The sequence below is a fragment of the Neobacillus muris genome (assembly GCF_943193175.1).
Classification (GTDB): domain Bacteria; phylum Bacillota; class Bacilli; order Bacillales; family Cytobacillaceae; genus Neobacillus; species Neobacillus muris.
On sequence record NZ_CALPDF010000007.1, the window covers coordinates 1 to 57,671 of the forward strand.

56 protein-coding genes (1 of these 56 running past the window's edge) are annotated in these 57,671 nt (G+C 43.8%); 24 read left to right on the top strand and 32 right to left on the bottom strand.

Going from position 1 to position 57,671, the window contains the following annotated elements; all coding sequences use genetic code 11:
- Positions 1-144: 144 nt before the first annotated feature.
- The 9 genes from NFS43_RS07070 to NFS43_RS07110 form a co-directional block, all read right to left on the bottom strand.
- Positions 145-315 (bottom strand): hypothetical protein, encoded by a 171-nt coding sequence (locus tag NFS43_RS07070; RefSeq protein ID WP_251550865.1) that lies wholly within the window; start codon positions 313-315, stop codon positions 145-147.
- A gap of 54 nt (positions 316-369) precedes the next feature.
- Positions 370-558 (bottom strand): hypothetical protein, encoded by a 189-nt coding sequence (locus tag NFS43_RS07075; protein ID WP_251550866.1) that lies wholly within the window; start codon positions 556-558, stop codon positions 370-372.
- Entirely contained in the window at positions 551-1,066 is a 516-nt protein-coding gene (locus NFS43_RS07080) for an RNA polymerase sigma factor (RefSeq protein WP_251550868.1), read from the bottom strand. Before NFS43_RS07080 ends, NFS43_RS07075 begins: the two co-directional genes overlap by 8 nt.
- 48 nt (positions 1,067-1,114) lie before the next feature.
- The gene (locus NFS43_RS07085) at positions 1,115-3,358 is read right to left on the bottom strand and encodes a histidine kinase dimerization/phospho-acceptor domain-containing protein (protein WP_251550870.1); all 2,244 of its coding nucleotides are present in this window, start codon (positions 3,356-3,358) and stop codon (positions 1,115-1,117) included.
- Positions 3,336-4,028, bottom strand: a complete 693-nt coding sequence (locus tag NFS43_RS07090; protein ID WP_251550872.1) for a response regulator transcription factor — start codon at positions 4,026-4,028, stop codon at positions 3,336-3,338. The genes NFS43_RS07085 and NFS43_RS07090 overlap by 23 nt, the downstream gene beginning before the upstream one ends.
- Before the next feature lie 147 nt (positions 4,029-4,175).
- Positions 4,176-6,932 carry a dynamin family protein gene (locus NFS43_RS07095; RefSeq protein WP_251550874.1) on the bottom strand — a complete coding sequence of 919 codons (2,757 nt, stop codon included), beginning with the start codon at positions 6,930-6,932 and terminating at the stop codon, positions 4,176-4,178.
- A gap of 218 nt (positions 6,933-7,150) precedes the next feature.
- On the bottom strand, positions 7,151-7,873 hold the full coding sequence (locus NFS43_RS07100; RefSeq protein ID WP_251550875.1) for an amino acid ABC transporter ATP-binding protein: 723 nt from the start codon (positions 7,871-7,873) through the stop codon (positions 7,151-7,153).
- On the bottom strand, positions 7,870-8,526 hold the full coding sequence (locus tag NFS43_RS07105) for an amino acid ABC transporter permease (RefSeq protein WP_251550876.1): 657 nt from the start codon (positions 8,524-8,526) through the stop codon (positions 7,870-7,872). Before NFS43_RS07105 ends, NFS43_RS07100 begins: the two co-directional genes overlap by 4 nt.
- Before the next feature lie 112 nt (positions 8,527-8,638).
- Positions 8,639-9,454 carry a basic amino acid ABC transporter substrate-binding protein gene (locus NFS43_RS07110; RefSeq protein ID WP_251550877.1) on the bottom strand — a complete coding sequence of 272 codons (816 nt, stop codon included), beginning with the start codon at positions 9,452-9,454 and terminating at the stop codon, positions 8,639-8,641.
- Between the two features lie 293 nt (positions 9,455-9,747).
- Between NFS43_RS07110 and NFS43_RS07115 the strand changes: the two genes are divergently transcribed.
- The 16 genes from NFS43_RS07115 (at position 9,748) to leuD (ending at position 26,194) form a co-directional block, all read left to right on the top strand.
- Positions 9,748-10,029 (top strand): hypothetical protein, encoded by a 282-nt coding sequence (locus NFS43_RS07115; protein ID WP_251550878.1) that lies wholly within the window; start codon positions 9,748-9,750, stop codon positions 10,027-10,029.
- A 202-nt stretch (positions 10,030-10,231) separates the two neighbouring features.
- On the top strand, positions 10,232-10,369 hold the full coding sequence (locus NFS43_RS07120) for a hypothetical protein (RefSeq protein WP_251550879.1): 138 nt from the start codon (positions 10,232-10,234) through the stop codon (positions 10,367-10,369).
- Between the two features lie 26 nt (positions 10,370-10,395).
- The gene (locus NFS43_RS07125; RefSeq protein WP_251550880.1) at positions 10,396-10,587 is read left to right on the top strand and encodes a Fur-regulated basic protein FbpA; all 192 of its coding nucleotides are present in this window, start codon (positions 10,396-10,398) and stop codon (positions 10,585-10,587) included.
- 86 nt (positions 10,588-10,673) lie between these two features.
- Positions 10,674-11,003 (top strand): MerR family transcriptional regulator, encoded by a 330-nt coding sequence (locus NFS43_RS07130; RefSeq protein WP_251550881.1) that lies wholly within the window; start codon positions 10,674-10,676, stop codon positions 11,001-11,003.
- 230 nt (positions 11,004-11,233) lie between these two features.
- Positions 11,234-12,493 (top strand): ammonium transporter, encoded by a 1,260-nt coding sequence (locus NFS43_RS07135; protein ID WP_251550882.1) that lies wholly within the window; start codon positions 11,234-11,236, stop codon positions 12,491-12,493.
- 85 nt (positions 12,494-12,578) lie between these two features.
- Positions 12,579-13,565, top strand: a complete 987-nt coding sequence (locus tag NFS43_RS07140; protein WP_251550884.1) for a DUF294 nucleotidyltransferase-like domain-containing protein — start codon at positions 12,579-12,581, stop codon at positions 13,563-13,565.
- Positions 13,552-14,286: an exonuclease domain-containing protein gene (locus NFS43_RS07145; RefSeq protein ID WP_251550886.1), complete on the top strand. Its 735-nt coding sequence runs from the start codon at positions 13,552-13,554 to the stop codon at positions 14,284-14,286. The genes NFS43_RS07140 and NFS43_RS07145 overlap by 14 nt, the downstream gene beginning before the upstream one ends.
- Positions 14,287-14,659: 373 nt before the next feature.
- Complete coding sequence (ilvE, locus tag NFS43_RS07150; protein ID WP_251550888.1) at positions 14,660-15,568, top strand: branched-chain-amino-acid transaminase; 909 nt, start codon at positions 14,660-14,662, stop codon at positions 15,566-15,568.
- 14 nt (positions 15,569-15,582) lie between these two features.
- The gene (gene ilvD / locus NFS43_RS07155) at positions 15,583-17,250 is read left to right on the top strand and encodes a dihydroxy-acid dehydratase (RefSeq protein ID WP_251550890.1); all 1,668 of its coding nucleotides are present in this window, start codon (positions 15,583-15,585) and stop codon (positions 17,248-17,250) included.
- A gap of 655 nt (positions 17,251-17,905) precedes the next feature.
- Positions 17,906-19,636, top strand: a complete 1,731-nt coding sequence (ilvB, locus tag NFS43_RS07160) for a biosynthetic-type acetolactate synthase large subunit (protein ID WP_251550892.1) — start codon at positions 17,906-17,908, stop codon at positions 19,634-19,636.
- Positions 19,633-20,154, top strand: coding sequence for an acetolactate synthase small subunit (gene ilvN, locus NFS43_RS07165; protein WP_251550894.1), 522 nt, complete (start codon positions 19,633-19,635; stop codon positions 20,152-20,154). The genes ilvB and ilvN overlap by 4 nt, the downstream gene beginning before the upstream one ends.
- 27 nt (positions 20,155-20,181) lie before the next feature.
- A complete protein-coding gene (gene ilvC, locus NFS43_RS07170) occupies positions 20,182-21,213 on the top strand; it encodes a ketol-acid reductoisomerase (RefSeq protein WP_251550896.1) in 1,032 nt (343 codons plus the stop codon).
- Complete coding sequence (locus tag NFS43_RS07175) at positions 21,200-22,744, top strand: 2-isopropylmalate synthase (RefSeq protein WP_251550897.1); 1,545 nt, start codon at positions 21,200-21,202, stop codon at positions 22,742-22,744. Before ilvC ends, NFS43_RS07175 begins: the two co-directional genes overlap by 14 nt.
- A gap of 75 nt (positions 22,745-22,819) precedes the next feature.
- The gene (leuB, locus tag NFS43_RS07180; protein WP_251550899.1) at positions 22,820-23,926 is read left to right on the top strand and encodes a 3-isopropylmalate dehydrogenase; all 1,107 of its coding nucleotides are present in this window, start codon (positions 22,820-22,822) and stop codon (positions 23,924-23,926) included.
- Positions 23,927-24,188: 262 nt separating this feature from the next.
- Positions 24,189-25,607 (top strand): 3-isopropylmalate dehydratase large subunit, encoded by a 1,419-nt coding sequence (leuC, locus tag NFS43_RS07185; protein WP_251550900.1) that lies wholly within the window; start codon positions 24,189-24,191, stop codon positions 25,605-25,607.
- Positions 25,608-25,609: 2 nt separating this feature from the next.
- Positions 25,610-26,194, top strand: coding sequence for a 3-isopropylmalate dehydratase small subunit (gene leuD / locus NFS43_RS07190; protein WP_251550902.1), 585 nt, complete (start codon positions 25,610-25,612; stop codon positions 26,192-26,194).
- Between the two features lie 35 nt (positions 26,195-26,229).
- Here the strand turns inward: leuD and NFS43_RS07195 are convergent, their stop codons facing one another.
- A complete protein-coding gene (locus NFS43_RS07195; protein WP_251550904.1) occupies positions 26,230-26,544 on the bottom strand; it encodes a DUF3892 domain-containing protein in 315 nt (104 codons plus the stop codon).
- A 98-nt stretch (positions 26,545-26,642) separates the two neighbouring features.
- Between NFS43_RS07195 and NFS43_RS07200 the strand changes: the two genes are divergently transcribed.
- Positions 26,643-27,380, top strand: a complete 738-nt coding sequence (locus NFS43_RS07200) for an RDD family protein (RefSeq protein ID WP_251550906.1) — start codon at positions 26,643-26,645, stop codon at positions 27,378-27,380.
- 89 nt (positions 27,381-27,469) lie between these two features.
- Here the strand turns inward: NFS43_RS07200 and NFS43_RS07205 are convergent, their stop codons facing one another.
- On the bottom strand, positions 27,470-28,588 hold the full coding sequence (locus NFS43_RS07205; protein WP_251550908.1) for a DUF4030 domain-containing protein: 1,119 nt from the start codon (positions 28,586-28,588) through the stop codon (positions 27,470-27,472).
- Positions 28,578-29,156 carry an RNA polymerase sigma factor gene (locus NFS43_RS07210; protein ID WP_251550910.1) on the bottom strand — a complete coding sequence of 193 codons (579 nt, stop codon included), beginning with the start codon at positions 29,154-29,156 and terminating at the stop codon, positions 28,578-28,580. The genes NFS43_RS07205 and NFS43_RS07210 overlap by 11 nt, the downstream gene beginning before the upstream one ends.
- Before the next feature lie 177 nt (positions 29,157-29,333).
- Here NFS43_RS07210 and NFS43_RS07215 point away from each other — a divergent pair, with 177 nt between their 5' ends.
- Positions 29,334-30,881: a glycoside hydrolase family 55 protein gene (locus tag NFS43_RS07215; protein WP_251550912.1), complete on the top strand. Its 1,548-nt coding sequence runs from the start codon at positions 29,334-29,336 to the stop codon at positions 30,879-30,881.
- Between the two features lie 93 nt (positions 30,882-30,974).
- Here the strand turns inward: NFS43_RS07215 and NFS43_RS07220 are convergent, their stop codons facing one another.
- From NFS43_RS07220 to NFS43_RS07230, 3 genes are read right to left on the bottom strand one after another with little or no spacing between them, the layout of a single operon-like run.
- Entirely contained in the window at positions 30,975-32,327 is a 1,353-nt protein-coding gene (locus NFS43_RS07220; protein WP_277613907.1) for a UDP-glucose dehydrogenase family protein, read from the bottom strand.
- Between the two features lie 30 nt (positions 32,328-32,357).
- Complete coding sequence (gene galU / locus NFS43_RS07225) at positions 32,358-33,257, bottom strand: UTP--glucose-1-phosphate uridylyltransferase GalU (RefSeq protein ID WP_251550916.1); 900 nt, start codon at positions 33,255-33,257, stop codon at positions 32,358-32,360.
- A gap of 51 nt (positions 33,258-33,308) precedes the next feature.
- A complete protein-coding gene (locus tag NFS43_RS07230) occupies positions 33,309-34,670 on the bottom strand; it encodes a glycosyltransferase family 2 protein (RefSeq protein WP_277613908.1) in 1,362 nt (453 codons plus the stop codon).
- Positions 34,671-35,312: 642 nt separating this feature from the next.
- On the opposite strand from NFS43_RS07230, the gene NFS43_RS07235 reads away from it, so the two are divergent.
- Genes NFS43_RS07235 through NFS43_RS07245 form a run of 3 tightly spaced genes read left to right on the top strand, consistent with a single transcriptional unit; the run spans position 35,313 to position 39,553 of the window.
- Positions 35,313-36,017 (top strand): ABC transporter ATP-binding protein, encoded by a 705-nt coding sequence (locus tag NFS43_RS07235; protein ID WP_251550918.1) that lies wholly within the window; start codon positions 35,313-35,315, stop codon positions 36,015-36,017.
- Complete coding sequence (locus tag NFS43_RS07240; RefSeq protein WP_251550920.1) at positions 36,017-38,341, top strand: ABC transporter permease; 2,325 nt, start codon at positions 36,017-36,019, stop codon at positions 38,339-38,341. The genes NFS43_RS07235 and NFS43_RS07240 overlap by 1 nt, the downstream gene beginning before the upstream one ends.
- A gap of 45 nt (positions 38,342-38,386) precedes the next feature.
- Entirely contained in the window at positions 38,387-39,553 is a 1,167-nt protein-coding gene (locus NFS43_RS07245; protein ID WP_251550922.1) for an MGDG synthase family glycosyltransferase, read from the top strand.
- A 517-nt stretch (positions 39,554-40,070) separates the two neighbouring features.
- Here the strand turns inward: NFS43_RS07245 and NFS43_RS07250 are convergent.
- Complete coding sequence (locus NFS43_RS07250; RefSeq protein WP_251550924.1) at positions 40,071-41,168, bottom strand: acyltransferase; 1,098 nt, start codon at positions 41,166-41,168, stop codon at positions 40,071-40,073.
- A 446-nt stretch (positions 41,169-41,614) separates the two neighbouring features.
- Between NFS43_RS07250 and NFS43_RS07255 the strand changes: the two genes are divergently transcribed.
- Positions 41,615-42,790, top strand: a complete 1,176-nt coding sequence (locus NFS43_RS07255) for a glycosyl hydrolase family 28-related protein (RefSeq protein ID WP_251550925.1) — start codon at positions 41,615-41,617, stop codon at positions 42,788-42,790.
- A 35-nt stretch (positions 42,791-42,825) separates the two neighbouring features.
- Here the strand turns inward: NFS43_RS07255 and NFS43_RS07260 are convergent, their stop codons facing one another.
- Positions 42,826-43,419, bottom strand: coding sequence for a DUF1836 domain-containing protein (locus NFS43_RS07260; RefSeq protein WP_251550927.1), 594 nt, complete (start codon positions 43,417-43,419; stop codon positions 42,826-42,828).
- A 132-nt stretch (positions 43,420-43,551) separates the two neighbouring features.
- Here NFS43_RS07260 and trhA point away from each other — a divergent pair, with 132 nt between their 5' ends.
- Both trhA and NFS43_RS07270 read left to right on the top strand, forming a co-directional pair.
- The gene (gene trhA, locus NFS43_RS07265) at positions 43,552-44,202 is read left to right on the top strand and encodes a PAQR family membrane homeostasis protein TrhA (protein WP_251550929.1); all 651 of its coding nucleotides are present in this window, start codon (positions 43,552-43,554) and stop codon (positions 44,200-44,202) included.
- Between the two features lie 175 nt (positions 44,203-44,377).
- A complete protein-coding gene (locus NFS43_RS07270) occupies positions 44,378-45,199 on the top strand; it encodes a YitT family protein (RefSeq protein ID WP_251550931.1) in 822 nt (273 codons plus the stop codon).
- 79 nt (positions 45,200-45,278) lie between these two features.
- Here NFS43_RS07270 and NFS43_RS07275 read toward each other — a convergent pair whose 3' ends face one another.
- From NFS43_RS07275 to NFS43_RS07345, 15 genes are all read right to left on the bottom strand, one after another.
- A complete protein-coding gene (locus tag NFS43_RS07275; RefSeq protein ID WP_338150593.1) occupies positions 45,279-45,653 on the bottom strand; it encodes a DUF488 domain-containing protein in 375 nt (124 codons plus the stop codon).
- A 38-nt stretch (positions 45,654-45,691) separates the two neighbouring features.
- Positions 45,692-45,922: an excisionase family DNA-binding protein gene (locus NFS43_RS07280; RefSeq protein WP_251550932.1), complete on the bottom strand. Its 231-nt coding sequence runs from the start codon at positions 45,920-45,922 to the stop codon at positions 45,692-45,694.
- Positions 45,894-46,955: a DmpA family aminopeptidase gene (locus NFS43_RS07285; RefSeq protein ID WP_251550934.1), complete on the bottom strand. Its 1,062-nt coding sequence runs from the start codon at positions 46,953-46,955 to the stop codon at positions 45,894-45,896. Before NFS43_RS07285 ends, NFS43_RS07280 begins: the two co-directional genes overlap by 29 nt.
- Complete coding sequence (locus NFS43_RS07290; protein WP_251550936.1) at positions 46,952-47,887, bottom strand: dipeptidase; 936 nt, start codon at positions 47,885-47,887, stop codon at positions 46,952-46,954. Before NFS43_RS07290 ends, NFS43_RS07285 begins: the two co-directional genes overlap by 4 nt.
- Positions 47,888-47,989: 102 nt before the next feature.
- Positions 47,990-48,808 carry an urease accessory protein UreD gene (locus NFS43_RS07295; protein WP_251550937.1) on the bottom strand — a complete coding sequence of 273 codons (819 nt, stop codon included), beginning with the start codon at positions 48,806-48,808 and terminating at the stop codon, positions 47,990-47,992.
- A complete protein-coding gene (gene ureG / locus NFS43_RS07300; protein WP_251550939.1) occupies positions 48,809-49,420 on the bottom strand; it encodes an urease accessory protein UreG in 612 nt (203 codons plus the stop codon). It abuts the gene before it with no gap.
- A 25-nt stretch (positions 49,421-49,445) separates the two neighbouring features.
- Positions 49,446-50,144 (bottom strand): urease accessory protein UreF, encoded by a 699-nt coding sequence (locus NFS43_RS07305; RefSeq protein ID WP_251550941.1) that lies wholly within the window; start codon positions 50,142-50,144, stop codon positions 49,446-49,448.
- Positions 50,125-50,571, bottom strand: coding sequence for an urease accessory protein UreE (gene ureE, locus NFS43_RS07310; RefSeq protein WP_251550943.1), 447 nt, complete (start codon positions 50,569-50,571; stop codon positions 50,125-50,127). Before ureE ends, NFS43_RS07305 begins: the two co-directional genes overlap by 20 nt.
- An 11-nt stretch (positions 50,572-50,582) precedes the next feature.
- The gene (gene ureC / locus NFS43_RS07315) at positions 50,583-52,298 is read right to left on the bottom strand and encodes an urease subunit alpha (protein WP_251550945.1); all 1,716 of its coding nucleotides are present in this window, start codon (positions 52,296-52,298) and stop codon (positions 50,583-50,585) included.
- A gap of 1 nt (position 52,299) precedes the next feature.
- Positions 52,300-52,623: an urease subunit beta gene (locus NFS43_RS07320; protein ID WP_251550947.1), complete on the bottom strand. Its 324-nt coding sequence runs from the start codon at positions 52,621-52,623 to the stop codon at positions 52,300-52,302.
- Positions 52,624-52,831: 208 nt separating this feature from the next.
- Entirely contained in the window at positions 52,832-53,134 is a 303-nt protein-coding gene (locus NFS43_RS07325) for an urease subunit gamma (protein ID WP_251550949.1), read from the bottom strand.
- 33 nt (positions 53,135-53,167) lie between these two features.
- Entirely contained in the window at positions 53,168-54,556 is a 1,389-nt protein-coding gene (gene allB / locus NFS43_RS07330) for an allantoinase AllB (protein WP_251550951.1), read from the bottom strand.
- 51 nt (positions 54,557-54,607) lie between these two features.
- Positions 54,608-55,138 carry a (2Fe-2S)-binding protein gene (locus NFS43_RS07335; RefSeq protein ID WP_251550953.1) on the bottom strand — a complete coding sequence of 177 codons (531 nt, stop codon included), beginning with the start codon at positions 55,136-55,138 and terminating at the stop codon, positions 54,608-54,610.
- Positions 55,135-57,417, bottom strand: coding sequence for a xanthine dehydrogenase subunit D (pucD, locus tag NFS43_RS07340; protein WP_251550955.1), 2,283 nt, complete (start codon positions 57,415-57,417; stop codon positions 55,135-55,137). Before pucD ends, NFS43_RS07335 begins: the two co-directional genes overlap by 4 nt.
- Positions 57,418-57,424: 7 nt before the next feature.
- Positions 57,425-57,671 carry the final stretch of an FAD binding domain-containing protein gene (locus NFS43_RS07345; RefSeq protein ID WP_251550957.1) on the bottom strand. 608 nt of this gene lie beyond the right edge of the window, so 247 of the gene's 855 nt are visible here — the last part of the coding sequence; its start codon lies off the right edge, out of view; its stop codon occupies positions 57,425-57,427.

Below are 57,671 nucleotides of genomic sequence, written 5' to 3' on the forward strand. Positions count from 1 at the left end.
ACTCTCTTCCGACAGTTGACACCTCACTTCCGACAGTTGGATCACCCTTTCCGACAGTTGGACCCGCTTCCGACAGTGGCGGCCTGCTTTCCGACAGTTGACAACTCGCTTTCGACAGTTGACACCTCACTTCCGACAGTCGGATCACCCTTTCCGACAGTTGGACCCGCTTCCGACAGTGACGGCCTGCTTTCCGACAGTTGACAACTCTCTTCCGACAGTTGACACCTCACTTCCGACAGTTGGATCACCCTTTCCGACAGTTGGACCCGCTTCCGACAGTTGACAACTCGCTTTCGACAGTTGACACCTCACTTCCGACAGTTGGATCACCCTTTCCGACAGTTGGACTCGCTTCCGACAGTTGGATCACCCTTTCCGACAGTTGGACCCGCTTCCGACAGTAGCGGCCTGCTTTCCGACAGTTGACAACTCGCTTTCGACAGTTGACACCTCACTTCCGACAGTTGGATCACCCTTTCCGACAGTTGGATCACCCTTTCCGACAGTTGACACCTTTCTTCCGACAGTAATCCGTTCACCGAGATTCCTATGCACTTACCTGTTTTAGAAACAGCTGCTTTAATTGCTGTCTTGCCCGATAGATTCTTGTTTTGACGGTACTTGGTTTAATATCAAGGGCGCGGGCAATCTCATGCTCCTTTAAACCGCGGCCGATCTTGAGCCATAAAACATCCTGATACTCATGATTCAGCTTTTGGATGGCAACATTAACTTGTTCGGCCATCAGCCCTGTTTCGACCTCCTCCTCTACATTGTGCTTCATTTCATTCCCTAAGCTTTCGAGCATCGCCTTCTCCATGAGGATTCCCTTCTTCTTCCGTTCCACCCGGACAAAGTCAATGGCCGTTCTCGTGGCAATTACAGACAGCCATGCCCCGACTTTCGTTTGATCCTCAATCGTATCTGCCTTCCTCAGGGCCTTAATGAACGTTTCTTGAACAACATCCTCAGCCAAGTAGCGATCTCGTGTAATTGAGTAGCATATATGAAACATCCGTTTATAATACAGACTGTATAGTTCAGAAAAATCAATACCAGACATATGTTTACCCCTCCCATCTTGCCCTTTTTCTATGAACGAAGGCGGTGCCTAATCCTCAAGCTTTAATAAGATGCTTACTTTAAACAAATCCCCATCCGTCTCAATTTCAAGCTGCCCTTCATGAAGATCGACGATTGATTTAGCGATCGCAAGCCCTAAACCGGATCCTTCCGTATGACGTGAAGTATCGCCCCGTTTAAACCGTTCAAACAGCTCGTCACTGTTTTCATTCAGCTCATATTTGGAGACATTTTTAAAGGTGATTATCGCTTGTCCGTCAGCCTTCGTTATCGTCATATAAACTCTCGAATTTTCTAGTGAATATTTAAGAATATTTCCGATCAAGTTATCAAAAACCCGCCACATCTTTTGCCCGTCTACCATTGCATAAATAGGTTTCTCCGTATTGGTGATTCGAAATTGCAAGCTTGATTCATTAATAATATCGTCGTATTCCCCAAGCGCCTGCTGCAATAGCTGGACAAGATCGACTTTGTCCTTAGTCAATTTCATATTGCCGCTTGCCATTTTGGAGACCTCGAATAAATCATCAATCAGCACCTTTAACCGTTTTGATTTTCGGTCAATAATATCCAGGTAGGCAGCCTTGTCCACGTTAGATACATCATTGTTTTTCAAAAGCTCCGTATAGGTAATAATCGATGTCAACGGTGTCCTTAAATCATGGCTGACATTGGTAATCAATTCGGTTTTCAGCCGTTCACTTTTCGCCTGCTCGTTTCGGGAATGCTTGTAGCCCTGTTTTAAAATATTAATATTGCCAGCAAGCGCCGCCAGAGCCGTTTTCCCTGATACCTCTAGGTGATCGCCAAGATTACCCGAGGCAATCTCTTTTGTTTTTTCAACAATTCGGTTAAAATAGACAATTTTCCGAACCACAGTGACAACGAGAGGAATACCGACGGCCCCCATCAGAATCAGATACATCAGAATAAAAACCGGATGGATGATGGTCATGACAGCGGCAGCTCCCAGACCATAGATCAGAATCAACACAATCAAGATCTGCACGCCTGTCGTTTGATTTAAAAAAGCCGCCTGCAAACTTTGGGATGTTTTTTTAAACCATTGATCGAGTTGCTTCCCCGCTCTATAGAAAAGACACTGTTTCCATTCTGCTTTGAGATTTTGCCAATCCTTTATGGATGAAACAAGGTATTTCCATTGTAAATACGTATATCCCATGCAGCATGAGGCAATGATGAGGCTGCCTGCCGTCTCGATCCCATCAGTTGGAATCGTCAGTACGTTGATTGCTTGACTGCTGGCAAATAGTACCGCGGCAATGATTCCGAAACCGGTTAGAATAAAGAAGAGAACTCTTACATCAAGCGGCAGCTTATTATAATACGGGCGCCACTTTTCCACTGTAGCAGGCAAAGCTTTAGATTTTTTTAACAGTAATAAACTAGATAGCAAAGCAATAACCCCTGATAAGGCATAAATCAACAGCAGCCGCTGAGTTTGCTTAAAGTTTTCATATTGTTCCATGAATGGGCTCGCAGCAGAAAGTGATGTAGGTATCGCAATCTGTCCCACATAGGTAGAAGCAGCTGCAGGAAGAATAGAATCCAATAATGTTTCATACCCCGGAACACTGTAATTTACCGTATAATCCCTGCCAATGGTCATATTGGTGACATAAAGCGTGTTTTTTTGGCTTAACCGCTCTTTTTCTGAACTTTCATGGGTATTGATTACATCGCTATAGACTTGATTGGTTTCTATATTTTTGAAATAATATTGAAACGCTTGATTATACTGATCAAATTGCGGCCTTAAGCCCTCCCGCTTTTTATAGTATTCTTCCAGCTGCTGCTCTTTTTCTTTAACAACCTTTGGCCTGACATAATCGTCGCTTTTAAAGTTATTGGTAATATCCTCTATTTTTCCGTCCCTTTCTGCCTTAAACGCATCCGCCGCATCTTGGTTGCCCGCATCCAACGCTCCCTGAATTCTTTCTTCATATTGCCCTTTTATATTATCGACTTGTTCCGGAAGAGTGCCGTACCGGTACCGGTGTTCATTGATATCTTCCTCCGTTACGGTGATCGATTTCTTTGCCTCTTCCAAAGTAAGATCGTGCAGCTCGAACAAACTTAAATAGCCTGCAAATTGATCCAGTTCAGATTGGAATTCAGGAGTATGAAAATAATCTTGATATATGTATTGGCTGCCATACATGAATGCCGCCAGGATTCCGCTTAGCCCAAAAGAAACCAGAAACGACCACACTGCAATAATGATTCTATTTTTCCATTTTGTAGCCAATCCCCCATACCACCTTTAAAAACCTTGGATTTTTTGGATCAATTTCAATTTTTTCACGTATCTTCCTGATATGGACAGCTACCGTATTTTCTGCATTATAGCCGGGCTCCTTCCATACCCGTTCATAAATCTCGTCGATTGAAAAGACCCTGCCGGCATTCGTCATCAACAATTCGACGATTTTGTATTCAATAGGGGTCAGTTTTACCGGATCGCCATGAACCGTTACTTCTTTCGCTGCTGGATCTAAGGTGAGACCCTTTAAATCAATGACCTTTTTGACCCCTTCAAAGGTTCCAAGCGATACATATCTTCTAAGCTGGGACTTCACCCTGGCAACCAGTTCCATCGGGTTAAACGGCTTGGTCACATAATCGTCGGCACCAACCTGCAGCCCTAAAATCTTATCGGTGTCCTCGCTTTTGGCACTTAAAATGATAATGGGAATATTTTTTTGCTCGCGAATTTTATAGGTGGCAGCGATTCCGTCCAGCCTTGGCATCATCACATCTAAGATAATTAAATGGACAGGGTGTTCATTTAATATTTCTAACGCTTCCATTCCATCCTTAGCTTTAAGTACGGTAACACCTTCATTTTTCAAATATATTTCAATTGCATCCCGGATTTCTTTTTCATCGTCCACCACAAGCACATAATATGGATCCATTCTACCCCTGCTTTCCAAATTGCTTCATAGCCTTCATAATAATGGCAAAATCTTAACTTTACTTTACTATAAATCTTAAGTTTTTCTTAAGAATATTTTTTATAAAAACAAAAAGGACAATGCCAATGGCATCATCCTTTTTTGTGATTAATATACAATTTGCACGCCTTTGCCTGCTACCGTCATCCATTCGAACTGGCGCAGCCTTAATTCAAACAAGGTCAATGGATCTCGGAAAATTTCCGGATTCGTATTCAATCGATTTAACATCGCTTGATTTTCTTCAATTTCCTTACTTGTTTCTTGTGCTGCCTGGGTTAGAATTGCTAATGGATTTTTTAAAAATAAGCTGACATCCCGCTCCAATGATTTTTCAAATAGCTGGAATGGCTGGAAAAACTGGCGGCATACCGATTCAATGGTTTCTGAATAGTCCTCATTTTCCACAAACCCTTTGTATTTGTTATACAACATGTTTTTATTATTGGAAAGAGAACCCAATAACTTTCCGGCGCTTTTCAACAAAAATTGGGAAGGGGTCCGCCGCAGCAGAATATTTTCTTTTTCAAGGCTAAAGCCGCTTGTCAATCTGTTGATATCACGGCTCCAGTCATCAAGAACGCGAAAGTCGCATTCGAGCTGCAGACGCTCTTCCCCGTAAATGCTGTTAAATCCTTGGGCCAATTCGTTTAAATGCTCTTGGCTTTCATCAAACTTTTCCTTACAGTTAATCAGCCAATCCTGGAGCATGAGGTAATATTTTGGCATGACTTGGTTTTCTAAATAATCCTGTAATTGATTATTCATCTCTTCGTTAAGGTCCAAATGAATTTTGCTAAAGTTGCTGTCTTCCTTAATCAAAGAGCCGCAATCTCTAAGCTTCCTTCGGACACCCGCCATTATTTCCTCCTCAATGTTCTCCTTCAGGGAATGGTATGATTTCGTTATCGCCTTTGCTTCTTGCAGAATAGAATCATTCAGCTGGTTGACGGCTCCGGTCAGTTTGGCATACATCTCTTCATTCCAGCGGATCGTGTCAGCCAAGTGATTCTCCACATCGATTCTTTTTTGCAGAAGGGAAGCAATCGTTGTCCGAATATAATAGAGCAGCTTTGCCAAGCGTTTATCCTCTATGTTTCTCGTATTCTTGATGGTGAGAAGGAATTCCTGCAAATCCCCCAGCTGCTGATCCCGATCATATTGGGCAGAGAAAGCGAATGCTTTGGCATCTGGCAATATCGATTTGATATCAGCCTTTGTTTCTTCTAAAATACGGATGGCATCCTGTTCATTCGGAATCGTATCCATCTTTGTCAACAGAAAATGGACGGGTATATCGGGAGCCATTCGCTGAATTTGCTCAAGCGCTGCTCTTTCTTTTTCCGTTAATGGCGCATTGGCGTCCAGCACAAACAGGACGGTATCTGCCATTTGAAGATAGGTTAATACATCATGGCGATCAGCATGCGGAGTCCCTTTTAATCCAGGTGTGTCGATAAAAGCCAGCTCATTTTCCGCTAAAAAGCGATTAGGCAGCCGGTAGTCAATAACCGAGTGCATCGCATGGCGCATCCGATCCATCCGCTCTTGAAAGGCTGTGAAATCTTGGAGACTATTGATTTCCTCATCGGTAATTTCTGTGATTTCCAATTCCTCGCCACTTTCGAACATCACCACTGTTGAGGTTGGGGCATCCTGTAACGGTTCACCTAAAACCGTATTAAGAAACGCAGATTTTCCGCTGCCATTGAGCCCTGCCACCAAAATGTGCTGTGTATTAAACTCGATCAGTTGGCGGGCGATCCATTGCATCCGGCCATTTTCCCCCATGTCGTGAGCTTGTGCCCACTTAATAATGGAGGCAAACAGGTGCAGGCACTCCTCAAGTTCATCCATTTCCACTGCCGTTGCACTGATGACTTTTTCAGCCTCTTCCACAATAACCAGACTAAGGCTGGCTGGAAAAAGTTCATTCCAGGACAGCAATGCAGCAGCAGACAATACCACATGGGCATCATCCGCCAGCCGAAGCCAGTTAGTCAGCAATTCTGGGACAATTTCTTCCAGCTGCTTGATATAATAGTCCCCGCCAATAAAATGGAAATACGTTTCTTTACAAAGCTCAGATAGTCCTGTCCACTGGTCCTCCCGATTAATGTCCAGGTTCATTAATAAATAATTGAATTCTTTTAGCCAAGTAAAATAGTTTGCTTCATGCTTATAACTATTCCAAAACGCCGAGACAAGCTTTTCAAACTCATTCCGATCGATGTCATACAGATTTACGATTACTTGGGAAAAATAGTTAGGAGCGAACGCTTTGGTCATTCCTCGAACAAGATAGGAATGGAGAATTCCGTACCATTCCAGGGATTGGGTCCGCTTCGCTTCATTGACAGCCAATTCAATGGCGTTTTCCCAATCCTTCTGCTCTTCAAAGAAATGACGCGCGATAGAAGTGAGATTTGGGTAATCGGGATTGGAAACAATTGCCCGTTTGATTTCTGCCGTTGCCGCCTGGAGTTTTTCCCGGTCAATATATAACGAAAACAACTGTAATGACAGTTCCGATTTTAATGAGGGATTATCTGTCACAATGGCGGTATACAGATCTTCTGCTGTTGATAGGAGCCCAAGCTTGCAATAAGCATCTGCCGTATTTTTTTTCGCCCATGGCTCTAATTCATTGATGATGTTTTCCCATTTAAAAATAGCTGCTTCGTAATCCTTAGCATGAAAATAGACTTCGCCTTGCGCGTAACGCAAATTAGTTAAATCAGGCACGTCCTTTTTCGCTTCCTCTTGGAAGGCATCACCGAGCACCTCGATGGGATGCTTATCTTCAAGTTCATTTATGAACATTTTATAATACGTTTTATCAATTAATTGCTGTTCTAATGTCATTTCTTTCCCTCCAATTGCAACACTCTATGTCATTCATATGGAAAAGAGGCACAATTATTCCTTATACTATTCGATGATTGTTTAGAAAATAAGTCCTATTATTACAATTTTATCAGAGGTATTTTTAAAAAACATGACAGGAGTATTTCAATTATAAGACAAACAATAGGGCTGGGTTTATAAAAAAGGGAGGCCTGATTAGCCCCCAGTTGCAAAATCTATAACACTTTACTTAAGAATGCGATGGTCCGTTCCTCTTGCGGATGTTCGAATAACTCTTGAGGAACGTTTTCTTCTACAATGATCCCTCCATCCATCAACAAAACCCTGTCTCCGACTTCTCTGGCAAACCCCATTTCATGGGTAACAACGACCATGGTCATCCCTTCCTTTGCCAGCTGTTTCATGACTTCAAGTACTTCACCGACCATTTCCGGATCAAGTGCTGAGGTCGGCTCGTCAAATAACATGATTTTCGGTTCCATCGCCAGCGCCCTTGCGATTGCCACCCGCTGTTTTTGACCGCCGGACAAAGAATCGGGATAGGCCTCCGCTTTATCCGCTAAACCTACTTTAGCCAACAGCTCCATTCCTTTGGCTCTGGCTTTTTCTTCCGGTATATTCCTTACCTTCATTGGGGCAAGCATGATATTTTGAATAACTGTTTTATGCGGAAAAAGGTTAAATTGCTGAAATACCATTCCCACTTCTGTACGGATTTTATTGATGTCGGTCTTTTTGTCGGTCACATCAACCCCCTCAATGAACACTTGACCATCTGTGATCGATTCCAATAAATTAATGCAGCGAAGAAAGGTCGATTTTCCCGAACCTGACGGGCCAATGACAACCACCACCTCTTGAGGCTTTATCGTCACATTGATTTTCTTGAGGACTTCATTTTTCCCAAAAGTCTTTTTCAAATTCTTTACTTCTATCATTCTGTAGCCAACCTTCTTTCAAGTCGGGATAACACTAAGCTTAACGAAAAGGTTAAAACCAGATAAATCAGGGCGGCGGTAATATAAGGCTCCCATACCCGATAATACTGTCCCTGCAGTGCTTGTCCCCAATAGATGAGCTCTTTTACAGCGATAATCGCCGCCAAGGAAGAATCCTTAATTAAAACAATAAATTCATTTCCAAGCGGCGGGATCATTCGTTTAAAGGCCTGCGGCAGGATCACAAAGCGCATCGCCTGCCTATGATTCATTCCTAAAGAACGGGCGGCCTCCATCTGGCCCTTATCAATTGATTGAATGCCTGCCCGGAAGATTTCTGCCACATAGGCCGCCGAGTTTAGCGAGAGAGCGGTGATAGCTGCTGTAATGCCATTTGTTTGTCCCAATACAAGCGGCACGAGACCAAAGTGAACCAATAGAATCTGAACCAATAAAGGGGTGCCTCGGAAAAATGTGATATAACAATTAAATGGAAGGGCTATCCACTTATTTTTAGACATTTTCCCTATCCCGATAAACAATCCAAGCACACAGCCAATTATAATACTGGCGATTGAAAGCCCGATCGTCAGCAAGGTGCCTTTTGCGAAAAAAGGTGCGTATTCAGCCAATATATCCCAACGTATATCCATCAGAGTGTCCTCCTATTAATCTTGCGAACTATCATGGTGTTTCCATTCCTACTGTTATATAAAAATTGCGTAACTGCTTATGTGAAAAGAGTTACGCAATTTTTGCTCTGATTTATTGTTGTGCTTTAATTTCAGTTAAATCCGGGTCTACCTTGAACCAGTCATTATAAATTTTTGCGTATTCCCCATTTTCCATCAATGCCTTAATTGCTTTATCAAACTCTGCTTTTAGTTTGCTGGCCTTTGGAAACATAACGCCATAAAATTCTTTTTCAAAAACCGGATCCTCAATAACAACAAAGTTTTCCTTCGGGTTATTCTTTACATACTCTTCAATGACCGTATTATCGGCAACAACCGCATCGGCTCCGCCGCCTTTTAATTCCATTATGGCGAGATTATTATCTTTAAACTTTTTAATATTTTTATTTTCGGCTCCCAACAGCGCTTCAACCGCCTCTTGGCCAGTTGTGCCATTCTGGACAGCAACCACCTTATCTTTTAAGTCCTCTGCACTTTTGATTGGGCTGTCTTTTGGGATCATAATTTTATTCGTAGATAAAAAGTACGGCACCGAAAAATCATACGTTTGTTTACGTTCATCATTAATCGTGATCGCCGAAACGGCAGCATCTGCTGTTTTTCCCTTTATTTCCACAAACAAGGGATCCCAGCCGACGTGTTCAACTTTTGCTTCATAACCAGCCTCTTTGGCCACTGCCTTGATAAAATCAATATCAAAGCCTACCACATCCCCTTTGTCCTGGTACTCAAACGGCGCGTAGGCCGCATCGGTTACGATTCTCAACGTTTTCTTTCCGCCATCTCCGCCGCTGCCGCTGTCTCCGCTGGTCTCACTCGTGCCGCAGGCGGAGAGGAAAAACAGAAATACTGCCGCGGCCATCGCCAAGAGCTTAAATTTTTTCATTTAAAAACCCCCTAATATTTTTTTATAAAAGTATTTTTTACTAATATTAATAATTTTTAGAATATACATGATTATAATATTTTTCAATTTTTTATTCAATCATTTTTATTTTTTACTATATTTATAGAGGTAATAGAAACTTGGCTTCATAATGATGCTGCCAGAACATTGCTGTCAGAAAATATTATTGGATCAATCAAGTCTTGGGCTGCAGTGATAGGCATTAGCCGTTGCTCTGCTGGGTATATGGCATATGTTATAGCGTACCAATTACCTATTAGGAGAGATGCCCAATGTACCCATATGGCTATCCGCAGCCACAGAATATGCAAATCGATTACCACACTTTTGTTCCGGTGGATTCGTATACTCCATTCATTCAGCCAGAACAATATGACCCTAACAGACAGCCGCAACAGCTCGAGCGCCGAGTCGCTCAGCTGGAAAGATCCAATGAACGCCTGCAAAGAGACGTCACTCAGCTTCAACGCCGGCTTCAACGAGTCAATCAGCGGCTTCGGGCAGTAGAAAGACGATTCAACTTCCCATTTACGCCATTTGATGGAGAATATTAAAAGGTTAACCAACAAGAAAAAATGGATTTCTCAGACGGGGGCCTGACCCTTCATTTGAGATATCCATTTTTCATTTTAGTAAGATTTTCTTTCAAAAACGAAAGGCCGCAATAAAATTATTGTGATATTTTCTGACAAGAACACTGACAAAGACGGAAATTTCAGCTAATTTACACTTATAAACCTAGAGAGGAAGATCGTAATGTATCGTAAAAGTGATATCAAATTAGCTGAAACCATCATTCAATTAGATAAATTACGAGATGAATTATATGAAGAGCTGATGTTGCTTTTGGGCGCAAAGGCACACGAGCTTTTAAGGAAGCTGCAAAATTACTGAAGCTGTCTTACAAGGAGGGGTAAAAGGTGTCAACCCATTTAAGGAGAGGTCTTGACCAATTAAAAGAGTTTTATATAAGACGTTTATTGTCATTAGGGCAATTTTCCGAAACGGAGCTTGCTTCTTTGACGGTCAGCGAATTAGATCATTTATATAAGAACTCTATTCTCCCCGCCAAATGTTCCAAAGATTTTTTTCAGAAAAATAAAACTTTTTAGTTCCAAAATTCACTCTCATGTGAGAAAATGTGACATAAGATAATAGAAATAATAAATCGCAAGCCAGGGTGTGGTGAGAAACAAGAATGGATACTTCCTACAAAGATAAAAAGGTAATAACCATCGGAATTGTCCGCGACCTGACAGGACTTTCCGAAAGGCAAATTCGTTATTATGAAGAGAGAAAGCTGATATTTCCAGAACGAACTGCAGGCGGAAGCCGAAAATATTCATTTTCTGATGTTGAGTTATTGGTAGAGATCGCCAATAAAATCGAAGATGGTGTGCAAACGCATGAAATTAGAAAGGAAATGATTCGCGCCCAGAAGAAACAAACACAGGATGAGATTCGCCGTAAGATGATCCAAGGACAATTAAATGCGCAATTCGGTTTACGGAAAGGTCCCTCTGCATAAGCTGCAGGGGCTTTTTTTTGTTGAACAGGCTACAAACTGCTGCAACTGATCGTGTCTTTCTCGCCTTTCTCCCATTCAAAAGCCTGGTTTAACAGCTCAATTTCTACTTCCCCTCAAAAACTATGTCAGATTATCTTACTAAAATATAGAACTTCTCTCCTAGTCATGTCACAATACTACTAAATTAGATGTCATAAATTTTGACATAAAAAGCAAAAGGGGGAGTAAGAATGGATACTGCATTTTTATTAAACAGTATTTGGGTAATGTTAGGAGCAGTACTTGTTATTTTAATGATCGGAGGTTTCATTCTGTTAGAAACAGGATCAACCAGAATGAAAAATGCCGGCCACATTGCTGGTAAGACAATCCTTACGTTTTCTATTTCATCTGTCATCTTTTGGGCTGTAGGATTTGGATTAATTTTCGGTAAAGGAAATTCCATTCTCGGCTTTTCCGATTTCTTTTATTCCGGATATGACATTGACGGAATGTCATTATCAGGAGCCGTTTTCTTTTTATTCCAATTAGCCTTTGCTGGAATTTCGTTAACAATAGCCTTTGGAGGATTTGCTGAAAGAGCGAAATTAGGTGCCTATCTCGTCTTTGCTGTATTATTTTCCGTTATCGTTTATCCTCCAATCGCTCATTGGATCTGGGGCGGCGGATGGCTGGCTGAACACGGAAAGCAAGACTTTGCAGGTTCGACCGTTGTTCACTTAACCGGTGCCATGGCGGCATTAGCAGCAACAATTATTCTAAAGCCTCGTATTGGCAAGTACAACAAAGATGGTTCGGCTAATAATTTCGCTGGCCACAACCAAGTATATACTGCATTAAGCGTATTACTGCTATGGGTTGGCTGGTTCGGTTTCAATGCAGGCAGTACCTTATCGGCAGATGCAGGATTTTTCGGCTTTGTTGCCGTAAATACAAATCTAGCTGCAGCAGCAGGGACTGTGGCTGCGATGATTATTTCTTGGGTTGTATTAGGAAAAGCAGATGTGCCGATGATGTTAAATGGCGCTCTTGCTGGGTTGGTAGCCATCACAGCTTCCTGTGCCTTTGTTGAAACTTGGGCATCCATTGTTATTGGATTTATCGCTGGAATTCTCGTATTCTATAGCATTCGATTCTTTGAAAAAATAAAAATCGATGATCCGATCGCTGCTTTATCCGTACATGGAACAGCAGGGGTTTGGGGAACATTATCAACTGGCTTCTTTGCCACAAAAGAATTAGCTACTGTCGGACAGCCGGGATTATTTTACGGCGGCGGCCTGCATCAGCTTGGCGTTCAAGCAATGGGTGTAGTGGTATGCGGCGCATTTGCCTTTGTCGTATCCTTTATCCTATTGTCCATTATGAAAGCCGTTATGAACGGACTCCGTGTAACCGAAGAAGAAGAAATTATCGGTCTTGACATGAGTGAACACGGCAGCTATGGCTATCCAGAATTAGTAAAAGCAGAACAAAAGATAAACGCATAATTTGTTAGAATCATAGAGACAGCTCCTGCGGGTATTGGGAAACCGATCCCTGCAGGAGCGCTTTTGTACGAAAGAGGGGATTGGAATGACTTTCAGCAGCTACCCAGAAATAAAAACATTTCGATTGGAACACATGGCCGAAGCATCCAAAGACCACTTTCGTATTAACAAGCTGCACGATGAAATCTATAAACAGGTAATCCTGCTTGCTTTAGAAAATACTGAAAAGGAATTTGGCCCTCCTCCCTGTCCCTTCTCTTTTTTTGTAACAGGCAGTGCCGGCAGGTCGGAGCAATCAGTGTGGAGCGATCAAGACCATGGATTAATCTACCTTTGCCATTCCACAGAAGCGCAATCCTACTTTTTGGAGCTTGGCAATGAAATTTCCAAAGGGCTTTTCGAATCAGGCTATCCTTATTGTGATGGCGGTGTGATGGCGAGCAATCCACTTTGGTGCAAGTCCATTTCCGAATGGGAAAAGCAGCTGTCCAGCTGGCTAGAAGAATCCTCTTGGGAATCCATCCGATATTTGCTCATCTTTCTCGATGCCCGCACCCTTTTTGGGGAGAAAGGCAATGTTAATGCATTAAAAAAACAGATTTTTCAAATGGCTGATCATAACCACCTCAGGATCAAATTTCTCAATAACACAATGCATTATAAAAAAGGCATCAATGTGCTGGGCAGACTGCTGCCAGAAACCTATGGGCAGCACGCAGGGTCACTCAATATCAAAGAAATTGGACTGTTTCCGTATGTCAATGCACTAAGGCTGATGGCCCTTAAAGAAAACCTCCTGGAAACTTCAACATTATCACGGCTTGAGTCGATGTCAGAAACGGCCTCTTCCGCCCTCGGCAAAGACTTATACAAACAGGAATTTCTAAAACTATTAAAGTATCGGCTGCAGCTATGCGACCAAACAGACTATGATTCAGGACATTATTTATCATTAAAGGGATTGACAAAGGAACAGACCAGAGAATTAAAAGACATGATCAAACACGGTGCAGCGCTTTTTGCTGCCGTAAGAAAACTGCTGGAAAAGGAAGATTCCTATGGGGCTAAATGATATGATTCAATTTTTCAGGCAAATACCCGGCAAGCTTTCCCCCAATGTCTATGCTGGCATGCACGGACCTTCAACCATGCAGCAAATGGCCTTTATCCGGGAACTCCAAAGAGAATTGCGCCAAAAAGATGATTTAGACTCACCGCTGAACGAATTAAAAGTGGTGGTGTTTGACTTGGAGACTACTGGCTTTCATCCCGAAAAAGGTGATCAGATCATATCGATTGGCGCCATTAAAATGACCGGCAGCCGCATCGAGGAGGCAGATACCTTTTACACCTTGGTCAAATCCGAGCTTCCCCTTTCAGAAGAAATTTCAACACTAACCCATATCAGTGATGAAGATTTACACATGGCACCAGAAGCCTCAGAAGCATTAGTCAAGTTTTTAAAATTTATCAAAAGTGATACTTTGGTAGCCCACCACTCGTTTCACGAAAAATCCTTTATGCAAAAGTTAACTTGGGATTTGTTAAAAATTAGATTTGCCCACAGAATTATTGACACCTCTTTCTTAACAAGAATATCCACCCCTTCTGCACAATCCTTATCATTAGATGAGATCTGCAGCATTTGTGGAATCGAGATAAAAAACAGGCATCACGCGCTAGGAGATGCCATTCTGACAGCACAAGTATGGAGCCGCTATTTACAAGCGGCATCCGAGAAAGGGATTCATAACTTAAGGGAAGTTTACGAATTGATTTCAAAATTAAAATAAGCCAACTATATGCGGTCAAATTCATCCAAATATTTGTCCGCTGCCGATTACTCCCTTCCTGTTTTACCCACTTTTATTCAATATTTCCAAGTGTTTCCCCTGATTTTCCCCTCTTCAAAAAATTTTAATAATTTTTTTATTTCAGATTTATCCTTTATATGACAATAATGTAAACGCTATCAGCTTTTTCGATTTGTTTGAATTGTCAGATTTCTATATTGACCATGTCTTTAATTGGTTGTATGATTATCGTCAATAAGCAATCATAGAGTCAAATTGCCCTTCTTAAAATACTCCATTAGCCATAGGGCATGGCTGAACATTTCAAAAGTTTAATGAGTTAAAGCGTTTTATATTAAAAGGAGTGGTTATGTTGGGAAGTCAATGGATATTCATTGGCGGCGAGTTCGTCAAAAAAGAGGAGGCTGTCATTTCCGTTTTTGATCATGGTTTTTTATATGGTGATGGCGTATTCGAGGGTATTCGGGTATATTCCGGAAATATTTTCAGATTAGATGCCCACCTAAAAAGACTATTTGAATCGGCACAATCCATCATGCTAAGGATTCCATACACGAAGGAAGAAATGACTCAGCTAATCATTGATACGGTTAGGAAAAATGAGCTGCATAGCGCCTATATTCGTGTTGTGGTATCCCGCGGCAAAGGAAATCTCGGCCTAGACCCATCTTCCTGCTCCCATCCAAACGTGATTATTATTGCAGAAGAGTTAACCATGTATCCAAAAGAGTTTTACGAAAATGGAATCAAAATTGCTTCCGTGGCAAGCAGAAGAAATCGTCCGGATGTACTCAGTCCGCAAGTAAAATCACTCAACTATTTAAATAATATTTTAGTTAAATTAGAAGCCAATCAGGCAGGTGTGCAGGAAGCTTTGATGCTGAATGACGAAGGCTATGTAACAGAAGGTTCAGCTGACAACATCTTCCTCGTGAAAAATAATGTCATATTTACACCTCCTGTCTATTTAGGAGCATTAGAGGGCATTACCCGCAACGCCATTATCGACGTGGCCAGGGCTATCGGGTATGAAGTGAAGGAAAGCCCGTTTGGCCGGCATGATGTATATGTGGCGGATGAAGTGTTTTTAACCGGAACCGCTGTGGAGGTCATCGCTGTTATTAATGTAGATGGCCGGACCATCAATGATGGAAAACCCGGTAACGTAACGATGGCCCTTTTAGAAGAATTCCGAAAATTGGTTACAACCGATGGAGTGTCTTGTTATCCCGCAGCAGCAAACCATGCCATTGTAAGTTAAGGAGATAGAGAGAAATGCGAAGCGATATGATTAAAAAGGGGATTGACCGTGCTCCCCACCGCAGCCTATTATACGCAGCCGGAGTCAAAACGAGTGATTTAGATAAACCGTTTATCGGTGTCTGCAACTCCTATATTGACATCATTCCCGGCCATAAACACCTGAATACTTTTGGTGAAATCGTCAAAGAAGCGATCCGCGAAGCGGGAGGCGTCCCGTTTGAATTTAACACCATTGGCGTTGATGACGGCATTGCCATGGGACATATCGGCATGCGTTACTCACTGCCAAGCCGCGAGATTATTGCCGACAGTGCAGAAACCGTAATTAATGCCCACTGGTTTGACGGAGTCTTCTACATTCCAAACTGTGACAAAATCACACCAGGGATGCTGATGGCTGCTGTCAGGACTAATGTCCCTTCTGTGTTTGTTTCAGGCGGTCCAATGGAAGCCGGAAGAACTGCAGCAGGAAAACCATTATCCCTCACCTCCGTTTTCGAGGGTGTCGGCGCTTATCATAGTGGATCGATGTCCCAGCAAGAGTTATTAGAAATTGAAAATAATGCCTGCCCTACCTGCGGTTCCTGTTCAGGAATGTTTACCGCCAACTCCATGAACTGTCTTATGGAAGTATTGGGTATGGCCGTTCCAGGAAACGGAACTATTGTTGCCACCTCTGAAGAAAGACATCAACTGATTCGCCAAGCAGCCAAGTATTTAATTGAACTGATTAAAAAGGATATTCGTCCACGCGATATTGTTACCCGTGAAGCGATCGATAACGCCTTTGCTCTTGATATGGCCATGGGCGGCTCTACCAATACGGTACTCCATACATTAGCCATTGCCCATGAAGCCGGCATTGATTACGATTTGCGGGAGATTAACAAAATTGCTGAGCGAGTCCCTTATTTGGCAAAAATCATGCCTGCTTCCGATTATTCGATGCAGGATGTCCATAATGCCGGCGGTGTCAGTGCTATCATCAATGAACTTTATAAAGTGGAAGGCGCCCTTCATAAGGACTGCCTAACCATTACCGGAAAAACACTTGCTGAAAATGTCAAGGATGCACAGATTACCAATACAAATGTCATTCGTACAAAAGACGATCCCTACAGCCATGTGGGCGGGTTATCCATCCTTTATGGAAATATTGCCCCAGATGGTGCAGTAATCAAAGTGGGAGCTGTTGATCCATCCATAAAGACCTTCCTTGGGGAAGCCATTGTGTTTGAGTCACAGGATGAGGCACTGGACAGCATCAACAATGGTACAGTAAAGCCTGGCCATGTGGTAGTCATCCGCTACGAGGGCCCGAAAGGCGGTCCTGGTATGCCAGAGATGCTCGCCCCTACTTCTGCTATTGTTGGACGCGGTCTTGGAAAAGAAGTGGCTCTTATTACAGACGGGCGGTTTTCCGGCGCCAGCCGCGGAATTTCCATTGGCCATATCTCTCCAGAAGCAGCCGAGGGCGGACCCATTGCCCTTGTAGAAAATGGCGACAAAATTTTAATTGATTTAGAAACGCGTTCCATCGAGCTTGTCGTTGATGAAGCAGAATTAGCTGAAAGACGGAAGGCTTGGGTGCAGCCAGAACCCAAAATCAAATCTGGTTATCTTGCAAAATACGCGAAGCTTGTTACTTCTGCCAATACCGGCGGCGTAATGAAATTATAGTGAGGAACACATCCCTTGGGCCTATTCAGGGTCTAGGCTCCCTTTAAAGCCAAGACCTGAGGGGGTTCCTCACGAAAAGCGTTAGGGCACTAAAAGCTGGATCATTCTCAACGATTGATAATTTTATAAATAAATCGATGACGGGAATAAAGGAATAGGAAGTTGTATTTTCAGAGAGCTGGGGTTGCTGGAAGCCCAGTAATACACCCTATTCTGACATCCTCCCTGAGTGTTATGTTGAACAGTGATTTACTAAGTAGGCTTAACCGGGTGTTTTAAATTTTGTGCACCTGTTACAAAAAGAAGCGCAGTTCTATTTGTTGTCGCTTCATGAGACAGTATTCGTGAGGATACTGTAAATCCGGGTGGTACCGAGAAAAGACCTTTTCTCCCCGACTATTCTGCTTTTGTCTTTTACTGGCAGTGTATTTGGAGAGAATAGGTCTTTTTTAATGTGTTATAGAGAGCAGTTTCATTGGTCTAATAGAATTTTTTGAAGGTATTCTACAAATTTTTAGCTGGATTCTACAAATTTTTAGCTGGATTCTACAAAATATCATTGGAATTCTACAAAACTCACCAACGATTCTACAAAATATGGATATTTATTACAAATTATCAACCTATCAAATACCCATAAGGAGGGACTTACGACGTGAAAGTAGAAGCAAAGCTGGAGATCCAACCCAGTACCTCACCCAAAATAGGTGCAGACCTTCTCATTGATCTTTTGGTTCAAGAAGGTGTCGATACAATCTTTGGGTATCCTGGAGGTGCCGTTCTTCCTATATATGACGGCATTTATCGGGCACGAGGCAGGATTAAACATATCCTCTTCCGCCATGAGCAAGGAATGATTCATGCTGCAGAAGGCTATGCCCGAATTACCGGAAAACCGGGAGTGGTGATCGCCACTTCTGGTCCGGGGGCAACCAACCTAGTAACTGGAATAACAGACGCCATGATGGATTCCCTGCCATTGGTCATTTTCACTGGGCAGGTGGCCCGATCGGTCATTGGTACAGATGCTTTCCAGGAAGCGGATGTCATGGCCATTACGACACCAATAACCAAACACAATTATCAGGTTCAAGATATTTCAGACCTGCCCAGGATGGTGAAAGAGGCTTTTCATATTGCTTCCACCGGCAGGCCGGGCCCCGTTCTAATTGATGTACCTAAGGACATTTCAGCAGGGATTTTAGAAAATGATGTCCCTCTGGATGCATGTATTGATTTGCCAGGGTATCAGCCAACCATTAAGCCTAATCCGCTGCAAATCAGAAAGTTAGCAGATTCACTGGCCAAGGCAAACAAGCCCGTCATTCTCTCAGGTGCTGGTGTCCTGCATGCCCAGGCTTCAGCTGAATTAACGGCTTTTGCCGAAAAACATCAGCTGCCGGTGGTCCATACCCTGCTGGGGATCGGCACATTTCCTGCTGACAGTCCTCTCTCCTTGGGGATGGGCGGCATGCATGGAACATATGCAGCCAATATGGCTCTATATGAATGTGATTTGCTCATTAACTTTGGCGCCCGCTTTGATGACCGCTTAACAGGCAATCTCAAACACTTTGCACCAAATGCGAAGGTTGCCCACATTGATATTGACCCTGCCGAAATCGGCAAAAACGTGCCAACACAAATTCCAATTGTGGGCGATGCAAAGGAAGCCTTAAAGGAGCTGATATCCCAAACAAATGAATCGCCTGAACATGGGCCATGGCTGGAAAAACTGGCAAATTACAAGCAGGAGAACCCGCTTTGGTATAAGCTGGACCCCGCCGGAATGAGCCCGCAATGGCTCATTGAAGCCATTCATAAGGCAACCAATGGGGAAGCCATCGTGGCAACAGATGTCGGCCAGCATCAAATGTGGGCCGCGCAGTACTACACCTTCACCAGGCCGCATCGCTGGATTACTTCAGGAGGCTTAGGAACAATGGGCTTTGGTTTCCCAGCCGCAATTGGAGCGCAAATCGCCTCTCCTGAAAGCACGGTGGTAGCCATCGTCGGTGATGCAGGTTTCCAAATGACCCTTCAGGAGCTATCTGTCATTTATGAACAGAACCTGCCGGTTAAGATTTTCATCGTCAATAATGGCGCACTAGGAATGGTCCGCCAATGGCAGGAACTGCTGCATGGAAACCGGATTTCTGAATCGATTCTTGGAAGCCAGCCGGATTTCGTCAAGCTCGCTGAAAGCTATGGCATCCGGGGCAAGAGAATTGATACACAGGAAGAGCTGATTGCTTCACTTCCTGAACTGATTGCCTATGACGGCCCATTACTGGCAGATTGCCGTGTCATGCAGCAGGAAAAAGTGTTTCCAATGATGGCCCCTGGCAAGGGACTTCATGAATTGATTGGGGTGAAACCATTATGAAGCGAATCATTGCGCTGACCGTTCGCGACCGCAGCGGGGTTCTCAACCGCGTGACCGGGCTGCTCCAAAGACGGCAGTTTAACATTGCCAGTATTTCCGTCGGCCCAACGGAAACAGAAGGTGTCTCCAAAATGACCCTTGTGGTAGAAGTCGAGGACGAACAGCGTCTCGAGCAAGTAACCAAGCAATTAAACAAGCAAATTGATGTATTAAAAGTCTCTGATATTACCGATAAAGCCATTGTTGCTCGGGAGCTGGCGCTAATTAAGGTATCCTCAAGCGCCCAGCTGCGAAGCGAAATCAATGGAATCATTGACCCATTCCGGGCTCTGATCATTGATGTCAGCAAAGACAGTCTGGCTGTCCAAATCACGGGCCGGCCGGATAAGATTGATGCCTTAATCGAACTGCTTCGTCCTTACGGGATTAAGGAAATTGCCAGAACCGGCCTGACCGCCCTCCAGCGGGGGCATCAGCCGCAAGTAAACGAACTGCAAACCTATACACTACTAAAATAACTAATAGATCTGAAAGGATGATTCATAATGGTAAAAGTACTTTATAACGGAGATATTCAAGAGGATGTTTTACAAGGAAAAATAATCGCGATCATCGGCTATGGCTCCCAAGGCCACGCTCATGCCCTTAACTTAAAGGAAAGCGGCTTTGATGTAGTAGTTGGATTGCGCGAAGGCAAGTCTTGGAATAAAGCAGTCGAAGATGGTGTCGATGTCCGCACCGTCGCTGAAGCAACTGCAGCCGCTGACATTGTCATGATCCTCCTTCCTGACGAACTGCAGCCAAAGGTTTATCAGGAAAGCATTAAACCAAATCTGGAAGCTGGCAATTCTTTAGTTTTTGCTCATGGCTTTAACATTCATTTCAGCCAAATCGTTCCTCCTGCTGATGTAGACGTATTCCTTGTTGCACCAAAGGGCCCGGGACATCTAGTCCGCCGTACGTTCACAGAAGGTGCAGGGGTTCCAGCTCTATATGCGGTTTACCAAGACTACACAGGCAATGCCCGTGACCTTGCGCTCGCCTACGCAAAAGGAATTGGTGCAGCACGCGCTGGGGTGCTGGAAACTACCTTCCAAGAGGAAACAGAAACCGACCTATTCGGTGAACAGGCAGTCCTTTGCGGCGGTACCACTGCCCTGATCAAAGCAGGTTTTGAAACATTGGTGGAAGCTGGCTATCAGCCTGAGGTCGCCTACTTCGAGTGTCTGCACGAATTGAAATTAATCGTAGACCTTCTATATGAAGGAGGATTAGAAAACATGCGCTATTCGATCTCTGACACAGCTCAGTGGGGAGATTTCGTTTCTGGACCACGTGTTGTAAACGAAGAAACAAAAGCCCGAATGAAAGATATTTTAACAGATATCCAGACTGGCGTTTTTGCAAAAGGCTGGATCTTAGAAAACCAAGCCAACCGTCCGCAATTTAATGCCATCAACCGCAGCGAAAATAATCATTTGATTGAGCAAGTCGGCCGCGAGCTTCGTGGATTAATGCCGTTTATTAAAAAACCAATTAATGAAAAGAAGGAAGTGGTGGTAAATGGTTCACGTTAACATCTTTGATACAACCTTACGCGATGGAGAACAGTCCCCTGGTGTGAATTTAAACCAGCTTGAAAAATTGGAGATTGCCAGACAGCTCGAACGGTTTGGCGTTGACATTATGGAGGCCGGCTTCCCGGCTTCCTCACAAGGAGACTTTGAAGCGGTAAGAGCCATTGCACGTACCATCAAGAACTCTTCCGTAACCGGTCTGGCACGGGCAACGAAATCGGACATTGACATTGCGTGGGATGCCTTAAAAGATGCAGCGGAGCCAAGATTGCATGTATTCCTTGCTACCTCCCCTATCCATATGCAGTATAAGCTGTTAAAAACACCGGAGGAAGTCATGCAGACAGCTGTCGACATGGTGGCCTATGCAAAGAAAAGATTTCCTCATATCGAATGGTCAGCAGAAGACGCTTCAAGATCTGACTTGGATTTTCTCGTTCAGATCATTACAAAAGTCATTGATGCAGGAGCAACGGTTATCAATCTTCCGGATACTGTCGGCTACACGACTCCTGAAGAATATGGCCGGATGTTCCGCTATATCAGGGAAAATGTCCCTAATATCCATAAGGCAGCCCTTTCCTGCCACTGCCACGATGACTTAGGAATGGCGGTCGCCAACTCGCTTGCCGCCATCGAAAATGGCGTGACACAAGTAGAAGGCACCATAAACGGAATCGGAGAACGTGCAGGAAATGCTGCATTAGAGGAAATAGCTGTTGCTTTAAATATTAGGAAAGATCGTTATCCATATACTACCAATCTAGTTTTAAAAGAAATCAAACGCACTAGTGACCTAGTGAGCCGGTTTACTGGCATGAAAGTGCCGGGAAATAAAGCGGTCGTTGGAAAAAATGCTTTTGCTCATGAGTCAGGTATCCATCAGGACGGCGTGCTTAAAAATGCGTTGACCTATGAAATTATCACACCAGAATTAGTTGGTCTTTCCTCCAATGATTTAGTTCTTGGAAAGCATTCAGGGAGACATGCCTTTAAAGATAAGGCCATTCAAATGGGCTTTGATTTATCTGCTGAAAAGCTGAACGAAGCGTTTCAATCGTTTAAACAATTAACCGATCGCAAGAAAGAAGTAACCGATGAGGATTTGTTTACGATTTTAACAGATATTCAAACGGCAGCGGTTGATGTGAAAAAATACGAGCTGGTGGCCTTCCAGGTCCAGTATGGTTCTGCCAACCTGCCAACCGCAACGGTTGCGCTGACTACTCCTGATGGTGAAAGAGTGGAAACGGCCCGCACTGGCGGAGGAAGCGTTGAAGCTTTGTTTAACACAATGGATGCCCTTATTAAAGAAGAGCTCCATTTGACCGACTTTAGCTTAAGCTCTGTGGGACGCGGACGCGATGCCCTGGCGGAAGCCCATGTAAAAATGACAGTGAACGGCACAAATGTCAGCGGCCGCGGCTCTGCACAGGATGTACTTGAAGCATCGGGAAGAGCATTTCTAAATGCCGTCAATCGCATGTTTCTCCATCAAAAAGCAGGTGTGAAAGAACCGGCAGTACTTTAAATGACTTAGGGGGACAGCCCGCTGATGGCCTCTCCCCTTCCCATATTAAATCAAAAAATAAGGAGGCTGCTTCTATTGAAAAAACAAATTGTATTACTTCCCGGTGATGGTATTGGCAAGGAAGTTATGAATGCGGCTCGTGACGTGTTAACAGCCATTGCGGAAGAATATAATCATACCTTTAGCTTTGAAACCCATGAAATCGGAGGAGCGGCCATTGATCAATTTGGCACCCCGCTTCCCGAAACTACAGTCGATGCCTGCAAACAGGCAGATGCCGTTCTGTTGGGAGCTGTCGGCGGCCCAAAATGGGATAACAATCCCTCCCATTTAAGACCTGAACGAGGACTGCTGGGAATCCGAAAAGCCCTTGATTTATATGCCAACCTGCGGCCTATCAAAGGATTCAAAAATCTGCTCCATGCCTCGCCATTAAAGGAAGAAGTAGTGGCAGGAAGCGACCTCCTTATTGTTCGTGAGCTTACGGGCGGCCTTTACTTTGGAACGCCTAGTGAACGCCGTGACAACGGCCAGAGCGTGGTCGATACTTTGTATTATACCCGCAAGGAAATCGAAAGAATTGTGGATAAAGCGTTCCAAGCAGCTCAGGGGAGAAGCGGCCGGCTTACTTCCGTTGATAAAGCGAATGTCCTTGAATCCAGCAAGCTGTGGCGCGAGATTGTGGAAGAGAAAAAATCACAGTATCCAGATGTGAAGGTGGAGCATGTTTTAGTGGATGCTGCAGCCATGAAGCTGGTTACCAACCCATCCCATTTCGATGTCATTGTGACAGAAAATATGTTTGGCGACATTTTAAGCGATGAAGCATCCGTCTTGACTGGATCGCTCGGGATGCTCCCTTCTGCCAGCTTAAATGAAACGGGCGTTGGCCTTTATGAACCAGTTCACGGCTCTGCACCGGATATTGCCGGCAAAGGAATTGCCAATCCGGTTGCGATGATTTTATCGGCTGCATTGATGCTGCGCTACTCTTTCGGGCTTGAAACAGAAGCGAAATTAATCGAGGATGCCGTTCAATCGATTTTGGATGCCGGGTTCTATACTGCCGATCTCCAAATAGCTGAAGGACGTAAGGTCAACACGGAGGAAATGACGAAGCTGATTGTGGATTATATCCGCACACTCAACACCTCTAAGTGTATTGCAAGTTGTTATTATTAAAAACTTCTAAGGGTAAACCGGATTCATGTTTTATATCGGTTTACCCTTTCAATTAAGAGATGCCGGGAATTCGCAAATAGAATCGGGAATTTCGCAAATAAACAGCCGAAATTCGCAAATAAATCCCTTAAATCCGTGAATAAACTCCATTTGCCGGCTGACTTAAGCAAAAATCAGCCAGGAATGAAGCACTCCAGCATCTATTTTGAGAATTTCTTTACTAGTTTTGAAGAGAAAATCTAGGAACGTGAGGAAGGAAGCTATGCAAACACCTAAAAATATTGTCCAAAAAATTTGGGAACAGCATGTAGTCCATCAAGAAGAAGGAAAGCCGGATTTACTTTATATTGACCTCCATCTTGTTCATGAAGTCACCTCGCCTCAGGCCTTTGAAGGGTTACGCATGAACGGCCGCAAAGTCCGCCGCCCGGATCTCACATTTGCGACGATGGACCATAATGTTCCTACCCGTCAGCGTCAGGTGATCCATGACCCTATTTCTAAAAATCAAATTGATACTCTAGAGCAAAACTGTCAGGAATTCGGCATCACTTTGGCGGACATTCATCATCCAGACAACGGGATCGTCCATGTCATTGGACCGGAGCTTGGCCTTACCCAGCCAGGAAAAACCATCGTCTGCGGCGACAGCCATACATCCACACATGGGGCATTTGGGGCTTTGGCATTTGGCATCGGCACTAGCGAAGTTGAACATGTATTAGCAACCCAGACCCTCTGGCAGGCACCTCCTAAAACATTGAACGTAAAAGTTAACAGCCTGCTTGGAACTGGTGTAACCGCAAAGGACTTAATTTTAGCCATCATTGGAAAATTCGGTGTTAAATTTGGGACTGGCTATGTGATCGAATACACAGGTGAAGCCATCCGCAGCATGTCCATGGAAGAGCGCATGACCGTATGCAATATGTCCATTGAAGGCGGTGCAAGAGCTGGACTTATTTCTCCAGACGAAACAACCATAAATTATTTAAAAGGCAGAAGACATGTCCCTCAAGGGGTGGCCTTTGAGAAGGCAGCAGCGGACTGGCTGTCATTAGCGACCGATGAGGGTGCAGCCTATGACGAGGTAGTGGAAATCAACGCTGCCGAAGTGGAGCCGCAAGTAACATGGGGCACGAACCCAGGTATGTGCATTCCGGTTACGGCCAACATTCCGGCTCCTGAACAAGCGGAGAAAGCTAGTGACCAGGATGAAATCAAGCGAGCACTTGAATATATGGGGCTAGAAGCCGGAAAGCCGATTTCCAGTGTCAAAATTGACCATGTTTTCATCGGTTCTTGTACAAATTCACGTTTAAGTGACCTGCGTAAAGCAGCAGCAGTGATCAAGGGCAAAAAAGTGAATCCATCGGTCAAAGCGATCGTCGTACCAGGCTCTTTCAGTGTGAAGCTTGCTGCAGAACAAGAAGGTTTAGACCATATTTTTAAAGAAGCCGGCTTCGAATGGCGTGACTCCGGATGCAGCATGTGTCTTGGCATGAATGATGACATTATTCCTTCTGGCGAACGCTGTGCCTCTACATCCAACCGTAATTTTGAAGGGCGCCAAGGCAAAGGGGCACGCACCCACCTAGTCAGTCCGGAAATGGCAGCTGCTGCGGCAATCGCCGGCCATTTTGTCGATGTCCGCGAATTTTCTGCACAGGAGGTAATCTAATTATGGAACCGTTACGCATTCATCAAGGCATTGTGTGTCCATTAAACAGGACAAACATTGATACAGACCAGATTATTCCTAAACAGTTTTTAAAACGGATTGAACGAAGCGGCTTCGGGCAATTCCTGTTTTATAACTGGCGTTTTGATGACGACGGGAATCCGCGTCCGGATTTCCCGCTAAACGAGCCAAAGTACAAGGGGGCTTCCATACTGGTTGCCGGAGAAAATTTTGGCTGCGGTTCCTCGCGTGAGCATGCACCGTGGGCGCTCCAGGATTTTGGTTTTAAAATCATTATCGCTCCGAGTTACGCAGACATTTTCAAAAACAACTGCGTCAAAAATGGAATCCTGGCCATTCAAGCGACTGAGGAACAGGTCCAAACCATTACGAAAAAGGCTGAAACAGAGGGATACTCCTTGACGGTCAACCTTGAAGAACAAATCGTATTCGACCGCGATGGTTTTGAGATTTCATTCGATATTGCCCCTTACCCGAAAGAAATGCTGCTTAACGGCTGGGACGAAATTGGTGTCACCTTAACCTATGAAGATAAAATAAAGCAATATGAGGCCGTACGTTTTTGAAGAATGAGCTTGGTTCGCCAAGCTCATTCTTTTCTTTAGAACTCAGGGAGTTCGTCTAAATTGTTCTCTTTCACCCCATCGGGCTCACTTCGAATGATGTCCCGCCCATATTTATGAAATACATCAATATGAGCAATTCTGCCAGACTTCGCTTCATCAAGAGCCGTCAGATAATCCAATTCCTGTCCCGTGTTGGTTTTAAACGCGATAAGATCCCCATCATCATTTTTCCTGACCGCCACGATTTCTTCCTTTCCATCTTTGTTCCCCTGTTCTGCTTCCACCTGTGTTTGCTGCTCACTTTCTTGCTTATATTGCTGATAAATTTCCTCAAAATTCTTCTGTTCCATTCCTTCACCTCCGAACATTTGTTAGTATTTTTTAAAATTAAAAAATTATCCTCTTTTCATTTATAGGAGTATAATTTATCTATCAGGAGGCGTTTTAAATGGAAACCTATGAACAACAAGTATGGTTTTATTTGAAAGATCAAGAACAACAAGGACCTGCAGGCTCATTTGAGTTAAAAAAATTATTTGAACAGGGAATTTTAACAGGGGATTCATTAATCTGGAACAAAGACATGAGCAGCTGGGAAATGGCAAGACTGGTAAAACCCTTTGACCGTCTCGTCTTTTCAACAATTTCAGATAGTCAAAACGAGCAAACATCATTGGAAAAACTTGTAGAAACTGTTCTCAAAGGAAGACCATTTGTCAGATGTCTCGCCCGGCTTTTCGATCTCTCGGTTTTTTCTTTAGTTTTTATCGCGTTAGTAACCATTTTCTCTCCGAAATTTATCTTCGAATTTTCTCCAATTTTCATTTTCTTTTCCAGCCTCGTTCTCTATATTTTTGCAGAAGCCTTTATCCTCTCCATATTTGGGAATACGATAGGAAAGACTCTTTTGCATACAAAGCTCAAAACCGTCGATGGCAGACCGATCAATTTTTTGACGGCCCTCAAAAGAAGCCTTTTTGTCAATACGGCCGGACTCGGACTTGGTGTGCCGATTCTCAATGTGGTTTGTTCCGCTTATTCTTATTTCGATTTAAAAAGCCATGGAGTTTCACAATGGGACAAGCAGTTCGGAACAGTGGTTTTATATGGGCATGTGAATGGGGCCCGTATCGTATTGGTAAGTCTCCTTCCGTTAGCCTTGCTGATTGCCGGCATTGTCATTTAATCCGTTCAAAATTGGCAAACTGCCACAAGATACAAGCCCCCATATTGTCCTATGGGGGCTTGTTTAATAATGTCAGCCTTATGATACGGCTATTTATTCAGCTGTACTTTATCCTTACTTCTGATGACAATTTCATATCGGTCATCCTTCACTTGCTGCCATATTTTCTCAGTATGAATGAACTCCTCCATCATAGTGACGAGGTCAGCAGCTTTTTCTTTCGCTTTCGGGTCGCTGCTTGGAAGTGTCATGGTGACAATAATGGACATGAGACCGTCTCTGCTTTTGTAGCCGACCCCTCTTACCTCATATTTTTTATAGGTCATAAATTCTTGAGCAATCGCTGAAACAGCCTCACTCCAGCGTGCATATTGCTCTTCCCTTTCTAGATTAAAGATTCTGTGTTTAATGGTAACGGAATCTTTTCCGGCAGCTGTCAGTGCCTCTTTTACAGCCTTCTCGATTTGATCTATTTTCTCTTTGCTTTCCGTGTTCGCAAACTCTAATTCGACCGTATCAACCCCTCCGCCAAATCCTCTTCTAAAGTCGTAGCCTTGGGCTCTCAGCACCGGCTCTACTATGGCAAAAATCTGATCTGTTTCTTTTTCGATTTCTTCTTGTTTCTGCTTATATTCCTCTGAAGGCTCTTTATACCGATAGACCTTTACAAAATAGTCTTCGGTTTTTGTTCCTTTGTAAGGATCACCATGAAGGATGCCAAAAGCAGCTTTTTCAACGCCTTTTTTCATTTCCTGGACCTTGTCATCAGATGCATCAAGAAAGACATGAACCCCTCCTATCCCGATCCCAACTACCTCTATCACCTCTTTAACCGGATAGCCCTCTTTTGCCAGTTTCTCTTTTATGATGTCTGAAACATTTTCTTCATGCTTTTCAAACCAGCTGCTTAACGGCGGGATTTTTCCAATAACCTTTGCCATGGCAGGTGAGACAAAGCCTGAACCAACAAACAATAGTAAACTGGCTGCCACAGCTGCCATACTAACCAATGCCTTTTTTCTCGGTGTCCATTTAGGCTTGCTATCCATTTGAAATTGTTCCCATCCCTGATTGACCTGCTCGATTCGATCCGCAGCAAATTCCCCATTGCGGTACCGCTGCGGCAGCGCTTCGGCAAATCCTGCCAAAGAATCGGGTACCTCTACCTGATCCATCATCATTTTCACTTTGTCATTTTTAAATTCCATACGATTTTACCTCCACTGGGCACTTGGGATTTTCTTCCAATAGGTTTCCAAGTTTTTTCCGTCCTCGGCTTAATCTCGTTTTAATCGTATTTGCTTTTTCATTAAGGATTAAACTGATTTCTTTAATCGATAACCCTTCATAATAGTACAAGAGGATTGGCACACTATGCTCTTTGTCCATAGACATGATCAAAGCGACCATTTCAGAATAGGTCTCCTTTTGGATGGCCTCGGTTTGGGCGGACACTGATTGCATCTTGTCCAGGGCTTCCGGGTTCTCATCGATCGCACTTAGGACCACCCTCGTGTTTTTACGATAAATATCAATCGACCGTGAATAAACTAACCGGTAAAACCACGCTTTAAAATTTCGAATCTCTTTATTTTTCATTATGCTGATAAAACTATCTTCTAAAGCCATTTGAACGGCGTCTTCTGCTAAATCTTTGGAACGAAGAATCAGATAGGCAGTTTTATAGGCAGAAGCCAATAAGCCTTGCACCAGGCTGCTAAACGCATCGTCATTTCCCGTGCGAATTTGCTCAATAAGAATTTGTTCATTGCTCAAAATGGGGTACCTCCATTTCATTCTGTCTACTAGTAAAGTCGTTTTTCGGGTATGGATTGGTTTCACTTTTTGTTATTTTTCTAAAAAAAGATTTTGTTCCAGCTGGTTATTACTTTAGCAGAGTTTTCCAAAACCAGGCTATAATAACGATATCAAGTTTTTTGGAGTGAAAAACGCATGCTTACTTTGGATAAAAGCCACGATCCGGAACGGAATGCTGAACTCCTGAACCAGATATCAGGAAAAACCTTAGATGTAAAAGCTGCCGTGGAGGAAACGATTGAACTTTTCAAGCGAAATCAGATCAGGATCGTGCCGCCTGAACCAGGAAAAACACAATGGAAGGAAGCGCTGCACCGTCTCGCCGCAGAACCAGCAGAAATCCAGGAACCCGTCCCGCTTTCGGTAGATGCTTATGGAAATGTCTATCCAGACTGGAAGGAAGCGCTGGATGAGGAATATCGAAGATTACAAAGCAACATAACAAGAGAAGTAAACATTTTAGATTACGGAGCAGTCGGAGATGGCAAAACGGATTGCACCGCTGCCTTTCAAAAAGCATTGGGGCCCGGAAAAGTGAAGGTGATCGTTCCTGAAGGGGTCTTTGTCACAAAAGGCATCCGCCTTCCCTCCTGGACATGGCTGATTGGAAAAGGACAAAACACGACAATTAAACTGCACGATCTAGCTGATAAAGGGAGAAGACTGATCACCAATGCCAGCCATTGGCGGGGCAATCACCATATTTGCGTTCAAGGCTTAAATTTGGATTGGAATGTGGAAAGGCTTGGGGCCGCGGAAAAGACAAGCACTTGGGGAAACCATTCCAGCTGTTTGACCTATGCGAATGTCACCTATGGCTGGGTTAAGCAGGTTAACGCCATCAATGCCGGCTTACATGGATTTGATATTACTTCCACACTTTACAACTATGCCGGCGATGGCTGGCGGGCGCGCAGAGGAAGCAAGTTTGTCTGGCTCGACGGATTAACGGGCTTTGGTTTTGGCGATGACGGAATTACGACCCACCACAGTGATTATATTTGGATTTCCAATTGCCATATGTGTGATCCGAGCGGCCGAGCCCATCAAAAGGGATTTTCCAATTCGAACGGGATAGAAGTCGATGACGGCTCGCGCCATGTCCTGTTAGTCAATAATTCAACGGCACGGTGCTTTGGCGGGGTAGAGATAAAAGCCCATCAAAACTCATCAGCCGCGTCAAATGTCCAAATTGTCGGCCACCTATCCGTCCACGATAACCGGTCCTTTAACTTTCGCCATATCGGCCATCATAAAATGACGGATTCTGAATCAAGAACGGCACGAAACATTCTGGCTGCCAATCTGGCTGCCATCGCTCCGATTCCAACAGAGCTTTATAAAGGCTCCACACCGCGCGGGTTAGTGGTATCTGCGTATCAAAATGTGGTAATTAACTATATTACTTTTATTGGTGATCCGGAATGGGATTTTCAAGGCCAGCCCATTGCCGCCATCCAATATCGGGCAAGAAATGTGCTCCTAAACCATGTTGCTTTTAAAAACTTTAAAAATGCGGGTGCTGGCATTAAAGTGTTTGGTGGAGATAATCGGGCTGATTCCGTTCATATACGAAATGTTTATCATGATTTTCCCGACCCTGAAGCCACAGTCCAGATTGGTTCAGGTGTCCAAACCATTAACATTGAGAATATCAGCCACATAGTGAATAACAAAAATTAAATTATAAGGAGAGCCCCTGCCGCTTCACTGCCTGTATGCAACAGGGGCTCTCCCAAAGATTTTATTTTGCAGCAGAAGAAACGTTCCTTTGCTTCAAAAGGCAGCCGCAATGGATGCATGGCTCCCTTTTTTTTCTGCTTTTTTTATGGATTTTCTGCCGATGGCTATATACTCCACCTGATATTGCTTGACTTGGTTCTCAGTGTAGCAGTTGCGGCCATCAAATAGGATGGGTTTTTCCATGAAGAGACTTGTCAGGATCAGGGCTTTTTTGACGATTTCTTCCCATTCTGTTACGAGAAAAACAATATCTGCTTTTTTTATCGCCTCTTCAATTTGTTGAACGTATGTAATGTCTTTTGGAAGAACTTTCTTCGCATTTTCGATCGCAATTGGATCATAGGCAATAATTTCTGCTCCTTCTTCGAGCAATTTTTTGGAAATGCTGATGGAGGCAGCTTCCCGCATATCATCCGTATTTGGTTTGAAAGCAAGTCCCAGGAGGGCCACGCGTTTTCCTTTCAATGATCCGAATCGTTCTTTTGCCTTCTTCACAAGAGCCGTCTTTTGTCTCTCATTAATTTCAATAACCGATTTAAGCAATTTAAAATCATGGGAGACCGATTCTGATATTTTCAGTAACGCTTTCGTGTCTTTAGGAAAGCAAGAACCGCCATAGCCGATGCCGGCATTAAGGAACCTTGAACCGATACGTCCATCCTTTCCCAATCCTTCCGACACCTCAACGATATCTGAACCTACTTTTTCTGAGAGATTGGCAATCTCATTGATAAAAGAAATTTTGGTGGCAAGGAATGCATTCGCCGCATACTTAATCATTTCCGCACTGCTAATGCTGGTTTTTAAGATTGGCAGCCCAAATGGCTGATTAATTTCTTCCAATATACGGGCTGCTTCGGGATCATCCGCCCCTATAACAATTCGGTCACCATGAAAAGAGTCATAGACAGCGGAACCTTCACGGAGAAATTCAGGATTAGAGACGATTTCTACCTCATGGCTTCCTTGGAGATTGGCCAAAACCAATTCTCTTATTTTATAATTGGTGCCTAAGGGAACGGTACTCTTTGTAACGATGATCACATTTCGAGCAATATTTTGGCCAATTTCCCGTGCAGCCTGGAATACATAGGAAAGATCAGCCGCACCATCTGCTCCTTGAGGAGTGCCTACAGCAATATAGATCACCTCTGCATCCTTTAAGCCAATGATCGTATTTGAAGTAAAATGCAGATTTCCCTTTTCGATGTTCTTTGCCATTAATTCTTCTAAGCCTGGCTCATAAATAGGGGAAATCCCTTTTTTTAGCTGCTCCACTTTTTCAGTATTAATGTCTATGCATGTAACGTCATGGCCAATTTCAGATAAGCAGACACCCGTTACCAAGCCGACATAACCTGTTCCGATAATTGACATATTCATCATGAAACCCTCCTTATAGCGTGACTAGGTTAATTATGATTGCGGAACGAGAAGATTATTTTCTTGAATGATTTCAAGTAAGTATTCCCCAACACTTCCGTTTAAATCCTGTCTTTCTAAAGCAAAATCAATGGTAGCTTTAATAAAGCCCATTTTATCCCCAACATCATAGCGCTTACCTGCAAAATTGTAGGCAAGCACCCTCTCTGCCTTGTTTAACAATTTAATAGCATCCGTCAATTGGATCTCATTGCCCGATCCTGGAGGCAAATCTTCTAAAATTTGAAAAATTTCCGGTGTAAGGATATAGCGTCCCATGATGGCATAATTTGATGGGGCTTGTTCAACAGCCGGTTTCTCAACAACTGTCTCTAGTGACAGCACACCATCCGGCAGCGTATGATTTTCCATCGGTGATATAATCCCGTATTTAGAAACATCGGAGCGGTTCACTTCCTGAACCCCTAAAACAGAGGATTGGTGCTGGTCAAACACATTGATTAATTGTTTCAGGCATGGGACCTCTGATTTAATAATGTCATCCCCCAGAAGCACGGCGAAGGGCTCGTTTCCAATAAAACTGCGGGCACATTTAATAGCATGCCCCAAGCCAAGCGGCTCCTTTTGGCGAATATAATGAATGTTGGCGAGATTTGAGATGGCTTGTATTTCTCCCAATTTTTCATATTTTTCTTTTTTGAGCAGTGTTTCTTCCAACTCGTAGGACTTATCAAAGTGGTCCTCGATTGCCCGTTTACTGCGGCCGCTAATGACGATGATATCTTCGATGCCTGACGCAATGGCCTCCTCTACAACATATTGGATGGTAGGCTTATCCACAATGGGCAGCATTTCCTTAGGAAGTGCCTTAGTGGCGGGCAGAAAACGTGTTCCTAAGCCTGCTGCTGGTATGATGGCTTTACGAACTTTCATATTGATTCCATATCCTCCAATCAAATAGCTTTACTAGTCTTCTATCTTCCATCAGCCGCGGGTTCCCCAAGAAGTGGAGCGTAGCGTAAGCAGCGCCCAGAAACGAAGCGGGCAAAGCAAGACTAGGAATAGGATGCCATAGATAGGGGCAAGCAAAAATGTCAGCGGCTTTTTATACGCATAAAAGACATTTCTGGCATAGGCTGAGATGGTGACATAGGCTAAATAATAAATCGCCATGATCCAGCCCATTGTGGTAGAGGTCAGATAAAATGCCATGACCAATGACACACCGAACGCAAGCCACAGGAACATTTCCAGCATGACCCAGACAAAGACATTTGGTTTTTTCAAACCTATTTTTAAAGCGATCAAGCTTTCTCTAAAAAATGATTTATTCCAGCGTGACTGTTGTTTTAATAATGTTTTTAGGGAAGTTGGCGCGTCAGTAATGCAGCGGGCTGTCGATTGGTACAATGTCTTTCCTTCCCGGATTGCATAGTTTGTCAGGCAGCGGTCATCTCCCAATTGCACTTGCTGCCCAAGAAAGGTTTGAGATCCGTAATGCTCAAGATTTTTCATGATTACTTCCCGGCGGTAGGCACTTAAAGGTCCACTGCAGACTAATACGTTTTTGGTGACGGAATGTGCAGCGCGCTCTACACGAAAGGCATTATCATAGCGCATATCTATCAATCTAGTCAGGACATTATCCGTCCGATTTCGAATGTTGACATGTCCTGTGGTTGCGGTAACCTCCGGGTCATTCATTGGTTTTAATAATTCACGAATGGCGTTAGAGAATACGGTACAATCCGAATCCACCGTCACAAAAATATCTCCTGTTGCCCGTTCAAAGGCCCAGATTTGCGCATGGCGCTTCCCTTTATTCTCCGGCAGACGATGGACAATTACGTCAGGGATCTTATTTGCCGGAAATAAAGCGGCGGTTTCTCCGTTGATATTCATGAGACTGTCTTTAAGTTTAAGAACCGCTTCATACGCAGATTTATCTTTGCTTCCGTCATCCACAATAAAGATTTCGTGAATCGGATAATCCTGTTTTAAGATGCTTTCTACTGTGCCCAGTACAGCATCGGGCGCTTCGTTATAAGATGGAATGACAACGGAAACCTTTAAATCAGGAGGATCCAACGTTACTTCATTGTACTTAAAAGATAGCAGCATTTTTCCTAATAGGTATGCAATCATTACAGAACCATAAATCCCAATTGTTAAGTTAAACTTATCTGATGCTGTCCAATTCACATAGAATAAAGCAGCAACAGTCAGCACAAATAAAGTAATGACAAAGATTTTCTCCTTATTCGTTAATCTCTTCTCCGTCGTAATGCCCTCATTCGGAATAGCATTAACCTGCACTTGATGCAGCTCTTGTTCTATTTTTGCCATTCTATCACTCCTCTCAAATTCTAATTTTGGAAATGACTCACATCCCCGAAAATCAGATTAATAAATTTTCGGCCCGTTTATCAATCTATCGTTTTACCTGTGTCAATAATCACTCTACTTATGGCAAGTTAGTTATTAATGCCGCAATATCAACGTTGGCATCGCTATCATTTCTATGTAACTTATCCGTAACTTTATTTACATTGCTGTTATTTTCCATTTTTTCCACAGGCAATACATACAACAACCCCTTTAGTCATTAGTGGTTTATGCTTTGTTAAGAATGTTAATAAATTTTCACATAGTTTTTATCAAAAAAAGGCTAATCCATGGTTATCGACAAATTTCAGCTGATTTCTTACCGATTATGAAAAAAATAAGAAGTGTTATCTAGAAAAATACATGATTTTCTACACAAATTGACTAAATTTGAGAATGTTATGAGGAAAATTGCATGCATAAGAGGGGAAACTAATGGTAAAAAAAGGCAATTGCAAACTATTCTCCTAATCAGAAATTCTCACATTTTCACCAGCAGAATCATGTCAGATCGCTTCCCTCATTTGAAGTTAACAAATGCATGGTATTAAATAGATTTAGCGCCGCTTGTAAGAGCCAGTTTTTTAAGAAGGAGTGAGAACCATGATTAGTCTAGTAAATGTGACCAAAATATTCCCTGGCGGTGAACAGCCATACTATGCGCTTGATAACGTTACAATCGAAATAGCCAAGCAAGAATTCATTGGGATTATTGGCAAGTCTGGAAGCGGCAAATCCACTCTCCTCAATATCATGAGCGGTATTGATTGTCCTTCCTTCGGCTCGGTGATCGTCAACGGAACAGACATTTCCCTGCTTTCCCAAGCAGAATTGACCAAGTGGAGATTAAACAATATTGGCATCATTTTTCAATCGTTTCATTTGATTCCCACTCTTACTTTGCTTGAAAATGTGATTCTTCCGATGGAATTTGCCTATCCTTTTAAAAGGAAGCAGAAAAAAAGGAGAGCTATGGAATTACTGGACTCTGTAGGGTTGGCGGATAAGTGGAATCTATTTCCTGACTTTGCCTCTGGCGGTGAAAAACAACGGACAGCCATTGCAAGAGCCCTTGCTAACGATCCTCCGCTGATCTTGGCAGATGAACCAACAGGCAATTTAGACAGCGAAAATGCCTTCCATATTTACTTATTATTCGAAAGGCTGGCTAGAAGCGGAAAAACGATCGTGATGGTGACCCATGATCCGGACTTGGCGAAAAGCCTGCCGAGAACATTGCAGTTAAAGGACGGGGAAATCATGGGCAGCAAACCGGTACCGAGGCATGAGGAAATGGAGATAAAGTGATGCCTATTTATCTTAAAAGGGCTTTAAGGGATTTAAGCAGGCAAAAAGGGAGAACTGGATTTATTCTTATGGCCATCACCGTTTGTGTGACTGTCCTTGGCGCTTTAATTAATACAAATGCTGCCTTTAATCAGGCACTGCGAGAGAATACCCAATCGGCAAACGCATCGGATTTTACGATGTATACATCCTCCTTTGATCGCAGCCCTTCTTTCCTGTCCAAAATAAACGGATTAAAAGAAGCAGAAGCAAAGCAGCAAATAAGAGCGAGAGTAAAAATCGGCAATGAGTTTCACAATTTTGACTTGATGGCATTTTCTAATCTTCCTATATATAAGATCAATAAGGTGGAAACAGAGCTTGGCCTGCACACCCCTATCACAGATGGGCTGCTGCTTGAAAAATCAACCATCGAGCATTTCAAACTGACGGCTGGGGATAAAGTGGACATTTTCATTCCTGGACAGCAGCCCCAAAGAATCACCATTAAAGGGGCGGTTGAAGATTTTTCCCGCATTCCAGCCAAATTTAGCGGCTTGGGCGTCGGTTACTTGCCAAAACAGGTGCTTACCGGTTTAGGGAAGTCATCTTTCAATCAGATTCAACTCACCTTGGATCCGCAGCTTCCAGAATCTAAAAAAAATAAAGTGCTGCAAGAGGCAAGGAAGAAATTGCAATCGAGTAACATTATCGTGTTCCGTACGGAATCTTCCCAAGAGACTTTACTCTTGCGCCACACCATTGTCAATACTGTACTTCTTTTACTAACAATGTTGGGCATTTTTGGATTTTTCCTCGCATTTTTACTGATTATCCACCTATTTTACCGATTGGTTTCAGAACAGATTTATGAGCTTACCATTCAAAAGGTTCTTGGAGCAGCATTCAGTTATTTGTGGAAACAATTAGCTGCAGCACTCCTCCTCATCTGCTCTGTTGTTTTTTTATTATCCGTATCACTCGGGGCATTGGCTTCCTATTGGATGACGAACTACATTCTTCAGGAACTGAACATGGGACATGCGAGGTTTACGCTTTCACCATACGTCCTGGCAGGGAGTTTTCTATTATCGTTCCTTGTTCCATTTCTAGCCGCTGCCTATCCCTTTCAAAAAGCGATTAAAGCGCCGATAATTCAAGGACTCCGTTTCATGATCCGTCCATATCACAAGCAAAAAAAGAGTCCTTTAAACAAGTATTTTCATTTACGTGTGCTGTCTATCCGAAATTTAATGGCCAAAAAAATGCAGCTGCTTACTAACATCCTGATGCTATCCTTCGGAGGGGCTGTCATCATTGCGTGTACAGGGCTTAACCACTCACTGTCACTGACACTGAAAGAGATGAATCAATTTTGGGATTACGACTCAGAATGGAGTATTTCCACCTCCCTTCCGAGTGAAAATCTGCTTCAAGCATTGAGGGACATCGACGGGATAAAAGACGTAGAAACGTGGACATCAAGAAATGCGGTGATATCCGATGATTCCGCTAAACGCAACGTCCTGTTACATTCAATACCCGAGCGAACCTCGTTTATCCATCCTAAAATACGAGAAGGGCACTGGCTGGATAGTGCTTCGCCTGACAGTATTGTCATCAGTTCGGATTTAAAACAGACCTTTCAGGACATAAAACCTGGTGATACTTTAATGGTCCAAATTGGCAGAGAGGAAAAACACTGGAAGGTGGCAGGCATTCTGGAGAAACAATTGGCTGGACCAGCTATTTATATGAATCAAGCAGATTATAATCAATGGCTGCAAAATCCTGCCATTAACCGCCTTCTGGTCAAAATGGAGGAGGGCCATTCAAACACTAAAGTCCGGGAAACAATAGAAAAATGGCTCCTCACACAAAATACTGACATCCTGGCGTCTGACCAGGCAAACGATATAAAATCACGTCCCGAAGAAATAATCGGACTGTTAATTCGTGCTCTTCTATTGATCGGCATTCTGTTTTTGGCAGTTGGAATATTTAATTTGATGACGGCAATGAGCATTAACGTACTTGAGAGAAAGAAAGAAATTGGCATCATTCGTTCAATTGGAGGGAGCAGCTTTAAAATTTATCAGCTGTTTATGGGAGAGGGAATCAGGATTGCCATGATTAGCTGGGTTACGGCCGTATTGCTTTCCTTCCCGCTTCAGACTTTATTAAGCCGCAAAATGGGAGAGGTGTTAGTAAAGTCCGCTCTCCATTCGGAAATGCCCCTTTATGGGAGCATGCTTTGGCTCGCTGCCAGCTTATTAATCGGGATTATTTCAAGCTATTTCCCTGTAAGAAAAGCCGCAGCTCAACCTGTTTCTAAGTTACTATAAACGTCCAAAATCGAAAAAAGCGGCACATGCCAGTGGAGGAAAAAAATGAAAAAGATAGTAATCTTGCCATTATTTACAATGGAATCCGGCCATCATCGAAGTTCCGATGCATTAATGGATTCCATAAAAAAACTGGATCCTGCTGTTCAATGTGAAAAAGTTGATTTCCTAAGTTATGTGAATCCCGCATTTGAAAAGTCGATTGCTCAACTTTACTTAAACTGGATTACCAAAGTGCCCCATTTATATCATACATTCTATCAAAACTATTTTTATCGTAAATCAACGATTCTTCATTCCGTTTATGAAACCTTGTTTTTAGAAAAAATGGAACAAATGCTTGAAAATAAGCAGCCCGATTTGATTATTTGCACCCATAGCTTTCCATCGTTTCTTGTCAGTAAGTTGAAAGAATATGGGGCATGCGACATCCCTGTCATCAATCTTTACACTGACTTTTTTATCAATCATTTGTGGGGAAGAAAACACATTGACCAACATTTTGTTCCATCAAGAGATGCAAAAGAACAATTGATCCATGACGGGGTCCCTGAGGAAAATATCCTTATTACCGGAATCGTAACAAACGATATTTTTTTAAAGAGGAAAAAGAAAAAATGGGAACAAACAAAACATCATGTACTGATAGCAGGAGGCAGTCTAGGGCTGGGAAACCAGCTTCTTTCTATTATTGAGTCCGCCGATAGCAGCCAAATGAAATATCGTGTTCTCTGCGGTTCCAATGTTCAACTTTATAAAAGAATTGCTTCCATGAACTCAAATTCCATTAAACCATTATCCTATATAACTAGTCCTGAACAAATGAACCAATTATATAACTGGGCTGATGCTCTTATTACGAAGCCGGGCGGGGTGACGGTCAGCGAAGCGCTTAAAAAGAAACTTCCGATTTTCATCCACTCCATACTCCCTGGGCAGGAGGAAATGAATATGAATTTTCTCGAACCAAGAGGGCTCGCACAAAGACTAAATCCTGATAGACCGCTGGAGGAGCAGCTATTGTCTGTTCTGAACAATCCTGTTGCTTTAGTCCAAATAAATATGGCGATGAATGACTATTTGAACGAGCTGCGGCTGAAAAAAAGCGGTGAGACGGCTGGGCATATTTATCACATGGTGTTAAATCAAGCACCTGACAGGCGCATCCAATATATTGATCAGCTGTTTTCCCAGCTATATCACAGCCTTTAAGATTTCTTATTGGATTTAAAAAGGCTGAAATAAATAAATCCACACCCAATTAATAAGACGCCGATATGCAGCCAAGTAAAGATCAACCGAAAGGCTTCAAAAAACTTAATCATTTTGTATCCTACTTTCTTTACAGCCATATGTTTAAAAATATAACCTATTAAACAGTTTTTAAACAGAACTATTTTAAAAAATGGCTCTGTTAGGATTCGCCAAGGTACGAGAATTAATAGGCGGAGAATTTCCGTCTATTGTAGATAGAAGTGCCTTAAGAAGCCGATATAAGCGGAGAAATTCCGCTTAACGGCACTAAATAAGCCTAAATTCATTGATTTTGATACAATAAGCGGAAAAAACTCTCTTATTTTTAAGGAAATACCCTTATTTCCCAATTTAAGCGGAATTCTTCCGTTTATTTTTCAAGTACAGAAAATCAACGTTCAGTTATAGCAGAGCATAAAAAATAGATAAACAGAAAAAAGCCAAGTTTTACAGCTTGGCTTTTTTCACCTGCAGCTTATATGATTAGTTTTTTCGGATAGGTTTGTTGAAGAGGTTTTGGCACCGGGATGACAAATTGGCTGAAAGGCAATAACTGAAGAATTCTAATAAAAATTACTGCGATCGAGATCACCGCTATAAACATAAGCGGAACATACTTCATGTTCCAGCTGCCTTGAGGCAAATGTCTGGCAAACAAATATAAAATCATCGGGTGAATCAGATAGATTCCCATTGAATACTGGCCGATTAATGTCAGAGGCTTGCGAAGGATTCCCCATTTTGCTAAAACCGGATACATACCAATGACCGCTATCGATAGTAATGGTATATTGGCCAAATTGGATAATCGCCTATTGGATACATACCCTTTTACCTGATACTCCACAACCGCCCCAGCCGAAACGGCAATGGCTAAAGCAAGCATCTTCCAAGGCCGTTTTGTGGCAAAGCTGACAATCTCGTCCCAAAAATACGCAAGAAAGCCCCCGAAAGCAAAATAAAACAGCCAAATCGGCATAAACGATTTTCCTGCAAGGAACTCTCCAGCCGCCCCTTGGACATCAGGATGAAATCCATAAAGGTTATAGCTAATCACTAAAGAAACAAATGTAAATGCAAGCATCATTGTCTGGGTGCGAAAAACCTTTTGAAGGAATGGAAACACAAAGTAAAACTGGATAACGATGACCATAAAATACAAGTGGTAAAACGATTCACCCATTAGTATTTTGGCTGCTTCTAATTGGTAGTCTCCAAGGGCCTGATAGTCATAGTAATAGAGAAGATAGCGATAGGCTATGCTCCATATCAGAAGCGGCCCCACTATTTTGCTCAAGCGCGACTTGAGGAAATCCCTTAAGCGGAACCCCCTTCTTTTAACCTGATGAAAAAGAAGAAATCCACTGATTACCGCAAAAATAGGGGTTCCAAACCGGCCATATTGATTAAGAAAATATGTAAACCAAGTCCATTTCTCCTCATTCATGCCATAGTTGGTTGCTGAGACATGGACACCAACGACGGCTAAACATGCAAATGCACGTAAAAAGTGAATCTCGTAAATATATTTTTTCTTTGCAGCACTAGAATCCTTAACCTCTCCATTCTGCATTTGATCTCCTCCTTTTGCCTGCTATCAGAAATCATTGTAATGGAATTCCGGTGGTGAAAGTTGGTATTTTCATAAAACTAGCAATTGGTCTTAAATGATAAAAAAGGCCATTTGATGCATAGCCTTTCTTGTAAATCCAATGACACTGCCGCCGCTTCCAATAAGATGACTTTTCTAACCAGCAGGAGGAACCAAAAATTTGATGGAATGGACATGGGCTTTTCTATGATTTTATTTATATTTCTCGATTAGAGTACTGGAATGAGGCTGTGTGCCCAGCGAAAACACGAGTGTTTCGATCCTGTCGTCCCGCTCAAAAGGAAGGTATCGTTCCATCTTCCTATTTTTAGATAATTTTAGGTAAAACGCTATAGACGCTATCGTTTATGTCCATAATGAATCGAAGCAGCAGGAAATTTTATAGTAAGAGGAGTTTTCATTTGCACGTGAAAAAAACTTGGTTTATTTTAGCTCTCATGGCCATTCTTACTTTGTGGATCATCCTTCTGGCCAATCAAGTCAGGGTCATTAACGTAAAGGATTATGGGGCAGCTGGCGATGGAGTTACCGATGACACAAAAGCGATTCAGCGGGCATTGCAGCATGCCCCTAACCATACCATCTATTTTCCGCCCGGAGTATATGCAATAACCGAGGAATTGCCTATACACTCCGGCACAGAGATTGAAGGGAATGACGCCATCATTCAAGCATCATCCGGCTTGTTAACCATTCTGCACATAAAGGGAGACAATGTTCGTGTAACAGGGTTAACAATTAATGGAAATCGCTCATCTCTAAGAGGAATTACGATTGCAGAAGGTTCCCATAATGTGGACATCTCCGACTGCATCATCAAAAATTTTACTCAGCCCAAAAATCAAGAATGGTCACGTATGACTGTCAGCGGAATCAGAATTGCCGGCGACACCAAAAACATATCCATCGATCATAGTGCTATTCAAAATGTGACAGCCCGAAACCCTGTTAAAGGCTGGGGGCATTTGATTGCCCGCGGCATTTTAATAAGCCCGCTCAATAAACAGCAGGCGGAGACAAACAACATTACCATCAGCGGCTCCAGCTTTACAAACATCGGGCCGAAAGATGATGGTGATGGAATCGTCGTACAGGGTTTTAAAAATCATGTTCAGCTAAAGATCATCAATAACACCTTCTCAGCGAACCATAAACGAGCGATAAAAATCCAATCGCCTGGTGTCCTGGTAAAAGGAAATACCATTACCAATAATTTTTATAAAAATAATTTTTATACTACCTACCAGGAAACCAAAACGTATGACATGTGGGCAGCGATCTCTGTCTATGCGGATGATACCATCATTGAACAAAATACGATTACCGGCGTGGGCAGATTCGCTAGAATTATTGACATAGCCAATGCCAGCAGCATCAAAGTCATCGATAATGTATTAAAAAATGGATATATCGGAACCGACAAGCTATCTCCCATCATTAGCATCACTTCCAGCCAAACAGGGCAAATCTTAAAAAACTTTACCATACTAGACAATACGTTCATTAATGGAAGATACGGCGTACTGGCTGCCAGCAAAATAACCAATTTAAAAGTTTGGAATAATAAACTGTTGAATAGTTAAAGCGCTGGGAAAACTTTTAGGGCAAAGCGCCAAAATTATTGCTTATGGCGCTTCCCATCCTTATCCACTACAATCCCATCCACCAGTTTTTCAGCCGCTTTTCGATAAAGATTGCTCATATGGGCAAGTGATGCAATCATCAGCACCTGTTCCAGATAAGCGGTATTTCCTGTTTGACCGTCTGAAATTTCTGCCGAGACTTCCTCCGCCCGCTTTTCCACATCAATTTTTAGTGCGGCTGCATTGCTGCTAGAGAGCTTTAAATAACTGTTATAAAAACTTTCTAAGTCGATGTCTTCTTTGATAATCCGCTTGTTGATTCCATCAAGGGTTGTTTTGATATCATTAATCGACAGGGCCCCTTTTAGCTGGTAAATCAGACTAATTAATATCAGGTGCTCTTTTGAATACTTTTTGTTTTGAATCGGAAAGATGAGCTTTCCTTTTGCGTAATTGTTAATCATGGTCTTCGTCAAAATCTTTTCATCGTCATTCCGTTTGGCTTCGGCAAATTTGCTTTCAAATAGCTGGATGACTTGATCCATATATAAATCAATGTTCGGTATTTCCTCTAAAGATAAGTTAGCGTTTATTCCCAGCTGCTCGATTAGCTGATTGATAGTTTCCATCCTAATAACCTCATTCATTCGATGATATATTTGTTATTATACCGAATTAAATATACGTTGACTAGATGATAAAATCAATGTATCATTGTATGTAGTTATCAAAACCATATGATGCATTGGAGGTATTTAGAATTGAACAGTTACATACGTGAACCCATTAATGGACTAACTCATTTAGCGGGTGCGATCTTAGCGTTTATTGGATTACTTGCCATGGTCATCAAAACTTCACTTACGACACCTACTCCGCTTGCGATTTCTGCCGTGATTATTTTTGGCATCAGCATGATTCTTCTTTATTCAGCCTCGGCCACTTACCATATGGTCATAGCCAAGGATAGAGTGATTGCCTTCCTAAGGCGGATTGACCATTCGATGATTTTCCTTTTAATCGCCGGAACCTATTCTCCATTTTGTTTTATCAGCTTAAATGGAACAACGGGGGCGGTTCTTTTTTCCATTATTGCGGCTGTTGCCATTTGCGGCATTGTGTTTAAAATGGTCTGGTTTCACTGCCCCCGCTGGATTTCAACCGCCTTGTATCTTGTCATGGGCTGGATGGTTGTGTTTGTTTTCCCTCCGCTTTCCGGCAGCCTGGCACCAGCTGGTTTAGTTTTATTAGTGCTCGGCGGAATCTTCTATACGATCGGCGGGGTCATTTACGGCGCCAAACCCAAGTTTTTAAAATTTAAGAATTGGGGTTTCCACGAAATCTTCCATGTGTTTATTTTATTGGGAAGTCTGGCCCATTTTCTAAGCGTTTATTTTTACGTCATTAAATAGAATCAATCCGAGAACGCCTCATTGGGGGCGTTTTTTTTTTGAGGTTTTCGCTTTCATTTCCGGATGTATTACAATTAAGCGACAAATTCCTGTTTTTCTATAATTTTATATTGACTCAAATGGATTTCAGCGTTTAAATATAAAAGTTGAATTCTTTGATAGAGGTGTATCTTTTTTGTTACGACTACCTATTCAAATTATTGTCATCGGCATCTGTGCAATGGTATATGGATTTGCCTATAATACATTCCTTATACCTCATAAACTAGCATCAGGCGGTGTAACAGGTATTGCCTTTTTTATTCATCAGTTTATACCAATTAACACGGGTTGGATTGTTTTGCTGCTAAATATTCCCTTATTTATTTTAGGGCTCAAATATTTAGGCAAAAGATTTATTCTGCTGACCATTTACGGTGTTACGGTTCTATCGTTAAGCATGAAATTTTTTCCTATCCATGCCGTTACCCCAGATATCCTGTTATCCTCCATTATTGGCGGTGCGCTATATGGAGCTTCGATTGGGATGCTGATCCGCTTTGGGGCTTCAACGGGAGGAACCGATATCGTTAGTTTAATCATGGCAAAGATGAAAAACTATCAGGTCGGCTTTTTAAATACGTGCATGAATTTTATGGTTGTTTGCCTATCAGGACTGGTTTTTGGATGGAATATTACGCTTTATACGGTGATTGCCATTTACGTAGCCGGACGTGCTGTCGATATGGTGTACACGACCCAAAATAAATTAACGTTAACCATCATTACCGAAAAGTACCACGACCTAAGTGAAGCGCTCATCCGCCTTCACTCGAGAGGGGTTACGATTTCGGATGCGGAAGGGGCATATACCCACCAGCCTAAGAAAGTGTTAACTACCGTTATAACAAGATTTGAACTGAATGAAACGAAACATACCATTAAGGAAGTCGATCCAAAAGCGTTCGTCAACATCACCCAAACCATGGAGGTCATGGGGCGCTTTCGGCGAGAATAGTTGAATACCTGCTAAAAAGAGCTTGGGATCCGTAATCCCAAGCTCTTTTTCGATTCACAAACCCTGCTGCTTCTTTCCTTTATTCAAAGGCTCCACCCTGCAGTCTTTGCAGCTCTTCGTATAGCACCACTGCATGATTATAAATGGGATCCTTTGCGCCATATACTAGCGTTACATTGGTTTTCGCTGCTTCATCGAGCAAATGTTCCATCAGTGCCTGCTTTTGTGCATCTGTACGAAGTTCCTGCAAATATCGGTTCTGAAACTCAGGAAATAGCTCAGGTTTATGGCAAAACCATTTTCTAAGTTCAGGACTTGGGGCCACATCCTTAAACCAATAATCCAGCCCTGCCGCTTCTTTTGAAATCCCGCGGGGCCACAGCCGGTCTATCAAAACCCGGCACCCATCATCCTCCGAAAAAGGCTCATAAACTCGTTTTAACAAAAAACGCATGTCCATCCCTCCTGCCGCATCCGTCCATAAATAGGTCATTAATCCTCGTCTTTCACGTCAATATCCTCTGGTACTGGCTCGTTAAGGTATTCTTCGACAAGCTGTTTGTATTTTTCCATTTGTTTAAGGTGCGTGTTGAATTGTTCCTTGTAGATTAAGTATTCACCGCCATCAAATAGGGCACGGATTTTTTTCTGCTGAATCAATTTCTTGATGGTATCTTCCGATAAAGAAAGGTATTCAGCTGTTTCCTTCATTGTTAAATACATTAAGATGACCTTCTTTCCAAAAATCAAGCTGATGGACAATCCGTCCGGCTCTGCCCATCGTCGTGACAGCCTGGGACAGGGAATTTAAAATGGCTTCTTCTGCTGCCTCCGCCGCAGCCGCAAAAAGCCGGTTCATTATCGGGTGATCCTCACGAATCTGGATCCTGCTTTCTAGCATTTCCTCTGAAAAATGAGGGATGTTATACGCCGTTGAAAAAGCGATGACAATATCACCACTGCCATGGCTAAAATGGCTGCCGGTTCGGCCGAGACCAATTCCGCAGCGTTTCGCCACTCGCAAAAGCTGCCGGTCGCTCAACGGAGCATCGGTTGCCAGCACGATGATAATAGATCCATCTGCCGTTTCCGACAACCCTTTCAGCTTATCATATTGAAAGCTCCGGAACTCTTCTTTTTTTCCAAAGTTGGTCAGCACAAGACAGCCGACCGTGTAGTCATCCGCCACACGGGAAGAAGATCCAATGCCTCCCTTATAGCCAAAGCAGACCATCCCTTTCCCTGCTCCAACGGCTCCTTCTGCTGCTGTTTCATTTGATGCGTTCTTTATCGCCTCTATCGCATGTTCAGGCTTAACCGGGAAAAGTCGAATCGAATTCAACTGGCTGTCATTGCATTCTCCTACGACCACATTGATGGTCCCGGTTGTCTCGCCAATCTCCGGGTTCTCCCCTAGCATATAGGCAAGAGTCCCCTGGGCGACAGCAGGCACGCCAAACGTATTGGTCAGCATTATCGGTGATTCAAGAACACCTAATTCATCCACTTGGACAAGCCCAGTCGTTTTTCCAAATCCGTTTATCACATAGCTGGCTGCCGTTACTTTATCTTTAAACAGATTCCCGTGATGGGGCAGGATCGCGGTTACCCCCGTACAGGCGTATTCCGTACCAGCATCGTCCAGCGGATAATCCAGTGTGACGTGCCCGACCATGACACTGGCCACATCGGTTATGCAGTTTTTTTCACCAATTGGCAGCTGGCCAATCACGATTCCCTGTTCCCTTGCCTTCATTGTTTCACCCCTGGACGATGGTCAAGAAAATTTTGTGAGGCAAAGCCCTTGACCTCATCCTCCGTATAATATTTTAATAGCTCATTGATAAGATTCTGGCATTTGGAGGCATCCCCCAAATTTTTCACTAAATGGCTCGTTCCATCAAAATCCGAACCCAAGCCAATCTGCTTTACACCGCCTAAGGAACAAAAATGATCAATATGCTTGATCAAGTCACTGATTTCTGCGGTTCCGCCTTCTTTCACAAAGGGAGAATGATAGACAACATGAATCATTCCACCTCGGTTAAACATCTCCTTCGCCTGCTCATCGGTCAGATTTCGTGGATGATTGCAAAGGGACCTGGCATTCGAATGACTGGCAATTGGATATTTAGCAATTTCGATGACATCCCAAAACGACCTTTCACTTAAATGGGAAACATCTGTTAAGATTTGATATTGGTTATTTTGTTGGACAATTTGCCGCCCGAAACTAGTCAGTCCTGCTCCCCTCGGTTCTTCGGCACCATCCGCCGCTAAATTGGCAAAATTCCAAGTCAGCCCTACGGAACGAACGCCGAGATGATAAAGGGCTGCCAGCTTGGTGATATCATTTCCGATGGGATCCACGCCTTCAAGCGTCAGCATCGCACCGATCTGCCCGATTTTTAACCGGTCAAAATCAGACCATTCCTTTATATGTACCATGTCCGGATTACCCGCCAGCACTTCCTTGTAAAAATAATCAATTTGGCCAAGTGCGGCATGAAATTTTTGATCAGAGGGAATGTCAGGCTCAATAAAAATGGCAAAACACTGCACCTTGATTTGCCCTTGCTGCAGCCTGGCCTTATTAGCCTGCAGCGCAGGAGCATCCGCATATCGAAGGGCGCCTTTCGCTTCCCAAAGCTTCAGTAAGACATCACAATGCAGATCGATGATATTCATAAAGGCAGACTCCTTTTTACATGCATTTTACCATAAATCATGAGGAATGAAGGGGTTTTCCATAGAAAAGAGCTGGCGTCTCCTTCCCCCAGCTCGTGAAATTTAATATTTTCTCAGAAAGACAGGTTCCTTTTGGAATAATTTTTTTCGAATGACTTCATGGCAGCCAAACAGGACGTTTTCAATGGCCTGAGTGGAATTCGCCAGCATTCTGAGGCTAAATCCTGGAACGGAAAGCAGCGAAACGCCGATTCGAACGTCAGGCAGAGGCTCCATCCATTGAACAAGCTCCTCGAGAAAATCGCGGTCAAGCTGTTCATGAATCACAGCCATTGTCCCGAAGTGGGAGTATCCCTCCATGAACCCCATGCTGTTAATCCCTCTATCCGGTTCCAATTTAACATGGTCAAAGAGCACCAGCCGACCATCCATATATACTTCCATTTTGGACTGAAGCCAATCATATGGAAAAAAGCGGCCGTCAGGAGCCCAGCCTGGAGTAAAAATGTCGGCAATGATCAAGGAAGCATCCGGCTCCATCCTTATCAGCGTACGCTGTTTAAACCTGGCATGCTGATAGGCAATGACCGGGTCCGGCAGATATTCAAATACACTCCCTGCTGCCAAATCAATCACCATTTCCTGAGACGCAGGGCATGCTCTTGTTTTATAGATTTTCGTGGAAGACTGGGTGGTGACGAAGACCTCAGCCCGCTCCTCGAGGATTAGTTCCAGCTGGTAGCTGTCGCCGTCCAGGTAGCCTCCACCTGGATTCATCACATAAAAGTATGCCTCTCCGCTTTCGGTAAGATAAACAGGTCTAGTGATTTTAAATGCGCCTTCCGCGTAAGAATCCTTTAAAATGGTTTTTCCCCTTTTTTGCATACTGACTAATTTTAGATAGCCCGTTTTCGTTTTCACTTACACCAGGCCTGCCAGCAGCGCCTGTTTCTTAATCCACTCAATCACCAAATCTAAGCCGGCATCCTTTTTCAGGTTGGTAAAAACATATGGTTTCTTCCCCCGTGCGACTTTTGTGTCAGCCTCCATTACTTCCAAACTCGCCCCCACATACGGAGCCAAATCGATTTTATTAATGATAAACAGGTCCGACTTGATCATGCCCTGCCCGCCTTTGCGGGGGATTTTTTCCCCTTGGGCCACATCAATGATATAAATGGAGAAGTCTACCAATTCCGGGCTGAAGGTCGCAGCCAGATTGTCACCGCCGCTCTCGACAAAAATAAGCGATAGATCAGGATGCTTGGCTTTTAATTCATCAATGGCCGCAAAATTCATCGAAGCGTCCTCCCGGATCGCGGTATGGGGGCATCCCCCTGTTTCCACGCCAATAATCCGGTCCTCCGGCAGGACACTATTGTTTATTAAAAACTGGGCATCCTCTTTTGTATAAATATCATTCGTCACTACAGCTATTTTGTATTCCTTGTTTAACTGCCTCGTTAATCGTTCAACCAGCAGGGTTTTCCCCGCTCCTACCGGTCCGCCAATTCCTATCCGTATCGGCTCCATTTACTCCCCTTCTTTCAGAGCATTTTTATGACATAAATAACCGGACACACAGCCTTTCATGCCGCATTTGAGCAATTTCTATTCCAGGAGCGGCCGCTCCAAAATCGTCCGGGGCCATCTCTTCAATTTGCTTGACTGTCTGGATTAAATGAGGGTGCAATTCTAAAAGAATCTGCTGCCCCGCGGTTTGGCCCAGCGGAATCCCGCGGACCCCATTTTGAACAAGGGTCCCAACCGTAGAATATAAGAACGTTAAGATCGTTTGATGCCGGTCAATTGATAAATAATCGCAGATACTGGCAAATACAATCGCAGGGTGGCCATATGCCTCCCCCTTGCGGATTTTCATCCTATAGGTTTCTAGAAAAGGGACAGGGAATATGTCCTTTCCCATTTGAATCAATCTATCGCCAATCCGGCGATTAGCCAGCCGGGTTTCTTCCGGCAGATTCATGGCATATAATTTTTGATCCAATTCCCATATACGTTCTAATTCAACTTTCAAAAAAAAATCAATCGCAAACCTGCAGGCAAGTCCATCCGTATAGGCCAGCTGTCTTTCTAAGTAGGTTCGCATCCATTCAAAAAAGGTTTCCTTATTGAATACAGCGCCATCCTGTATATAGGTTTCCAACCCATACGAGTGAGAAAAAGCACCTGACGGAAAATTGGAGTCGGTTAATTGCAAGAGTGCCAACAGCTGGCTATCCATGGTGATGGCCAATAGGACGGAAGGCCTTTTTTACCTTTCTTTGCTCCCTTAAATAAGGAACCTTCAGCTGTACCAGCAGCTCTTCCACTAAATAATCGTATTGGACCAGCATTTCTTCCCCTTCAAATTGGGCAGGCAAGTGGCGATTGCCCAATTGATGAGCGATTTCTCCCATTTGCTTCATGTTAATCGGACGAAGCACCAATAAATCATCATTTGTCACACTGACAATAATCATGTTGTGGGTATCCATAAATAAGATATCGCCATCTACCAGATCTTTTGGTTCTGCCATGCGAATGCCAAGTTCTTTTCCATGGTCCGTCGTCACCCTCTGGATTCGCTTCACCAGATCCTCACTAGATAAATAGACTTTTTCGATATGGCGTCCGGCTGTAGAGATTTCTTCGATATTTCCCACAATTTCTGTAATTACCATGAATCCTCCTCCTAGAATAAAAAGTACCGCTGTGCCATTGGCAGAACCTCGAGCGGTTCACAGGTAACAAGCTTCCCATCCACTAGTACTTCGTATGTTTGCGGATCAACCTCAATGTTCGGCATTTCTCCGTTCAGCTTCATATCTTTTTTGGTCAGCTCCCGAATTCCCTGAACCGGCCGGATCCATTTCTTTAGTCCCAACTTTTTATCGACCTCAAGCGCAATTGCCGCTTTTGACATGAACGTAATTGATGTTGCGTACTTGGCTTTTCCATACGAAGCAAACATCGGCCGGTACAAAACCGGCTGGGGTGTTGGGATCGATGCATTGGGATCTCCCATCAAGCTATGGGCAATCATTCCGCCTTTGATCACCAGCTCTGGCTTTACACCAAAGAATGCCGGATCCCAGACTACTAGGTCCGCTAGTTTCCCCGCTTCAATGGAACCCACTTCTTCCGCAATTCCGTGGGTAATGGCAGGATTGATCGTATATTTGGCTATGTACCGTTTCACACGGAAGTTATCTCCCATTCCAGATGAATCTTCTGGAAGCTTCCCTCTTTGTTTCCTCATCTTATCAGCTGTCTGCCACGTGCGGGTAATCACCTCACCCACTCGGCCCATGGCCTGTGAATCGGAACTGATCATGCTAAAGACACCCATATCATGGAGGATATCCTCAGCCGCAATTGTCTCCTTGCGAATCCTTGAATCAGCAAAGGCAATATCCTCAGGAACTTCCGGGTCTAAGTGATGACAAACCATCAGCATGTCTAAATGTTCAGCAAGGGTGTTGACCGTGTAGGGCCTGGTGGGATTGGTGGAGGACGGCAGAATATAAGGGAAGCTCGCCACTTTCATAATATCGGGCGCATGTCCCCCGCCAGCCCCTTCGGTATGATACGTATGAATAACCCGCCCGTTTATCGCGGCGAGAGTATCTTCGACAAATCCGCCTTCATTCAGCGTATCGGTGTGGATCGCCACTTGAACATCCAGCTTGTCAGCGACCCGAAGGCAATGGTCAATAGCTGACGCCGTTGTTCCCCAATCCTCATGAAGCTTCAGCCCAATAGCGCCGGCCTCGATTTGTTCGATTAACGGTGCTTCTGCAGAAGCATTGCCCTTTCCCAGAAATCCGAGATTCATAGGGAATTCTTCTGCCGCTTCGAGCATCCGATGAATATTCCATTCCCCCGGCGTACAGGTAGTGGCATTCGTGCCCGCGGCCGGACCCGTACCGCCGCCAATCATCGTCGTAATGCCCGAGGATAAGGCCGTTTCAATTTGCTGCGGACTAATAAAATGAATATGGGCATCAATTCCGCCCGCAGTCACAATCATTCCTTCTCCTGCTATGACTTCTGTGGAAGCGCCGATCGTCATATCCACCCCAGCCATCAATAAAGGATTCCCGCTCTTTCCAATCCCGGCAATTCTCCCGTCACGGATCCCAATATCTGCTTTATAAATGCCGCTGTAATCCACAATGATGGCATTGGTAATCACCACATCTAATGCCCCGTCTGCCCGGCTGGCCAGCGGGTGCTGCCCCATTCCGTCCCTGATCACCTTGCCGCCGCCGAATTTCACTTCGTCTCCATAAACGGTGTAATCGTCCTCAATCTCGATGAATAGATCGGTATCAGCCAGCCGGACGGCGTCCCCTTTTGTGGGGCCAAACATATCAGCGTACTGTTTCCTTGACATAGGGAAACTCATGTTACGTCTCCTCCCCGAGATCCAGTTTTCTGTTGGTTTTATTATTGAGTCCATGCACTTCCCGTTTCCCGGCAAACGGAACCAATTCTACCTGTTTCGCATCACCAGGCTCAAATCGGACGGAGGTGCCAGCCGGAATATTTAAATGTTTGCCGAATGCTTGATCCCGTTCAAATTTGAGAGCTGAATTGACTTCGAAAAAATGAAAATGGGATCCTATTTGTACCGGACGATCCCCTTGATTGATCACTTTAATTTTTTCAGCAGGCCGCCCTTGATTGCATATGACCGGATCCTGCTTCAAGCGATATTCTCCCGGAATCATGGTTTTCAACTCCTATGTAAGGCTGGTAGTTTAGACTATTTCTATATTTTTACAATTTTTGTAGAATTGTTAGTCAGTTTTGTAGAAAAACTCTTATTTTTGTAGAATAAGGCCCATGCTTTGTAGAATCACACCACTGATTTGTAGAATCCCACCACTGATTTGTAGATTCCCCCGCTAATTTACAGAATCAGAGCTTTTTCCTAAATTACCGGATCGGCTCATGGACCGTTACCAGCTTCGTTCCATCCGGAAACGTCGCCTCCACCTGGATATCACGAATCATTTCCGGAATCCCCTCCATGACGTCCTCGCTGGACAAGATTTTGGTCCCATCCCTCATCAATTCCGCAACCGTTTTCCCGTCTCTGGCTCCTTCGATAATTTCATAGGTAATGAAAGCGACCGCTTCAGGGTAATTTAATTTTAGTCCCCGTTCCTTACGGCGCCTGGCGAGATCCGCCGCCACTACGATCATTAATTTTTCCTGCTCACGCTGTGTCAATTTCACTTCTATTCACCTTCCAAAAAGTCAAAAATACGATTAGCCGGAAATCCTTTCTTTCCCTACTGTAAGACATCTTCCATATTTTTTACCTGAGATTCCTGATACATCATCATAGATGACTTTTCCACGAAGAATCGTCTTTTTGACCCTCAATTGAAAGACTTTATTTTCATATGGAGAATAGGCATTTCGAAATTTAAACGAGGCTTTGTCTGCTATGGTTGATTCATCCAGCCGCAACAGCACGAGGTCGGCATCTAAACCAGGCATGATCCGGCCTTTTTTATCGGAAATGCCGAATCGGTCTGCTGCAAAAGCGCTGCCTAATGGAAGAACCTTTTCGAGGGAAATGCCCCGTTTAAGGGCTTCATCCAACAGGGCAAGCCAGGTAAATTGCACTCCTTGAATTCCGCCCCATACGTCCCATATCGATGCGGCCGATTTCATTGAATACAAACAAGGTGAATGATCAGAGCCAATCGTATCAATCCAGCCCCTCGCGATGCAGTCCCATAAACCTTCCACCTCATTTTGCGGCCGAAGCGGCGGGGCACACTTAAACACGGCCCCATTTTTAATAAAATCCTGATCATTAAAAACTAAATAATGTGGACATGTTTCAACGGTTACATGGACACCGCTCTTTTTGGCCTCCTGGATCCGTTCCACATTGCGGGCGGAACTGATATGGACAAAATGAACACCTGTCCCATACTTTGCCGCGAGCTCCAGTGCATGATTGACCGCTTTTTCCTCTGCGGAAACCGGCCGGCTGGCCAGATATGCCATCCGCTCATTCATTCCGCGCTTATTCTTGTACAATCCGGCCAATTTTTGGACCTCTTCTTCCCATTCCGCATGGAGCGCAAGGATTTTATGATGCTCCTTTGCCAACATCATGGCTTGTTCCAAATCTTGGGGAGATAAATACCGAAAATCATCAATGCCGCTTTCTGACATAAAGGCTTTCCATCCAATAATAGCTTCAGCCATTTCTTCTAACTCTTTTTTATTGCCCAGGTTGTCAGCGGTCAATCCGCCCCAAAGCCCGTAATCCACGTAGCTTTTCCCTGTTAAATATTCCTGTTTGTTTCGCAATCTTTCAGAATTGATAATGGACGGTGCACAGTTCAGCGGCATATCAAAGATGGTGGTCGTCCCGCCAGCGGCTGCGGCAAGGCTCCCCGTTTCCATCCCTTCCCAATCGGTACGGCCCGGATCATTAAAATGGACATGTGCATCAATAAATCCAGGAACAATAAGGCATCCTTCTGCATCAATCGTATCAGCCTCCACACCGATGGCTGGATGATCATTAACATCAAATAAGCCATCAATCCGGCCTTCCTTCATCTTGAGAGCTGCCTTTTTAAAGCCTTCGTTTGTAAAAACAAGACCATTTTCCACCCACAGTTCTGTTGTCATGATTGCACCTCTTACTCTATTAAGTACTGGCCCTCATGGCCTTCCTGAAACTCAAGAACCTTTTGCTCGTTCATTTAACATGGCTGCTGCCTTTTCCACTGACCTAATGATGCCTCCGTATCCTGTGCATCGGCATAAATTGCCCGAAAGAGCTTCCGTAATTTGATCGGGCGAGGGATTTGGATTCGTCCGCAGCAATGCCCTTGCCGCGATAATCATCCCCGGTGTGCAATAACCGCATTGAAATCCGCCTTCTTCTAAAAAGGCCTGTTGAATGGGATCCAGCTCATCCTGTGCCACGCCTTCAATCGTATGGATTGATGCACCATTGGCTTGGTATGCCATCACCAGGCAGGAATTGACCAATTTTCCGTTCATTTCAACGGAACAGGCCCCGCAGCGCCCAATTTCACAAGAGATTTTTGTTCCTGTCAGCTTCAGCTTATCCCGTAAAATATGAATCAGTTTCGTTGCCGGGGCCGTTCGGACTTGATACGTAATGCCATTTACTTTCAGCGTTAAGTCTATTTCTGAGGCAATCGGCTGCATCATTGTTTTTGAAGTCATTTTGTTCGGATTCATGGGGACATCGCTCCAACATTCATTGTTTTTACCAAAGCTTCGGGTGTGATTGGCAGCTTGTTGATCCAGCAGCCAGCAGCATCATATATAGCCCTTGCAATTGCCGGCGCAACAGCGACGGTGCCGATTTCTCCTGCTCCCCTTGGACCAAAGGCATCGCCCGGGGCAAGCTTCTCAATCGCCTCAACTTGCATCGAATAGGGAACATCCTTAATAGTAGGAATTAAATAACTATCAAAGTTGTCAGTTTGATAGTTTCCATGATGCATCAAGGCTTCCTCCATTAAGGCATAACCCAGGGCCATCACTCCTCCTCCTTCTATTTGCCCAATAAACCCCTGGGGACTGACTACTGGACCTGAAGAGACCGACTGATCCAAGCCCAAAACTTTTACCCTGCCGGTAAGAAAATCGACCTCGACCCGGGCCAGCACAGCCGCAAATGAATATAAGTAATGGCTTCCAGGGATGACGGCATCCGGACACACAGGGAAATCAAAAGAGGTGTGCACGGTAATACTTGTTGCTGGCGGCATCCGTTCGGCCAATTGCAAGTAGGAAATGACCGGAATGGATGAATTGATTTCCTCCTTAAGCCAAATTCCTCCTGGCCCCATCGTCAGCCGCTCAGCTGGTTCACCCGTCATTTGTTCAGCCAGCTCGAGCATTTGCTCTCGGAAGGACGTCTTCATTCGCTGCAGGGAATGCCAGACCATGCTTGTCGCTCTGGATGCCGTGGATGATCCGCTGACAGGAACGTGTGCTGTATCGCCAATTACCATTTGAATATCTTCGGGAGTGCACTCAAATTCTTCTATCACTAATGCCTCAATAACAGATAAAAGGCCCTGCCCGCATTCCTCAAAGCCAAACGCAGCTTCAATTTTGCCTTCTTTTGTGAAGGAAAGGCGCCCGCCAGCTGGGTCGATACGGCCAGATCCGAGTCCGCCGCCATGCATGGTAAGTGCAACTCCAATCCCCTCCGCTTTCCAACCCCGGTTAGTCTGTTTTTCCGCGGACAAAGTTTTTTTGTTTTTGCCTATGCGCTTTTTCATCGCATTTAACACATCAAATGCTCCATTTGTTGGGGCAATTTTCTGCCCCATCGGCCCCGGATCGTCCTGTTTCCGCAAATTTTTCAAGCGAAACTCAATGGGGTCCATCTGCAATTTTTCAGCGAGGCGGTCCATCTGTCCCTCCAAAGCAAATGTCACTTGATTGCCGCCAAATCCTCTAAATTCACCGGCAACTCCATTATTCGTAAAGACAGACAAACCTTCGACCTCTAAATTAGGAATCATATAAGGGCCAGGAGCGTGCTCGACTGCGAAGTCCAGGACAGCTGGCCCTAATGTGGCATAGGCTCCGGTATCGGCGATTATTTTTGCCTGATGGACAAGAAGATTCCCTTCAGCATCAGCTCCGGTTTTCATGGTAATTTTCATAGGATGGCGTTTTAGTCCAGCTCGAACTGATTCCCGCCGGCTTTGATGAATTTTGACAGGGCAGTTTGTTGCCAAGGCAAGCAAAGCCCCATAAGGCTGAATATTTAATTCATCCTTTCCTCCAAATGAGCCGCCCATCGGACTTGAAACCACCCGAATATCGCTTTCTTGCATATTCAGAATTCTGGCCAGCTGAAAGCGGTCTTTGAAACCATGCTGTGTCCCAACGTAAACGGTCAGCTTCCCGTCTGGTTCAGGAACAATGACTCCTCCCTCTGTTTCCATATAAGCATGCATTTGCCGCGGCAGTTCATAGGTTTCTTCCACCACCACAGAACATTGCTCCAGGCCTTTTATGATATCCCCTGTTTTATATTCAGCTTGATGGAGGATATTACCATCTGAATGAAGGCGAGGGGCATCTGGCAGAAGAGCTTTCTCTGGACTGTCTACTACCGGAAGCGGACTATACTCAACCTCGATATACTTTAGAGCCTCTTTGGCAATCTCTTCGGTCTCTGCCGCTACAGCAGCCAAAGCATCTCCCACACAGCGGACCCGATCCTCACAAAGAACAGGCTGATCAGGGAATATAAGACCATAGCCGTTTAAACCCGGGATATCTTGATACGTAACGACAGCCCTTACGCCTGGCAGCTGTTTCGCCTTGTCTGTTGAAATGGAGACGATCTTGGCATGGGCCTCTTGGCTGCGTAATATTTTTCCGTATAACATTTTGGGAAAGGACAAATCCGTCAGGTACTTCAGTCTCCCTGTCACTTTGCCTGGGCCATCAGGACGGACCCTTCGATTTTGTTCAGATTGGTTTCTCATCGTACTCTCACCCCATTTGTCCCGCGAATCTGGCCATTTCATAAACGATTACATTCGCTGCGATTGTTTTTTTATAATCCGCTGTATAAAAATCATCTGAGCTGGCCGCGAACTCTTCCATAATGGATAGAAACAGTTTCTCCAATAACTCCTTGGATAGTATGTTTCCATGCAGAAGCTTCTCACAGGCTTCAAGCCGGCAGGGCTGGTTCGAGCCTCCCCCAACGGCCAGCCGAATCGCTTCCATTTCCTTG

Coding starts and splice junctions, on each gene's coding strand:
- ureC (WP_251550945.1), bottom strand. CDS start 52,298: ATGAGTTTCCCTATGTCAAGGAAACAGTACGCTGATATGTTTGGCCCC.
- NFS43_RS07130 (WP_251550881.1), top strand. CDS start 10,674: ATGGATACTTCCTACAAAGATAAAAAGGTAATAACCATCGGAATTGTC.
- NFS43_RS07140 (WP_251550884.1), top strand. CDS start 12,579: ATGACTTTCAGCAGCTACCCAGAAATAAAAACATTTCGATTGGAACAC.
- NFS43_RS07230 (WP_277613908.1), bottom strand. CDS start 34,670: ATGGCAAAAATAGAACAAGAGCTGCATCAAGTGCAGGTTAATGCTATT.
- NFS43_RS07105 (WP_251550876.1), bottom strand. CDS start 8,526: ATGGATATACGTTGGGATATATTGGCTGAATACGCACCTTTTTTCGCA.
- NFS43_RS07100 (WP_251550875.1), bottom strand. CDS start 7,873: ATGATAGAAGTAAAGAATTTGAAAAAGACTTTTGGGAAAAATGAAGTC.
- NFS43_RS07200 (WP_251550906.1), top strand. CDS start 26,643: ATGGAAACCTATGAACAACAAGTATGGTTTTATTTGAAAGATCAAGAA.
- ilvC (WP_251550896.1), top strand. CDS start 20,182: ATGGTAAAAGTACTTTATAACGGAGATATTCAAGAGGATGTTTTACAA.
- leuC (WP_251550900.1), top strand. CDS start 24,189: ATGCAAACACCTAAAAATATTGTCCAAAAAATTTGGGAACAGCATGTA.
- NFS43_RS07235 (WP_251550918.1), top strand. CDS start 35,313: ATGATTAGTCTAGTAAATGTGACCAAAATATTCCCTGGCGGTGAACAG.
- pucD (WP_251550955.1), bottom strand. CDS start 57,417: ATGAGAAACCAATCTGAACAAAATCGAAGGGTCCGTCCTGATGGCCCA.
- NFS43_RS07320 (WP_251550947.1), bottom strand. CDS start 52,623: ATGATTCCGGGAGAATATCGCTTGAAGCAGGATCCGGTCATATGCAAT.
- NFS43_RS07080 (WP_251550868.1), bottom strand. CDS start 1,066: ATGTCTGGTATTGATTTTTCTGAACTATACAGTCTGTATTATAAACGG.
- NFS43_RS07195 (WP_251550904.1), bottom strand. CDS start 26,544: ATGGAACAGAAGAATTTTGAGGAAATTTATCAGCAATATAAGCAAGAA.
- NFS43_RS07135 (WP_251550882.1), top strand. CDS start 11,234: ATGGATACTGCATTTTTATTAAACAGTATTTGGGTAATGTTAGGAGCA.
- NFS43_RS07110 (WP_251550877.1), bottom strand. CDS start 9,454: ATGAAAAAATTTAAGCTCTTGGCGATGGCCGCGGCAGTATTTCTGTTT.
- NFS43_RS07245 (WP_251550922.1), top strand. CDS start 38,387: ATGAAAAAGATAGTAATCTTGCCATTATTTACAATGGAATCCGGCCAT.
- NFS43_RS07115 (WP_251550878.1), top strand. CDS start 9,748: ATGTACCCATATGGCTATCCGCAGCCACAGAATATGCAAATCGATTAC.
- NFS43_RS07250 (WP_251550924.1), bottom strand. CDS start 41,168: ATGCAGAATGGAGAGGTTAAGGATTCTAGTGCTGCAAAGAAAAAATAT.
- ilvD (WP_251550890.1), top strand. CDS start 15,583: ATGCGAAGCGATATGATTAAAAAGGGGATTGACCGTGCTCCCCACCGC.
- ureE (WP_251550943.1), bottom strand. CDS start 50,571: ATGGTAATTACAGAAATTGTGGGAAATATCGAAGAAATCTCTACAGCC.
- leuD (WP_251550902.1), top strand. CDS start 25,610: ATGGAACCGTTACGCATTCATCAAGGCATTGTGTGTCCATTAAACAGG.
- NFS43_RS07335 (WP_251550953.1), bottom strand. CDS start 55,138: ATGAATCCGAACAAAATGACTTCAAAAACAATGATGCAGCCGATTGCC.
- NFS43_RS07275 (WP_338150593.1), bottom strand. CDS start 45,653: ATGCGTTTTTTGTTAAAACGAGTTTATGAGCCTTTTTCGGAGGATGAT.
- ureG (WP_251550939.1), bottom strand. CDS start 49,420: ATGGAGCCGATACGGATAGGAATTGGCGGACCGGTAGGAGCGGGGAAA.
- NFS43_RS07215 (WP_251550912.1), top strand. CDS start 29,334: ATGCTTACTTTGGATAAAAGCCACGATCCGGAACGGAATGCTGAACTC.
- NFS43_RS07290 (WP_251550936.1), bottom strand. CDS start 47,887: ATGAATATCATCGATCTGCATTGTGATGTCTTACTGAAGCTTTGGGAA.
- NFS43_RS07095 (WP_251550874.1), bottom strand. CDS start 6,932: ATGACATTAGAACAGCAATTAATTGATAAAACGTATTATAAAATGTTC.
- NFS43_RS07280 (WP_251550932.1), bottom strand. CDS start 45,922: ATGTATTTAACAATGAAGGAAACAGCTGAATACCTTTCTTTATCGGAA.
- NFS43_RS07260 (WP_251550927.1), bottom strand. CDS start 43,419: ATGGAAACTATCAATCAGCTAATCGAGCAGCTGGGAATAAACGCTAAC.
- NFS43_RS07175 (WP_251550897.1), top strand. CDS start 21,200: ATGGTTCACGTTAACATCTTTGATACAACCTTACGCGATGGAGAACAG.
- NFS43_RS07285 (WP_251550934.1), bottom strand. CDS start 46,955: ATGAAGGCAAGGGAACAGGGAATCGTGATTGGCCAGCTGCCAATTGGT.
- NFS43_RS07240 (WP_251550920.1), top strand. CDS start 36,017: ATGCCTATTTATCTTAAAAGGGCTTTAAGGGATTTAAGCAGGCAAAAA.
- NFS43_RS07145 (WP_251550886.1), top strand. CDS start 13,552: ATGGGGCTAAATGATATGATTCAATTTTTCAGGCAAATACCCGGCAAG.
- allB (WP_251550951.1), bottom strand. CDS start 54,556: ATGACAACAGAACTGTGGGTGGAAAATGGTCTTGTTTTTACAAACGAA.
- galU (WP_251550916.1), bottom strand. CDS start 33,257: ATGAAAGTTCGTAAAGCCATCATACCAGCAGCAGGCTTAGGAACACGT.
- NFS43_RS07220 (WP_277613907.1), bottom strand. CDS start 32,327: ATGATGAATATGTCAATTATCGGAACAGGTTATGTCGGCTTGGTAACG.
- ilvN (WP_251550894.1), top strand. CDS start 19,633: ATGAAGCGAATCATTGCGCTGACCGTTCGCGACCGCAGCGGGGTTCTC.
- NFS43_RS07120 (WP_251550879.1), top strand. CDS start 10,232: ATGTATCGTAAAAGTGATATCAAATTAGCTGAAACCATCATTCAATTA.
- NFS43_RS07090 (WP_251550872.1), bottom strand. CDS start 4,028: ATGGATCCATATTATGTGCTTGTGGTGGACGATGAAAAAGAAATCCGG.
- NFS43_RS07205 (WP_251550908.1), bottom strand. CDS start 28,588: ATGGAATTTAAAAATGACAAAGTGAAAATGATGATGGATCAGGTAGAG.